Source organism: Acinetobacter chengduensis (assembly GCF_003664645.1).
GTDB lineage: Bacteria > Pseudomonadota > Gammaproteobacteria > Pseudomonadales > Moraxellaceae > Acinetobacter > Acinetobacter chengduensis.
Genome location: NZ_RCHC01000013.1, coordinates 1 through 57,671 on the forward strand (window position 1 = coordinate 1; position 57,671 = coordinate 57,671).

A 57,671-nucleotide genomic window follows, 5' to 3' on the forward strand; every position below is an offset into this window, starting at 1 on the left:
GGGTGACTGTACAACAGTGCCGTACAAACAAATCATCATTGCCACAGGTGAAGGCGCGAAAGCATCACTTTCTGCTTTTGATTACATCATCCGCTCTGGGCAGTAATAAAAGAAAAGGTCAGTGTGTTCCCCATACACACTGACCGATTTTCTAAGTGTTATTTTGAATATTGTTGTTATCAATATTCTCGTTTTATAGGAACTTTGGATGCTAACACCGGAGTTCCTTTTTTTATCTGCAAGATCAGAATCAAAATGTCCCCACGCATTTTGATCCTATTCTTTGCCCATAATTTTTCTTGTTTTACAACCTTATTATTATACTTTCCCCAAGGTTGTTCTTTTCAATTGCTAAGCTTATAAGCAATAAGTATTCCAAAGTGGTAATTCATATTAAGAATTGAATAAATTCAATTCTTTAAATTTTCTCATTAACTGCTCTTGTGTTTCCACATGCTCAGGATGGGGCACTATGCACTCAATTGGACAGACATCGACACAGGTCTGAGTTTCATAAAAACCTACACATTCTGTGCAGCGGTCTGTATCAATTTCATAGACCTTCGTACCTTCATAAATCGCTTCATTCGGGCATTCAGGCAAACACATATCGCAGTTAATGCATTTGTCGGTAATGAGTAATGCCATATAAAACTCGACTAAGCCTGATAAGCCAAAGACGATGCAGAAATATCTGCCGTCGAATTTGGTAAGTTACGAATCAATAGGGCATAGCTCATATCGACATCGGCAGGTACAGGAATATCAACGATATGACCTGAACCTTTGGCATCTTCAATTGAATTGCCTTTTTTGTCTTTAATTTCAGTCAAGGTAAAGGTGATATTGCCTTTGGTGGTCATTAGTTCTAATGAATCACCCACGACAAAACGGTTTTTCACATCAATTTTGATATAGTCACTATGACGTTCTAACACTTCACCGCAGAAAATTTGATGATCAAAACTTGATGAACCATTTTCATAGTTTTGATATTCACTATGTACATGACGACGTAAAAAACCTTCGGTATAACCACGGTTTGCCAAACCTTCAAGTTGCGTCATGAGAGATGGATCAAAGTCTTTACCTTGTAGCGCATCATCAATGGCTTTACGATAAATTTGCGCAGTACGGGCACAGTAAAAGTAAGACTTGGTACGGCCTTCAATTTTGAGTGAGTGAATGCCCATTTTAGTTAAACGGTCTACATGCTGAACCGCACGTAAATCTTTAGAATTCATAAAATAAGTGCCGTGCTCATCTTCTTCAGCAGCAAAGGCTTCTTCGTCATTACGTTGTAATAACACAGGATCGGACACTTGATGTTGTGATTGCATGTGTAACTCATCTGCATCTTTTGAGCAACAACTTTGTTTTTGCGCATCACCAATGTTTTGTACAGGAATCACATCGCCATTGGCATCTTCCTGAGTTTCAGAAACTGTGTATTCCCAACGACAAGCATTGGTACATGCGCCTTGGTTGGCATCACGTTTATTCATGTAGCCTGACAGCATGCAACGACCAGAGTAGGCCATACATAGTGCACCATGCACAAAGACTTCAATTTCCATGCCCGGAACTTGGGTTTTAATTTCTTCAATTTCTTCAATCGACAGTTCACGTGACAAAATCACACGGGTTAATCCCATTTTTTGCCAGAATTTCACCGTTGCCCAGTTCACGGCATTGGCTTGAACCGATAGGTGAATGTCAATTTCAGGGAAGTTTTCACGCACCATCATAATCAGACCTGGATCTGACATGATCAATGCATCAGGCTTCATTTCGATAATAGGTTCGAGATCACGGATAAAGTTTTTTAATTTTGAGTTATGAGGCTGAATATTCACCACCACATAAAACTTTTTACCCAAAGTATGCGCTTCGTTAATGCCAATGTTCAGATTGTCATGATCAAACTCATTGTTACGCACACGCAAGCTATAGCGTGGCTGACCTGCATACACGGCGTCTGCACCGTATGCAAAGGCATAGCGCATGTTTTTCAGTGAGCCAGCAGGTGAAAGAAGTTCGGTAACAGTCGTGATACTCATGACAAAAATTAAGGCATATAAAAATTATGGCTTTATTGTATGAATCTAAAAAAATGATTCAACCTAGTAAAAAACTCGGAATTAAGCTTAAAAAGCGCTATTTTTTTATCTGAATCAAGACTAATATATATGCATATTCGAATATACAGATATACTATGGATCAACTCACTTTTTTTAAATCTTTATCGGATCAAACCCGTATAGATATTTTAACTTTTCTGTTGTTACGTGGTGAAAGTTGCGTCTGCGATTTAATGAGTGCTTTAGATTTAAATCAGCCGAAAATATCGCGTCATTTGGCTTTATTGCGTAGCGCAAAAATTTTGCAAGATCGTCGCCAAGGGCAATGGGTTTATTACCAAATTCATCCTGAATTAGAACCGTGGTGTGTAGAGATGTTGAACATATTGCTACAACAAAATCCACGTGCAGAAAGTTTTAAAATTTCTGAAAATACTTCTATTTGTTGTGATTAAGTGTATGAATTTTCTATTTTTATGTACGGGTAATAGTTGTCGGAGTATTTTGTCTGAAGCCTTGTTTAATGCACGTGCGCCAGAAGGTTTTAGTGCCTGTAGTGCCGGCAGTCAACCTTCAGGGAAGGTACATCCTTTGTCATTAAGAACCTTGCAAAGTTTAAATATTTCCACAGATAATTTGTGGAGTAAAAACATGCAAGATTGTGAAAAATTTAAGCCGCAAATTGTCGTTACAGTCTGTAGCTCAGCGGCAGTAGAACCATGTCCGCTCTATTTGGGTAATGCGATTAAAGTACATTGGGGCTTAGAAGATCCATCGCATTTGGAATGTGCAGATGAAGAGAAAATCCAGGCATTTAAGCAGACAGTTGAACATATTCAACGCCGTTTTGACGCCTTTTTTGCTTTAGCTTTAGACCATTTAAGCCAAGAAGAACTGATTTCTGAGTTACATAAAATTGGTCAGATTGATTAATTAAAAAGCATAACTGCAAAAATAAAAGCATATTTTTGGGAGATATCTTTTTATTTTTGCACTATATCCATCTAAGTTGAATATATGCAAACTGCAAAACTATCATTTTTAGACCGTAATCTTACGCTGTGGATTTTTATTGCCATGGCATTTGGGATTTCAGTCGGTTATTTTTCTCCGCAAACAGCCATTATCTTAGACAGAATGAGCGTGGGTACGGTAAATGTACCAATCGCGATTGGCTTAATCTTGATGATGTATCCGCCTTTGGCAAAGGTGGACTATGCCAATTTGCCACAAGTGTTTCAGGATAAGCGAACGCTACTGCTGTCACTGGTACAGAATTGGCTGATCGCGCCATGTTTGATGTTTGCTTTGGCAATTATTTTTTTACAGACTTACCCCGAATATATGACGGGACTAATTTTAATTGGTCTAGCACGTTGTATTGCGATGGTTTTGGTTTGGAATAATCTCGCATGTGGTGATAACCAATATGCGGCCGCCTTGGTGGCATTTAATAGCATTTTCCAAATTCTGTTTTTTAGTAGCTATGCATGGCTATTTCTGAGTGTCTTGCCTCCTTATTTTGGAGTAGCAGGGCAAGTCATTGATGTTGGCTTTGGCGTCATTACTCAAGCGGTGCTCATTTATTTGGGTATTCCATTTTTGTTGGGTTATTTCAGTCGCATGATTTTGGTTAAATACAAAGGTTTGGATTGGTACTCGAATCAGTTTCTGCCAAAAATTAGTCCGCTCAGTCTATTGGCCTTGTTATTGACCATTGTGGCAATGTTTAGCTTAAAAGGGGGCGAAGTTTTAAGCCTACCTCTGGATGTACTACGTATTGCCATTCCACTGACCATTTATTTTGTAGTGATGTTCTTTGTAAGCTTCTTTATGAGTAAATGGATGGGAAATGACTATGCAAAAACCACAGCCATTTCATTTACTGCTGCGGGTAATAATTTTGAATTAGCCCTTGCAGTTGCTATTGCTACCTTTGGATTGGCTTCACCTGTTGCATTTACCACGATTATTGGGCCATTAGTCGAAGTTCCTGTGCTGATTGCTTTGGTTAGCGTGTCTTTATGGCTACGTAAAAAATATTTCTCTCATGCAGAGGAAAATACTTAATGAGTACTAATTTATGAAAGCTTGATCTGCCGAATATCGAGCTGGATTAACTTGTGTAGACTCAATTTCGAAAGTGTTTTTGGCGTTTGAAGAAGATGGTCGGATGAAACCATCATGCCTATATGATCGAATAGTTGAGGTGATGGACGAACTTGATAAATTTACCTTGTTGACCTGAGCTCAGTCGGCATATTTGACCAATCGATATGCTGAACCTAAGGAGTTGGTGACTGAGCTGTCAAAACGGGTAAATCAGAATTCTGTATAAAAAAGCGTGAAATAGAATTTATTGAGCTTCAAGCTGTTTTAATATTTGACATTGATCGACTGTATTTTGTGTGTTGCAAGATTGGCGGAGCTGTTGCAATTCCTGCTGGAATTTATGCAGTTCAGCCAATTTTTTTTCGACTTGAGCTAAATGTAAGTCAATAATTTCATTCACAGCATGACAATTTTGCTGGGGTTGTTGCTCTAAGCGAATTAAAGTTTCAATTTCTTTTAAAGACAAATCTAAAGCACGACAACGCTGAATAAACATTAAACGTTTTAAAGCATCTTCAGAATAATAACGATAATTATTGTCCGCCCGAAACGAAGGCTGAATGAGTTGTTTTGTTTCATAAAAACGAATGCTGTCTGTACTGAAACCAGTCTTTTTACTCAGCTCACCAATTTTATAATTTGCCATGCTTGACCTTGGAGTTACTCTAGGGTTTCTAATGACTATATCTTGTTAAAGGTTGTATTGCATAGGAGATTTGTATGGCGTGTACTTGTAGCCATGAGCCTGCACCACCAAAAGAAAATAGTAAATTTCGCACAGCATTATGGATTGCATTATTTATTAATGCTGCCATGTTTTTGGTTGAGCTGATTGGTGGTGCTTATGCACATTCATCTTCACTCTGGGCAGATTCATTAGATTTCTTTGGGGATGCAGTGAACTATGCAGTGTCACTGGCAGTCTTAGGTGCAAGTTTATATTGGCGCGCTACTGTTGCACTGTTAAAAGGCATGACCATGGCATTATTTGGTTTTGTGGTCATTGGAAAGGTCGTTTATTCTTATATTCAGGGTATACCACCTGAAGCAATCACCATGGGGGCTATTGGGGTTTTAGCCTTAATTGCTAACGTTATTTCTGCAGTTATTTTATATGCCTTCCGAGATGGTGATTCCAATATGAAGTCTGTTTGGTTGTGTAGCCGCAATGATGCCATTGGCAATGTAGCCGTAATTTTGGCTGCGATTGGGGTATTTGGTACGGGTAGTTTGTGGCCTGATATTATTGTGGCTGCAATTATGGCGATACTGGGTTTAACGGGTGGTTATCAAGTGATTAAACAAGCTTTGAAAGAACGTAAAGACAGTAAAATTGAAACGAGTTGCTCAGTTTAATCAATAAAAAAACCGAAGCATAAGCTTCGGTTTTTTGCATTAGATTGAAAAATCTAAATCTTATTTTTCAACGAATGCACGTTCAATCACGTAATCGCCAAGAACGCCCATTTTAGGAGATTCTTTAAGACCGTGTTGATCAAGAAGCGCCGCAACATCGTCTAGGAATGCAGGTGAACCGCAAAGCATTGCACGGTCTGTTTCAGGGTTGAAACGTGGAAGACCGATTTTTTCAAATAATTGACCAGATTCGATGGCGGTCGTTACACGGCCTTGAGTATGGAATTCTTCACGCGTTACAGTTGGGTAGTAAACCAATTTTTCTTTCGCGCCTAATTCACCAAAGAATTCGTGGTTTGGAATTTCATTTTCAATTAAGTCTTGGTAAGCCAATTCTGAAATGAAGCGTGTACCATGAACGACAATAATTTTTTCAAAGCGTTCGTAAGTTTCTGGGTCACGAATTACAGAAAGGAAAGGTGCAAGACCAGTACCTGAAGAAAGTAGGTATAAGTTCTTACCTGGATTTAAGTCATCCAATACTAAAGTACCTGTAGGTTTCTTAGAAACTAAAAGTTCGTCGCCTACTTTCACTTTTTGCAAAATAGATGTTAAAGGGCCATCTGGCACTTTAATAGAGAAAAATTCTAGCTCTTCTTCATAGTTTGCGCTAGCAATAGAATAAGCACGCATTAAAGGCTTACCATTTACTTCAAGGCCGATCATCACAAATTGACCGTTTTTAAAACGTAATGCAGTGTCACGAGTCGTTTTAAAAGAGAATAGAGTGTCATTCCAATGGTGGACGTGAGTAATCTTTTCGACGTTAAAAGCAGCCATTAAAGGTCTCAATAAAATTATCAAATTAGAACAGCTTACTATTCTAATCTAAAATCATTCTCGATAAACTGAATATATTTAATTGAACTTATCAGAAAAAGTGATTATGTCGACTTTGAATTTGCCAATAATTGGTTATATGCATTCTCCCTATCAAGAAAAGTTTGGTATTCCTCGTCAGCCGAACCTAGTGCAAGTTGAGTCTTATATTGAAATGACGGGTGAGTACAACACGCTATTGGCTTTTGAAGGTATTGAAGCATTTAGTCATTTATGGTTAGTTTGGCAGTTTCACGACAATAAAAATCAAGACATTCAAAAGTTCCGTCCACAAGTACGCCCGCCACGCCTTGGGGGAAATGCAAAAATAGGTGTTTTTGCTACGCGGAGTATGTATCGACCTGCGCCGATTGGTTTATCTGTGGTACAGCTGAAGAAAGTAGAAAAAGTTGGACAATCTGTGCGAGTTTATGTGCAGGGCAGTGATTTACTCAACGGCACACCCATTGTAGATATTAAACCCTATATTCAATATTCGGATGCTGTGGTCGATGCACAAAGTGGCTATGCGCAAGACGAGCCTAGCCGTAAAGTGGTGTTATGGCTACAAGTCGCAGAGCAGCAAAAAATCCACTTATTGCAGACCAAAAAAATTGATGTACAGCAATTGCAAGAGCTTGAACAAGTATTGGCACTTGATCCGCGACCTGCCTATCAGGAAGATGCAATGCGTGTTTATAAAATGCGCTTTGCCAGTATGGACGTCGCATTTACTGTGAAGGCCGAAGCCGTACACATTTGTGAGCTTAATACAGTAACTGAATAGCGTTGTTCCTTATAGGCAATACAGTAGCGTGATGAGCACAGCAATATGCAAAATTTGAATTGGTGCAAAATAGGCAAAATAGCTATAACCGCCAGTGATAAATGCATTGATGGATTTAGCAATTGCATGTGCGATCATCCCAAGAACAAATGCATAAAATATGGTGCTATTGTCGGGCGTACCTTGTATCACAACGGTTGCCATAGCAGCATGAATTTCAAATAAAGATGCTAGTAAGGTTCCAAGAATTAAACCTGCATCGCCCAAACTTAAATTAAGTGCGTAAACACCTGCCTGAATCAGCGTTAAGGTTAAGGCGATAATTGTGGCCTCTTTTAAGCTAAACATGCGACTGTCTAAATCTTGATTGGACGTTGTCAGGGGAGCATCTTTTAATAAGAGCCATGCACAGGCTGCCAAAATGACTGTGGCGATGAGAGTAGCAATGACAATGCTTTTTAGCCACAGCATGCTCAGACCAGCCACAATAATCAGTAATTGCAATAGTGTAGCGACACAAGACATGAGTGCAGCACCCGCATTGTGTTTTGCATTGGCACGTCCAGCGCGAACTTCCATGCCTAAGCTTGCAACCGTGGCAGTGCTGGACACAAAACCGGAGGCAATAGCAGACAGCATCATAGCATTTTTAGAAGACAATAACCGTTTTGCAATATGTGCTAAGGATTGCACGACCAAGATCAGTGTAAGAAGTTTTAAAATAATATAAGGATTAAGTACGTCGCCCCAAAGAGGGGTATTGGGAGTAAGGGGAAGTGCGATTAGGATTAATGCCAATAAACACAGACCATCTCTAAATTCGGCTTCAGTAATCCATTTTCCTGCAAAGCTGTGCATGGAATGTTTGGCCCTTAAAATAATGGTTAACACCACAGATAAACCTGCAGCCAAAGGCATATTCCATAAACATAGTGCCCCAATAAAATAGGTCATTATAAAAGCCAGTTCTGTGGTAATGCCTGGGTCATCCGTTTGGTTTTTAATAGAAAGCACCACCATTGCGCCCACAATTGCGGCGCCCATTAACCCAATATGCTGACCAAATAAAAAACAGAGTGCACCAAGCAAGGCACAAATGGCAAAGGAGCGAAGTCCTGCAAAGCTGTGCTGATTTTCACGTTGTTTACTACGTTCACGTTCTAAACCAATGAGTAAGCCACAACCTAGTGCAGATGCCAATATAGAAAGCAATGTAGCAAATGAGCTTGGAAATTGTGTGGCAAATGAATAATCCAAAAGGTCACCAATACTGTCGTTATTGTCTAGATGTGCTTGAAATATAGGCGAAGTTTTGAATATCTTTCAAGCGTTGTATTGCTCAAAATAGGAAATATCCTTATTTATTTTAAGGTTTTGGTTTAGGCAGATTAATAATGCAGGTCTATCGAATACTTTTAGGTGTTAATTGATGGTTTATTGATATAAAAAGCAAGGTGAAACTTGGTATAGTAAAAGTCTGTTTGGGGACTGAAAATAATGATACATAACTTTGAAATTGACACGGTTTGGTGTCTAGAGCAATTAGAAAAAGATGGCCGAATTACAGAGCGCGATCGACTCTTAATTCAAACGACACATCGTCAACGTGAACAGCTGAAATGGCATCCATTACAGTGGATTTCAAATTTTAACTTGCCAGATCAAAGTCATCCCCAGTCAGTTTTAACGCTCAATCGTTTATGTCAGTGGTTAGCTGAAAAAAGCCAATTACCTTTTTATATTATTGACCCATTAAAAGCCGATGTGGCCGCATTAACCAGTGTAATGTCGCAAGAGTTCGCCTTCCGAAACCGTATATTGGCTGTTGAACTTCAAAATGATGTGGTGCTGATTGCAACGGATCAGCCTTATAAAATGGAATGGATGTCCAATCTAGAGCGGACGGTACTACCGCGTAAAATTCAACGCGTACTGTTAAATCCAGAGCAATTACAGCGTTATTTGGTGGAATATTATCAGGTCAGCCGTGCGGTGAATAATTCACAAAAAAGCTCGGCTTATGATCGTGACAATAAAGGCGTGGAAGCCTTGCTACAATTGGGCGATACGCAAAACCCAGATGCCAATGATCAACATATTGTGAAGCTGGTTGATTGGGTATTACAGTTTGCTTTTGAACAAGGGGCCAGTGATATTCATCTTGAGCCACGTAAAGAGGCAGGCAAAGTACGCTTTCGTATAGATGGCGTATTACACACTATTTATAACATGCCAGCGAATACCCTGACGGCGGTCATTTCGCGAATTAAAATTTTAGGGCGAATGAACGTTGCAGAAAAGCGTAAACCACAAGATGGACGTTTAAAAACGCGGACGCCAAAAGGCCAAGAAACTGAATTACGACTCTCTACTTTACCTACAGCATTTGGTGAAAAGTTGGTGATGCGTATTTTTGATCCTGAAGTGTTGGTACGCAGTTTTCAACAACTGGGTTTTGAGGGACGTTTGCAAAGCGCATGGAATGAACTGACTAGCCATAGTCATGGCATTATTTTAGTCACAGGGCCTACGGGTTCGGGTAAAACCACCACCTTATATTCCTCGCTTAAACAGTTGGCGACAGATGAGGTGAACGTTTGTACCATTGAAGACCCGATTGAAATGTTAGAGCCTAGTTTTAACCAAATGCAGGTGAATACTGGAATTGACTTGGGTTTTGCCGACGGTGTACGTGCGCTAATGCGTCAAGACCCTGACATTATTATGGTGGGTGAGATTCGTGATCATGATACTGCCAATATGGCGATACAAGCTGCATTAACAGGTCACTTGGTATTATCTACCTTGCATACCAATGATGCGCCATCAAGCTTAACGCGTTTACATGATTTGGGTGTACAACCCTTTTTGACAGCCGCAACTATTTTAGGGGTTTTAGCACAGCGTTTAGTACGGAAATTATGCCCGCATTGTAAGCAAGAAACCTTTATTGATCATCAAGAGTGGAAACATCTGACTTTTGATTACAATGTAGATATGCCAGATTTTGTGTTTAAGGCTGTTGGTTGTGATGAATGTCGTAATACCGGTTATAAAGGGCGAGTAGGTATTTATGAGTTTATGCCACTGAGCTTGGAAACCAAACAGCTCATTGGTGCCAATGCAGATCTGACTAAACTACGTTATCAAGCCCGTAAAGAAGGGATTGAACCTTTACGAATTGCAGGAGCACGTAAAGTCATGGCTGGTGTAACGACTTTAGAGGAAGTCCTACGAGTTGTGCCTTTGAACTAAAGGAATAATTCAACTTATGTGAGAGGCATATCATCATCTGATGCATTAAGTGATGTATGTAATTTCATATTATGCGCAAAATGAGGTGTTCCTCAGATTCACCTCATATTTCTTTGTTTAAATGCAGATATCCAATTAAGCATTGAACATTTAAACAGAGGAATGAATATGAACACATTAACTAAATCACTGATTGCAACGGTTGTAGCGGGTGTTGCTGTATACGCTGTTGCAAATCCAACCACATCACAAACAACTGTGAACGCAGGAGCAGTGAACCAAAAAGCAATTGCTGCACCTGTATTGGTGAGCGTAAAGCAAGCGTTAACTTTAAAAGATGATACCGAAGTTCAGTTAAAGGGCTACATTGTGAAAGCGCTTGGCGATGAAAAATACCAATTCAGCGATACCACTGGAAGCATTACGGTCGATATCGATGATGACTTATGGCAGGGTAAAGCCATTTCTGCTAAAACACCTGTGATCATTATGGGTGAAGTAGATGTTGATCTATTGCCAACCAAGCATGTAGAAATTGATGTGGATCAAGTGAAATTTTAATCACAGTAGATGACTCTACAGAAAACCGTATGCTTGCATGCGGTTTTTTTATTATGCTGGCAGAATCAAGTACAAATAGATTTTGATCGTTCACTCCCAATGTAAGGAATATCGGCATGCGTATATTACTGGCTGAAGATGATACCTCCCAAGCGGATAGCATTAAAGCATGGTTAGAAATGGATGGTTATAGCTTAGATTGGGTAGCACGTGGGGATCATGCAATTTTGGCTTTACAACAGCATCAATATGATTGTGTGTTGTTAGATCGTGGCTTACCTGAAGCAACTGGTGATGATGTCATTGTCGCATTACGTAAAACGCAGCCCCAAACGCCAGTCATATTTATTACTGCAAAAGACAGCATACAAGACCGCGTGCTTGGACTCGATTTAGGTGCAAATGATTATTTGGTTAAGCCATTTAGTTTAGATGAGCTTTCTGCACGTATTCGTGCTCAATTACGTTTAAAGCAGGCCGAGCAAAGCCAAGTAAATATAATTAGCTTTGATTGCTTAAAGTTGGATATACAGGCTAAGACCTTGCACAAAGCCACAGAGCGTATTGATTTAACCGCCAAAGAATTTCAAATTTTATATAAATTGATGCAACGACCTGAGCATACAGTCAGTCGAGAGATGTTAGAAGAATCTTTATATGCATGGGGCGATGAAGTCGAAAGTAATGCGATTGAAGTGTATATCTATCAATTAAGAAAAAAACTTGGCAGTCAATATATTAAGACGATTCGTGGTTTAGGTTATCGCATGAATAGGGCGTCATCATGAATCAATCGGTGATTTCCCTTCAGCAAAAATTGCTTAAAACGTCGTTATGGAGTTCTGTCCTCGCAGGGGCAATTGCATTGTGTTTACTTTTTGCATTGTCAGCTTATCAAACGATGGATACGCAAGATGCCATTATGGATGAAATAGCTGATTTGCTGATGGCTCAACAGCAACCGAGCCAATCGAGTCAAACCATTGCGGAGTTAAGCAAAGAGTTTGATATTTCTTATGTCGTGCAACATAAGCATCGTATTTTGGCGAGATCTGAACTTGAGGATCAGCATGACCAGACAAGCTTCGACTCAAATCGAATGGCTAAGGGATATGGGTTTTATTGGCAAGATATGCAACTGTGGCGAAGCTATAAACAGACTGAATCAGATTCACAGCGTGAAGTACTTATGTTGCAACCCATGCAAGAACGAGTTGAATTATTATTACAAAGTGTATTGGGATATGCTGCTGTTTTACTTTTGTTATGGGGGTTGCAGTGGGTATTATTAAAAGTGCTGATGAAGCGGGATTTTGCCGTTATCCATCAGTTTTCTGAGCAAATTTCATTCAAAAACTCGAAAGAGTTGAGTCCAATTGATGCAAGCCAGCCTGCAATTATGGAATTAGAGCCTATACGTTTGCAGTTAAATTCCTTAATGCAACGTTTAGAGCGCGCCTTAGAAGCAGAGCACCGCTTTACCGCAGATGCCTCACATGAGCTACGTTCGCCTTTATCGGCCATACAAATGCGCTTGCAAGTGTTAGGTCGTAAATATCAAGATCATCCACAATTGGCAAAAGAAATGCTCGCAATACAGCAAGATGTCAGCCGTGGTACACAGGTACTCGAAAATTTATTATTGTTGGCGCGCTTAGATCCTTCGAACGTGGAAGATTTGCCCAAAACAAAAGTGGATGTACAGGCATTAACTGAACGAGTATTGATGGATTATCAAGAATCATTGAAACAACGTCAGTTAATGCTTGAGACTAAATTAGAGCCCGTGGTGATAGAGGCGAATGAAGAATTATTGCAAATCTGCTTACGCAACTTAATCGACAATGCGGTGAAGTACACTCCAGTTTTAGGTGCAATTCATATTCAACTCAGCCAACAGAGAGCACATTTCTATTGGCAAATTGATAACTCTAGTGAAGGTATAGATGAAAAAGTGATACAACACTTTGGCGAGCGTTTTTATCGGGTATTGGGAAGTCAAGTACAAGGAAATGGTTTAGGTCTTTCTATCTGTAAAAAAATTGTTGAATTACATCAAGGCCAGATTAAATTTTCAGTTTCTGATTTAGGCGGTTTAAAAGTTCTGATTGAGTTTTGATGTGAGTACCACACGAAACTTAATATATTTACAGTATAGCGACTTATGCAAATTCTGGGTTTACATAATTGCAGGATTAAATTGGGATTAAAAAAGCAGTATGCGCTGATTCATACTGCTTGTTCCCACGTTTATTATTATTTGAAACGGAAAATTATTTAGTTAGAATTAGACGGTTATTACGCGTTAAGCGCAAACGGTATTCTTCACCTGCATGCATAATGCGAATTTCACGGCCCAATGCAAATAAGTTATTAGAATGCAGCATTGGTAGTGCATGATGAGTTTCGTTAGAACGAGTAAACAAGCTAAAAGGTGCGTTCATTATTATGTGCTCCGTGGTGGGTAGTGAACGAATTAAATGATAATCATTATCGAATAGCCCTGTCAACGGTAAATGATAATAATTTAAAAAAATTATAAAGCTGTTTACACTTAAGCATATTTGTCAGATTTTGAGATGTTGCTTTATGGCTAAACCCAATTTGCATATAGCGATTGCTATTTTATTGCATCAAGACCAAGTGCTGGTTGGCTGGCGAGATGCACAGCAACATCAGGGCAATAAAAATGAATTCCCAGGTGGTAAGGTGGAAGAGGGTGAAAGCCCCGTAGATGCGTGCAGACGTGAGGTGCTTGAAGAAGTTGGGATTGATTTGAATGAATGGCACCATTTTGATTTTATACGCCATGAATACGATGATGTGATTGTGAATTTACATATATTTCATAGTGCAGTCCCGAGCAATATGCTGGAGTCGATTCGTGAACCATGGCAGTGGTATCGCCGTGATGAACTGCTTAGCCTCAACTTTCCAAAAGCTAACAAGGCCATGTTAAAGCGTTTGTATTGGCAAAAGATGATCAAAATTTCAAATCAACTGAGCCACTTGGCAGAGTTGGATGAGTCTAAGCTAATGTATTGGCGTGTAGATGCTACACGTGAACAGCAAATAGAACTGGCTGAAATTAAATTAGATGATTTGTCTAAATTGATTGTAAATGTCGAGCTTTGGAAACAGCTAAATAGTGTGCAGCAAAAAACGATTGGCGCCGTACATTTAAAGCAACAACAATGCTTACAACTCAATAAGGGCGATTTACAGCAAGGTATACGTTATATTGCAGCCTGTCATGATTTAGCCTCAGTGCTTCATGCAAGCCGTATAGGATGTGATGCTGTATTGCTAAGTCCAGTTAAACAAACAGCCACACACAGCGAATCTCAGCCACTCGGATGGCAGACCTTTTCAGATATCGCACAGCAGGTGGACATTCCAGTATTTGCTTTAGGTGGAATGCAAGCAACAGATCTGCAAGAGGCCAAGCAACATTATGCTTATGGTATTGCTGGAATACGCTTTGTTTAACTCGGTGTCGTTATGCTTAGCTAAAAATTATTAAAAACCGTTCGAAAAAAAGGGCTAGCTTATAGCCCTTTAAGTGCTTGCAGTGCCTTATTGGCCGTGGCTGTATTATTTTGCTTTTGACCCGATTTCAAAATCACTTGCCACAACTGTTTTTTCATTGCATTGGTCTGAGCATAACTTAAACCACGCTGTGCCAAAGCTTGTGCATTGGCAAATTGGTTTTTACGGTTTGCAATAAGTGCTAAATACAAAAAACTTTCGGCAGATTGCGGGGCTAAGCGTTGTGCTTGATTTGCCAAGCTTTCAGCTTGATTCAGTTCACCTTTGGCATAAGCCGTTTGGGTTTGTTGCATCAGTTTTTGAAAAGCAGGTAGATTTCGACCATCATCAAATTTTTGGCTAGGTGCTTTCTGTTCGGGAATGATAATCGACTGACGTTTGATCTCAGGTACATCATAAGGATGGATCACAACGCCATCGGCAGCCTGAATGGGTTTATTGGTAGCTGCTTTAGTTGTTGTTTGCTTTTGTTCAGGTGCGGGTAGACTTTGACAGCCTACCAATACCACTAGACAGATCGCTACACTGAGTTTGCTTACATCACGATGTAATTGCAATTTATTCAATATGACACACCTTAATTTGCAAAGTTACCACTTGAAATCACTCGTGGTTGATTGGATGAATCAGCATCTGTATCCGATTCGCTTTCACGGATATAACCGCCATCTGAATAATTATCATCTTGTGGGACTGAAGGCTGTGTAGAATCGATATTAATTGTGTTTTGTTCTGATTCATATTGTGAAGCAGCGCATGCTGAAGCACGAGTCGGAATTGAATTACGATTTATGGGTACATAAATCGCATTGCTACAACCCGAAGCAGATAAGTCACCTGAACTACTATCAATCCATTGCCATGTCACACTATCGGGTTGGCGTAAGTTCACAGGTTTTTGGCGCAATTGCTTCATCACATTAGTCCAAACAGGAAGTGCACCAGAAGAACCTGTAAGACCTGTAGCTTTGTTATTATCTAAACCTAGCCATACCACAGTTGCATAATTGCCAGAGTAACCTGCAAACCATGAGTCGCGCGTATCGTTGGTGGTACCTGATTTACCTGCTAAGCCTAAAGATGATGGTAATGTTGCATAAGCAGAGCGCCCTGTACCTGCGCGCATGACTTGCTGTAAACCATAGTTAAGAATGTATGCATTCGATGGGTCAATGGTTGGTTGTACAGATAAACTATAGCGATCAAGCAAATGACCATTTGGGTCCACCACCGAGCGAATGGCTTTGACTGGATATTTAAAACCACCCGTTGCGAAGTTGCCATAAATACTCATCACTTCGAGTGGTGACATATCCACAGCGCCTAAATAAATCGATGGATAGTTTGGAATATTTGAAGTTACGCCAAATTTTTTCAAGTGATTGATAAAGGTCGACATGCCAAATTCTTGGCCTAAACGCACCGCAGATAGGTTGTATGAATTAGCAAGTGCCGTCATCATTGGCACAACACCATGTTCGCCACCACTGTAGTTTTTAGGTGTCCAAGTTTTTCCTTCGCTTTGAATACTAATTTGCGAGTCTTCAATTGGGCTGGCCCAGTTATAACGATTAGATTCAATTGCACTGAGATAAATGACAGGCTTAAGTAAAGAACCAACCTGACGTTTAGCATCCAGTGCACGGTTAAAGCCTGTAAATTCTTGTGTTGAGCCTACTGCGGCAACTAATTCACCATTTTCTGGGTGAGTCACCAATACTGCACCTTGTAAGTCTTTAAGGCGTGCTGGATTGGCCTTGGTTAAGTTGGCCACTGAGTTTTTAAAGCTATCTTGAATTCGGGTTTGAGCAATTGGATCTAAGGTTGTAAAAATGCGCAAACCTTGGTTGGTTAAGTCACTCTCTTGATACTCCGTACGTAATTGACGACGCACAATATCTAAGAAATCAGGGAAGCGGGCAGGGCCTAAAGTTGGTTTTGCCAATACATTTAATGGACGTGCGATTTCAGTTTCATATTGTTCTTGGCTCAGTGTACCCATCACCAACATATTGTTTAATACAATATCACGACGTTTTTTAGCACCCTCAGGATTACGCCATGGGTTAAACAAAGTTGGGCCTTGTACTAAGCCGACCAAATAGGCCTGTTGTGCAATATTGAGTTCACGTAAAGGTAAACCAAAATAGAACTGTGATGCCAAGCCATAACCATTGATGGAGTAATTACCATTTTGGCCTAAGTTCACTTCATTTAAATACGCTTCTAAAATTTCATTTTTGTCATAATGTAATTCAATCAATAAGGCCATAAGGGCTTCATTAACTTTACGTTTTAAGGTTTTTTCTGGGCTTAAATAGAAATTTTTAACCAGTTGTTGCGTGAGGGTCGAGCCGCCTTGACGCTTACCACCAGTTAAGTTACTTACCAAGGCACGTGCCGTACCACGCACAGAGATCCCATGGTGCTTATAGAAATTACGATCTTCTGTAGCAATCAGGGCATTAATTAAAGGCTGCGGTACATTTTTTAATTTAATCAGTACACGGTCTTCATTATGCTGTGGGTAAATACCACCAATCAGCATTGGCTCTAAGCGAGCAATACCCGTTGAGGATGGTTTAGTTGCGCTTACATCGGCAATGGCATTCTCATTAAAGGCAATTTTAAGTACTTGCTCGGGTTCAACACTATCACCAAAGTCAAAACCACGCGTGTGTACATACATTTCATTGCCAGAAACAACGTAACTCCCAGTTTTAGCATAACTTTCCGTGTTTTTATAGCCCAGCATTTTAAGTTCTTGGCTTAAATCTTGCTGATTGATAGGCGCATTAGTATAGATTTCTAAAGGGCGAGCAAATACTTTCGCAGGAATATCCCAGCGTTGGCCTTCAAATTTTGTACGTACAATGTTATCAATACGAATAAGATAGACGCTCATCGCGACAAACATACCAATGATAAGTACACAAAAAATGAAAGCAATTATGCCTATGCCACGTTCAGACTTCATAAACTATGATAAGACCCTGATAAATTGTGCTAATCATGCGAAGCTTTTTGTTAATTTGCAATATTTAAACTGTATAAGAATGCAAAATATACGGTGAAATCCGTTGTAATGAATGGCTTTAAAGTTTTTTTTAAAACAAATGCGTTAATGCTATGATATGCATGAAGCGTAGTGGAGCAAAGGCGCAGGTGCAAATTTCACACAAATCATTTAGAAATATTGGACTAATAGGACGTCCAGATAAAGTTTCTGTAGTAGATACTTTATGTCTCATTCATGACCATCTTTTAAGTCTAGGTCTGCATCCTGTATTTGACAATGCGACTGCTGCCTTGGTGCCTTATACCAATACTCAAACAGTAAGTAAGGCATTGTTGGGTGAAGTTGTTGATCTGGTGATTGTGGTCGGTGGTGATGGTTCATTGCTACATGCTGCTCGTTCATTGGTCAAATACAATACCCCTGTAATTGGTGTAAACCGTGGTCGTTTGGGTTTCTTAACCGACATTAAACCGACTGAAGTATTGTTTAAGCTTGATCAGGTATTAAAGGGTGAGTTTCAGATGGATCGCCGTTTCTTATTAGAAATGGAAATTCGCTCAAAAGGTGAGTCTATCTACGATGCCATTGCGCTCAATGATGTGGTGTTGCATTCAGGCCGTTCTGTACACATGATTGACTTCGAACTCAATATTGATGGGCAATATGTGTACCGCCAGCACAGTGATGGCTTAATCGTTTCTACACCTACAGGTTCCACTGCTTATGCATTGTCTGGCGGTGGCCCAATTGTACACCCAAGTATGGATGCAATTGCCTTAGTCCCAATGCATCCACATACCTTATCTTCACGCCCAATTGTGGTGGGTGGGCACAGTGAAATTAAAATTTTGATTCGTGAAAATCGTGTATTGCCCATGGTGAGTGCAGATGGTCAAAATAGTGTTTCATTAAATGTAGGAGATAGTTTACATATCCGTAAACATCCATTTAAACTTAATCTACTCCATCCACCGGGCTATGATTTTTACATGGCATGCCGGACTAAACTTGGCTGGAACCAAGATTTTGACTCATTGAAGCAGGATTAGATTATGAATATTGAACAAATGCTGGCCGTACTCGATCCTGAAATTGTTAGTCGTTTAAAAACGGCAATTGAAATTGGTAAATGGCCTAACGGCGTGGTACTCACCAAAGAACAACGTCAAACCTGTATGCAAGCGGTCTATGCGTGGGAAGCAAAAAACTTACCTGAAGATGAGCGTAGTGGTTATATTGACCGTGGCACTAAAGAAGAAGACGAGCATTGTGATTCTCATGTTCATGTTGAAGAAGAATTTAAGCCAATTAAATTTATTTAATGCATTAAATATTTTCTCGATCAATAAAAAAGGATGCTGAGCATCCTTTTTTATTGTCTTATCAACCATACTGCTTAACGTGATTGCCAAAGTTCACGGGCATGTTGCATAGCTTGTTCATAGCTTGCACAAGCACCCATGGTATATAAGGCAATGCCCATGGTTTCAATCACTGCTATTTCGCCATATTCATGTGCGCGTTGGCCTTCCCAAACGGCTTTGAATACGGCAAGGTCGAGTTCTTCTTCTACAGGACTACGGTTGTCAGTCAGTTTTGCTAATTCATGCTCATACAGTTTGCCATTTTGAATGCCACAAATTAATGTTTTCGCATCTGGATTACGTTCAAACTCACCACCTTCACCTTTAATGACCGCGCTGTTCTGATAGCCTAAGCGATAGGCTGACTGTTGGTGCGAGCTACGATAGGCAGGATGGAAGATCGCTTGCAAAGTGGCCTTGGCATTAAATGGATTAATTAAGCGTGCGAGCGTGTGAATCGGTGAACGTAAACCCATCACATTCCGCAGTGCAATTAAGTCACTTAAAATGGGTGAAATAGCATGCAGAGGCAAATAGGCAAAATTATTCTGCTTAAGTGCAGTTTCAACTTCAATATCTGTTTGGCAAATTGGGTAGCCTAAATATTCAAGAACTTGCTCTGTATAAACACGGTTAAGCGTGTGGCCTGAAGCACCATGCATGACAATTTTGTAGCCATTTTTAGCTAAAGTAAGCGCTGCCAATAAAAACCAAGGATAGTGTTTACGTTTTCCTGCATAAGAGGACCAATCTAAATCAACCTCAAGAGCTTTAAACTTCAGTTGATCACGTGTTGCTTGTACAAAGCCAGCTAATTCGTCTACAGACTCTTCTTTGACACGTAACAACATGAGAAATGCACCCAGTTGTACGTCCAAAACTTCATCTTTTAAAATCATGCTAAAAGCTTGATAGGCTTCGTCATAGCTTAATGAGCGTGCGCCATTTTTACCCTTACCAATAATACGTACAAACTGTGCAAAGGGATGTTCAAAATCTTGATAAATATTTCGTTTGGTATTCATAAATGTATTTTTAGGCTATGCATGACATTTGAGCCTAGTTTACGTGTATGTATGAGAGATTTCAGCTTGATTTTGGCGCTAAAACTCGCACTTATGAGACTATGGTCTAAGAGGTTGTGTTTATTATTCAACCTAAATTAACAATTGTGGGAAAACAAAAAACTAAAAAACAGGTAAAATTTAAACCAATTCGAGTGTATTACTCATCTCCTGATCCAATCTGATTTTTATCAGGTCCTGAAGTAGTTATTAAAATTACGTATACACATTTTTCTGTATTTAGCACGCTAAATACACAGGTATTCTTTTGTGTGCACAAAAGGGTTTTAACTGTTTATTTGTGTTAAATAAACAAAAACTGAATATTTCTTATCATGAGAAATATGTAGTGAAGTATTATTATGACCAAGAAACCACTTTATAAATCACTTTATTTTCAAGTGATTGTTGCTATTATTTTAGGTGTTTTGGTGGGGCATTTCTCACCAAGTTCAACTGAAATTGTAAATGGTATTAAGCAAAGCGTACCTGGTTTGGGTGAGCAATTAAAACCATTGGGTGATGCTTTCATTAAGCTCATTAAAATGATTATTGCGCCAGTTATTTTCTGTACCGTTGTGAGTGGTATCGCGGGTATGGAAAGCATGAAATCTGTGGGTAAAACAGGTGGTATTGCGCTACTCTATTTTGAAATTGTTTCTACGTTTGCGTTAATCATTGGTTTAATTGTAATTAATATCGCTAAGCCTGGTGAAGGCATGAATATCGATCCAGCAACTTTAGATACTTCAGGTATTTCAAAGTATGTTGAATCTGGTGCTTCGCAGTCTACCGTTGATTTCTTAATGCATATTATTCCAAACACAGTCGTTGGAGCATTTGCAGAAGGGGAAATTCTACAAGTCTTACTCTTTGCTTTACTCTTTGGTTTTGCACTGCATAAACTTGGCGATGCAGGTAAACCTGTATTGAAGTTTATCGATCAAATCTCGCATGTTTTCTTTAATATTGTAAATATGGTGATGAAGCTTGCACCGATTGGTGCATTTGGTGCAATGGCATTTACGATTGGTAAATATGGTATTGGTTCATTGGCGCAATTGGCTCAATTGATCATTTGTTTCTACGTGACCTGCTTATTATTTATTTGTATTGTACTGGGCACAATCGCACGTTTCTGTGGTTTCAATATTTTTAAAATGATTCGTATGATTCGAGAGGAATTACTCATTGTGTTGGGTACGTCTTCTTCAGAATCTGTACTCCCACGTATGCTGAAAAAGCTCGAAATTGCAGGTTGTGAAAAGTCTGTTGTCGGTCTAGTAATTCCAACTGGTTATTCATTTAACTTAGATGGTACGTCTATTTATTTAACCATGGCAGCAATCTTTATTGCCCAAGCAACCAATACTCAGTTGGACTTGGCACATGAAATTACTTTACTTGCAGTGTTGTTGATTTCATCTAAGGGTGCGGCAGGTGTTACTGGTTCAGGCTTTATTGTCATGGCTGCAACATTGTCGGCTGTTGGTCATATTCCTGTAGCTGGACTGGCATTGATTTTAGGTATTGACCGTTTCATGTCTGAAGCACGCGCATTAACTAACTTGGTTGGTAACTCATTGGCAACAATTGTTGTTGCAAAATGGGTAGGTCAATTGGATGTTGAACGTCTAAATTATCATTTAGATAATCCGCAAGAATTAGACCGCAAAATGCTTGAAGAACAAGACAAAGGGCATGCTTAATTCGGCAGAAGTTTGAAGTAAAGTCTAAAAAAGGAAGCTTTGGCTTCCTTTTTTATTGCTTTGTTAGAAGATGAAGATATAGCACTGCTTACAAAGAATGATGATTTAGTGGAACTCAGTCGCGTAATTTTTGCTGAGTTAAGCTGTGGGTCGTTTTAAAAATATACAATTTGAACGCAAAAGTTCTCCTTCATGACGTACTCCTAAAACTGCTCTAGGATGAGAGCATTCAAAAACAACAATCTAAAAGGGACTGTTCAATGCTCGCTTATGATGCAGATTTAGAATTATTTAGAGATAACTTCCGCCGTTTTATGCAAGAGCACATTGCACCACACTATGAGCAGTGGGAGCGAGAAGGAATTATGCCACGCGCTGTATGGAATGCATTGGGCGATAATGGTTTCCTATGTGTAGATGTACCTGAAGAATACGGCGGTTATGGTGTTCCAACACATTATTCATTAATGTTGGTGGAAGAGTCTGCCCGTGCAGGTTTTAGCGCATTATCGACAGGAATTTCGTGCCATTCAGAAATTGCGGCGCCGTATATTTTACATATCGGTTCAGAAGAACAAAAACAATACTGGTTACCCAAAATGGTGACAGGTGAAGTGGTCGGTGCAATTGGTATGACTGAACCAGGCGCAGGTTCAGATTTGCAATCGATGCGCAGTAGTGCAATTTTACAAGGCGATCATTATCTATTAAACGGCTCAAAAACTTTTATCTCAAATGGTCAGCATGCGGATTTAGTGGTATTAGCAGCTAAAACTGATCCGCAAGCGCGTGCAAAAGGTGTGTCTTTGTTGTTAGTGGATACACACTTGGACGGTTTTAAGAAAGGTACGAACCTTGATAAAATTGGTTTGCACTCGCAAGATACGTCAGAGCTGTTTTATGACAATGTAAAAGTGCCAAAAGAACAATTGTTGGGTCAAGCTGGTCAAGGTTTTGCTTATCTTATGCAAGAGCTTCCACGTGAACGTACTGCAATTGCTGCCACAGCTGTAGGTGCAATCCGTGGTTCGATTGAAGTCACGGTGAAATACGTACAAGAACGTCAAGCTTTTGGTCAGGCTGTAGGACAGTTCCAAAATACGCGCTTTGTATTGGCACAAGCAAAAATTGATGAATTGGCAACCATTGCATTTTATGAGCGTAATGTAGAACTCTATATGGAAAATAAGCTTGATGTAGAAACTGCAGCCGCCTTAAAGAGCTTTTCAACCGATACGCAGATGAAAATCGCGGACAATTTATTACAATTGTTTGGTGGCTATGGCTATATGACCGAATATCCAATTTCACGTTTCTTCGTTGATGCGCGCATTCAGCGCATTTATGGCGGAACCAACGAAATCATGAAAGAAATTGTAGTTCGTAGCATGTTGGGGCGTTAAGTTTAGATGTCTACATATTGAGTTTAAGTCATGAAAAAAGAACCTTCGGGTTCTTTTTTTATTGGCTCAAGGCAATCAAACTTTCACGGATAAAATAGGGTAAATCGGTAGACGATGGTGACGAAATATAGAGGTTATTATCATTCACTACACTTACATCGTAATAGACAGCACCTGCATTAATTAAAGACTCTACATTAGGTTTGTTAATTGTCATTAAGCGACCTGCCACAACTTGTGCTTGAATTAACAGCTGTGGACCATTTGAAATACTCATAATTAATTTATTCGACTGAGCAAAATATTGAATAAATTCGAGATAACGCTGATCTTGGGATAGGGGATCATGTGAATGGCCACCAGGAATTAATAATGCATCAAAATTGTGTAAGTCAACTTCTGCAATGCTTTGATCAATTGTAACGGCGGTGGTGTAGTGCTGGCCATGAATTATTTTACCCGCCTGTGCTTCAATATTTAGTATTGAATGTCGAGCGGCACGAAAGGCTTCTACAGTTTTGTCGTAATGAATGTCTTCAAAATGATGGGTCACCAGTACAGCAATATTTTTTGGCATGGTCGGAGACTCAAGAAATCTTTTAAAAATGCTACACCGCGCGTGCATTTATTAAGTGCGATATTTGTCACAATACAGTATGGAAAGGTAACCAAGCCATGGTGCTGTAATCATATTGTTTTTAAGGCGCAATACTCGGTTATTCTCTTGTGTGAACGGTATTTCTTTTATGAATTTTTCATTTGAATGAGTTAACTATTTTTTATGAATCTGTTGGATTTCTTAGCATGACTTGAGGGGTCACGTAGTAATGAAAATTTCTGTATTTATCATCACTTATCAAAAGTATTGTTTATTTAAAAAACAATATTGATTTAGCTAGTAAGAATCTATTTTGAGTAAATACGAATGGGTCAAATCTTGCAGATAGTTTAAACAACTGTCTGTTTTTAAGGCTGAATCAATGAAAGTCGTATTGCGCAACATTTGAAAGCTAACTATTGTTATACTTGTTTGCAAACCATGTTTTTGAAGGGCAACATAACAATGATCAACGACGATCAAAACACTAAGGCTTCTCTCGACTTAGCTCAAATACGCGAAAATATTGATTCGGTGGATATGCAAATCCAGCAATTGATTAACCGTCGTGCAACATTGGCGGAGGCAGTTGCCAAAGCAAAATTTGCTTCAGAAGAAGATCCGTTGTTTTACCGTCCTGAGCGTGAAGCGCAAGTTTTGCGTAAAGTTATGGAACGTAATGAAGGTCCGTTGTCTGATGTGACGATGGCGCGTTTATTCCGTGAAATCATGTCGGCATGCTTGGCTTTAGAAGCACCACAAAGCATTGCTTTTTTAGGCCCTGTGGGTACATATACTCATTCGGCAGTTTTAAAGCATTTTGGTCAGGATGCTGTCATTCGCCCTTTACCGACCATTGATGAAGTATTCCGTGAAGTTGAAGCAGGTAGCGCACATTATGGTTTAGTGCCTGTTGAAAATTCATCTGAAGGCGTGGTCAATCACACACTAGATTGTTTCAAAACCTCTCATCTGAATGTGATTGGTGAGGTTGAATTACCAATTCATCACCAGTTCTTAATTTCTGAAAATACACGTAAAGATAGCATCAAACAAATTTATGCTCATCAGCAAACTTTGGCACAGTGCCGTGGTTGGTTAGATGCGCACTATCCTGGTGTTGAACGTGTTGCATTAAGTTCGAATGCAGAAGCTGCACGCCGTATTCGTAATGAATGGCATTCGGCGGCCATTGCATCTGAAGTTGCATCAAGTATTTATGGTTTAGAAATCTTACACAGTAATATTGAAGACAACCCAGAAAATACAACACGTTTCTTGGTGATTGGTCGCGAGAAAGTGCCACAGTCAGGCAATGATAAAACCTCATTATTGGTCTCTGCACATGACCGAGCTGGGGCATTGTTAGAAATTTTGGCACCGTTTGCTAAACATAATATTAGTCTGACAAGCATTGAAACACGTCCAGCATTGCCAGAAAAATGGGCATACGTGTTCTTTATTGACCTTGAAGGACATGTTGAGCAAGACAATGTAAAAGCGGCCATTGAAGAAATTCGACCTTTAGTTAAAGAAGTACGTGTTTTGGGTTCATACCCAATTGCGGTGCTCTAAGTTCACAACTGTGATGTGTGTGTTTGCATGCACATCACCTTTATTACTTGAAATAATCGGAAGTGTAAAATGACGTTTGTCCCAGCCAATGAAGGCATTGCAAAATTAAAGCCTTATCAACCTGGTAAACCAATCAGTGAGCTTGAGCGTGAGTTAGGGATTACTGATATTGTAAAATTGGCCTCAAATGAGAACCCATTGGGTTGCTCAGCAAAAGTAAAAGAAGCGGTGGCTGCTGAATTGGCTGAAATTGGCCGTTATCCTGACGGTGGTGGTTTTATTTTAAAAGACCAAATTCAGGCACAATTTGGTGTAGCACATGACCGTATTACGCTAGGCAATGGTTCAAACGATCTACTCGAGATTTTTGCGCGTACTTTTGTGTCGGAACAAGATTCAGTTGTATACAGTCAGCATGCATTTGCTGTCTATGGTTTGGTTACTCAAGCGATTAATGCACAAGCCATTGAAGTGCCTGCAAAAGGTTTTTCACATGATTTAGATGCAATGGCTTCTGCTGTTCAAGCTAATACCAAATTAATTTTTATTGCGAACCCAAACAACCCAACAGGGACTTGGTTTGAAGAAGCAGAATTTGATGCATTTATGCAAAAAATTCCAAGCAATGTCATTGTGGTATTAGATGAAGCTTACGTTGAATATTTCCCAGAAAATTTTAATAGCTTGAAGTTCTTAGACCAATATTCAAACCTAATTGTTAGCCGCACTATGTCAAAGTGCTATGGCTTAGCTGCACTTCGTGTTGGTTTTGCTTTGGCGTCTGCTGAAGTGACAGACTACCTTAACCGTATTCGTCAGCCGTTCAACGTGAACCACCTTGCAATGGTGGCTGCAGTTGCTGCATTAAAAGATGAAGCTTTTATTGAACAATCACGTGTAGTGAACAAAGCAGGTATGGCTCAGTTAGAAGCTGGGGTGACTGCTTTAGGTTTAAGTTATGAACCTTCACGTGCAAACTTCTTATTAATTAATGTGAATGCAGATCCTGCACAAACATTTGCAGCTTTACTTAAAGAAGGTGTGATTGTTCGTCATGTAGGTATTGCAAATCATCTTCGTGTATCAATTGGTACTGAAGTAGAAAATGAAAAATTCTTAGCGGCTTTGGCTAAGGTGTTGGGTTTAGAGGCAAAAGCGTAAATTATGGCAACGCCACTGTTTGAAAAAGTTGCATTTATTGGGCTTGGGCTGATTGGCTCAAGTCTTGCTCGAGTGATGATTGCTGAACATTTAGCAACACAAATTGTCGCTTCGACACGATCGCAAAAAACTTTAGATGATGCGAAAGCACTGGGTCTGATTCAGGCGGGTTATACCAATCCGATTGATGCTGTAAAAGGTGCAGACTTAGTGGTCTTGGCATTACCTGTGCGCGCGACACAAAAAGTACTAGAAACTATTCAACCGTATTTGACTGAAAATGTCATTATTACGGATGTAGGCAGTACCAAGGGCAATGTGGTGGAAGCGGCTAAGGCTGTGTATGGTGAGGAATTACCCGCTGGTTTTGTGCCGGGGCATCCGATTGCTGGAGCGGAACATACAGGGGTACATGCAGGTAAAGTAGATTTATTTGCTAACCATAAAGTGATTTTGACACCACTGCCAAGTAGTGAAGATTGGGCGGTCGAAAAACTGATTCAACTGTGGCAAGCCGCTAAAGCTGAGGTCATTTGCATGGATGTGGACAAGCATGATGAAGTGCTTGCTCACACCAGCCATTTGCCACATCTGATGGCATTTAATTTGGTTGAGCAACTGGCCAATCGCGAAGACAATTTAGATATTTTTCGTTATGCCGCAGGTGGCTTTCGTGATTTCTCACGCATTGCTGCCAGCGATCCACAAATGTGGCATGACATCTTTTTTGCCAATAAAAAGGCAATTTTAAATGCAGTCGATGGCTTTGAAAAACAGCTTACGACGTTGCGCAAGTTGATTGAAGATGAAAACTCGCAAGCATTGATGGGATTGCTCGGACATGCGCAAGCAGCACGACAGCATTTTAATCACATGCTGGCTAAAAAACCTTTGATGGAGAAAAACAAAGTGACGACACAGCAATTTACAATTTTACCAGGCCAAAAGAATTTCCAAGGTAAATTTACAGTGCCAGGGGATAAATCTGTGTCACACCGTTCAATCATGTTTGGTGCGATTGCCGAAGGCACCACACATGTGACAGGTTTTCTCGAAGGTGAAGATGCACTCGCAACTTTACAAGCTTTCCGTGACATGGGGGTGAGTATTGAAGGCCCAAAAAATGGTGAAGTAACTATTCATGGTGTGGGCATTCATGGTTTAAAAGCGCCTGCAAGTGCGTTGTATATGGGTAACTCTGGTACATCGATGCGTTTGCTATCAGGTATGTTATCTGCGCAAGCATTTGACTCAGTTATGACAGGTGATGCGTCATTGTCTAAACGACCAATGGAACGTATTGCGAAGCCTTTGCGTGCTATGGGCGCACACATTCAAACAACGGGTGAGCGTGGTACACCGCCAGTATCTATTTCGGGTAGCCAAGCTTTAAAAGGCATCCAATACGATTTACCTATGGCATCAGCGCAAGTGAAATCAGGTATTTTACTTGCGGGTCTTTGGGCTGAAGGCGAAACTTCAGTGACTGAGCCAGAACCAACACGTGATCATACAGAGCGTATGCTTCGTGCATTTGGTTATGAGGTAAAAACTGAAGGCAACCGTATTTCATTACAAGGTGGCGGTAAGCTGGTAGGTACAAATATTCAAGTTCCTTCAGATATTTCTTCAGCGGCTTTCTTTATGGTGGGTGCTGCTATTACTGAAGGTTCGGATGTAACGCTTGAAGCCGTTGGGATTAACCCAACACGTACGGGTGTCATTGAAATATTAAAGCAAATGGGTGCAGATATTTCAGTGGAAAACGAACGCATTGCAGGCGGTGAGCCAATTGCAGATATTCGTATTCAAGGTACACGGACGCTTAAAGGCATTCACATGCCAGAAGATCAAGTTCCACTTGCGATTGATGAATTCCCAGCATTATTTATTGCAGCAGCATGTGCAGAAGGTCAAACCGTTTTAACTGGCGCTGCTGAGCTTCGTGTAAAAGAATCTGATCGTATTCAAGTCATGGCTGATGGCTTGAAAATTATGGGCATTGATTGCACACCAACTGATGATGGCATCATTATTGAAGGTAAAGGCAAAGCTGGCGAATGGGGTGCAATTTTCACAGGTGGTGAAATTGAATCGCATCATGATCACCGTATTGCGATGAGTTTCTCAATTGCGGGTCTGCGAAATTCAGGCACCATTAAAATTGTAGGGACTGAAACCGTTGCAACAAGTTTCCCTACATTTACTCAATTAACAACACAAGCAGGCTTGGCAATTGAAGTAACTGAATAAAATTGTTAAAACTGATGATTTGTTAGACAACAGCCAAGCAAAAGCTTGGCTGTTTTGCATTTATTGCTTATTCTAAAACCATACAACAAAAATGCCTTTAGGGTTTAATCATGAAAAAATTACAATTTGCAGCCAACTGTGAACATCATCAGGCGAGTCAAGAGGATTCAGCTGTAGCGCAAAAGCAGGTCGCAGATTTATTGGCAAGCAAACTCGGTCAATATGGCTTTGAAGTATTGCCTCAGGGAGATGATCGTGTTGCTGTAAGTGTAGATAACCATCAACTTCCCCTTTCTGTAACATGCCAAGGGCATAATGCTGAAGGTCATTTGGTTTGTGAAATCACTTCTTATCCAGATGAAGAGCAAGATTGGTTAGAGCGTATTACAGAACAAAGTTTGCTAAATCAATTGGCACAAGCTGTTGAAAATTCACTTAAAGAAGATGATGCATTCAGTCAATTTAGCTGGAAAGGTTGAAATTCAGATTTCAGAAACACCCACGTCAGTATATGTCGCCTTAGACTATACTGACCTGAGTCTAGGTTATATGATGAAGCTACAAGAGAAAATAAATTAAGAAAAATGAACGCGATTGAGTTCAGGAGCAGAATGCTCTAGTGCAATTCAAAAGATGTGCAATTCCGTCCCATTGATGTATGGAGGAAGTCGATGTTTGATCTAAAACGTATAAATGCGCAATTTGAATGGAATTCAGGTTCTGTTTATGGTCGTTGGAGTAGAGCTATAAAAGAAAATGACCGTCCTTATATTTGGCTCAGCTGTCTTAGAAGTAGTGAGGGGCGTGAGCTTTACTGCATTAATCAAACGGGTTCGTCTATTGAACGACTCGATGTAATTCATAATACACATGCACTGGTGGATGGAGAGTATTTTAATAAGGCGAATGCTACGTTGGGCTATACCGAAATTCAACATGATGAAGCCGTAAAAATTGCACATTATGATGAATACTATGATTTAGATTTACTGCTTGGAGTGACTATCGCAGTGAGTAGTAATGAGCTTGGTAGTATGGTATTAAAATCGAAAGAAATTTTAGGTGGTCCTAAGCTCGATGATGTCTTGCTTTGGAAAAATCAGTGTAGTTCATTACAGATCAGATGAAAAAAGCCAGTTCGAGACTGGCTTTTTATTTTTTTAATGACTTATTCATTTTAGTGGGTCAGGAAGCGCGTCATCGCAATACGCAATTGCTTTAAATAACCTGTGAAGAAATGGTTTGCACCAGGCAACACCGTAATTAAATGACGTTGTGGTTTCGCCCATTGAATCATATCTGAAAGTAAAGTCACATCATCTGCTTCACCATGGATGAAGAGAATGTCCCCTTTAATATGAGGGGTCACGTATGGACGTACACCCGCAACAGTTGCTGTAGGTAAACCACATAAGATGGTTTGTACAGGCTGTAATTCAGTCGCAAGCATAGAATAACTTTTTGCCATAACGTGTGCGCCAAAGCTAAAACCACCTGCAAAGAAAGGTAGGTTGGCATGTTGGCTACGTGCATAGGCAATCACTTGTAAGTTATCAGTGGTTTCGCCGTTACCTTCATCATGTACACCAGCACTTTGGCCAGAACCACGGAAACTAGGACGATACACAACACAACCACGCTCTAAATACATTTGAGCCAATAAAGTGGGGACTTTATGTTGTGGTGTTCCACCTTGTAGGGGATGGGGGTGATTAACAACCGCGAATCCTTTCACTTCACCCTGTGGATAATCTACAAAAACTTCAATTTGGCCAGCTTGGCCTTGAAGGAAAATTTGTTCAGACATAACAAATAGATTAAATAGCAGGAGAACGCAGTATTCTACCGATAATGCTCAGTAAAAACACAGATTGGAAATAAAATAAGTCTACTGTTATAGTTTGTTTACTTAAATTTTAATCAAGTTATATATGCTCGCTCTAATTTCCCCAGCTAAAACTTTAGATTACGAAACTGCATTACCTACAGATATATACACATTACCAAGGCTACTAGAGCATTCACAAGCGCTTATCGACGTAAGTCGTAAGTTATCTGCTTCTGAAATCGCCAGCCTAATGAGTGTGAGTGAAAAAATTGCAAATTTAAATGTGGAACGCTTTAGAGATTGGCAGTCAGACTTTAATTTTTCTAATGCCCGTCAGGCGATATTCGCATTTAAAGGTGATGTATATACAGGATTAGACGCATATCATTTAGATGATGTGCAAATTGACTATGCACAACAGCATTTACGTATGCTGTCGGGCTTGTATGGCTTATTGCGCCCCTTGGATTTAATGATGCCATATCGTTTGGAAATGGGAACTAAATTACAAAATTCACGTGGCCATAACTTATATGAATTTTGGGGAGACACAATTACCCAGCTGATTAACCAAGACTTATCAGAGGCTGGAAGTGAATTACTGGTGAATCTAGCATCAGATGAATACTACAAGTCTGTTAAAGAAAGTAAAATTCAAGCGCAAATTGTACGTCCAGTATTTTTGGATCAAAAAAATGGTAAATATAAAATTATTAGCTTTTATGCCAAAAAAGCACGCGGTTTAATGGCGCGTTACTTAATTGAAAATAAAATTGAGCAGATCGATGATATTCGTTCATTTAATATCGATGGCTATTATTTTGATGCAAGTAACTCAAATTCGAGTGAATTGGTATTTAAGCGAGATGAGCAAGTCGCTTAATTGGCTTTAAATACCAAATAAAAGAAGCAGATCAAGCCAATGGTTTGCTTTTTTTATGATTTAGATTTCTCATTGACCGCAAATATTGGGTTTAGAGTCACAGAATTTATGTGTTAAAAACTTGAAAAATAAACATTTTACTGGAAACCAATGTTACCTAATATTACAAAACGAATGTATATTAATTCAAAATAATAAAAGAAATGTGTATTGAGTCACGTTTTGTATGGCATTTTGTTATTATTAGCAAAAGTTAGCAAAACAATAATTTTTAGTTATGAAGACACTTATTATCTTAATCTTCTTAAGCTTTGTGGGTGGACTGGGTATGCTGGTCTATAACGATGCAGAAGCTAAACGCCAGCAAAATGTGGATCAATTGGTTGGGGAAGAGCACCTCCAAAATTCGGAAAAGATCTCATTAAAGGTTAAATAAGAATTAAAATGGTGCTTTGACTAAAGCGTTCAAATTTTTTTATATAAATTTTTTCTTAATTTTTGATAAGAATTCAATAAAAACAATATTTTAAATATATTAAAAAACGATTAAACTTAAAATTTAGAAACATTAAAAAATCCCTGTGTTATAATTCTGTGCGCGTTAGATTAAATCATTTTTATAGCTAAATAAGCCTATGATTTAATTCAATTAAATAGAGCTGCATAACTATTATGCAGCTTTTTTGTTTACGATTAATAATTGCCAAGCTTGTTAAACTTATCTTATTGATTGTTTTTGAATATTTCGTTCTTAATGAACGGCACTGGTATTGTAATGCCTCGACATCCACAAATTTAAGCTAAGCATAGTTGCTGTGTTTAACTTTGTGGAATGCTAAGGCATAAAGTTTACTTAATAGGGGCTAGGTCATGACGACTCCTAATCCGTCTTCCGAAAGTGTGCTAGAACGTATGTTCAAGCTGAGTGAAAATAAAACCAGCTTTCGTACTGAAGTGCTGGCAGGTATAACAACGTTTTTAACGATGTGCTATATCATTATTGTCAACCCAATGATTTTGTCTGAAACAGGCATGGATCACGGGGCTGTCTTCGTTGCAACGTGTTTAGCTGCAGCAATTGGTTGTTTGGTGATGGGGATTATTGCAAATTATCCTATTGCTCTCGCACCAGGTATGGGCTTAAACGCTTTCTTTACCTACTCTGTATGTTTAGGTATGGGCGTGCCGTGGCAAACGGCTTTGGGTGCAGTATTTATTTCAGGCTTTGTCTTTATTGCAATTAGCTTGTTTAAAATTCGTGAAGCAATTGTGAATGCTATTCCAATGTCACTTAAGTTGGCAATTGGTGGTGGTATTGGCTTGTTCTTAGCACTTGTTGCACTAAAAAATGCAGGGATTATTGTTGATAATCAAGCTACTTTAGTCGGATTGGGGGATCTTAAGCAACCTTCTGTATTACTTGCTTTGCTTGGCTTTTTCATGGTGGTTGTTTTACATCATTTTAAAGTTCGTGGTGCAATTATTATTAGTATTCTTGCTATTACTGCTATAGCAACGGTGTTGGGCTACAATGAGTTCCAAGGTGTTGTGGGGGCTATTCCATCGATTGCGCCAACATTTATGCAAATGAGCTTTGAAGGGCTATTCTCTGCAAGCTTAATTGGTGTAATTTTCGTATTCTTCTTGGTGGATTTATTCGACTCTACAGGCACACTTGTTGGTGTTTCACACCGCGCGGGTCTACTGAAAGATGGTAAATTACCTCGTTTGAAAAAAGCACTCTTTGCTGACTCATCTGCTATTGTGGCGGGTGCTGCTCTGGGCACATCTTCAACTACGCCTTATATTGAATCATCTGCAGGTGTTGCTGCGGGTGGTCGTACAGGTTTAACTGCTGTTGTGGTTGGTCTGTTGTTTATTGCGTGTTTATTCCTTGCACCACTTGCACAGTCAGTGCCTGGTTTCGCAACTGCGCCAGCATTGTTGTTTGTTGGTGTATTGATGATTCAAGGCATCACGCATATTGATTGGGAAGACATTACAGAGGCCGTACCAGCATTCTTGACCATTGTATTTATGCCATTTACGTATTCAATCGCAGATGGTATTGCAATGGGCTTTATTAGCTATGCATTAATCAAATTATGCACAGGTAAGGCATCGACTGTACCGTATATGGTGTGGATTATTGCTGCGCTTTGGGTATTAAAATTTGCGCTGTTTGGCGGTTAATTCTCCAAACACAAATAAGGGTGTAAACTCAGTTTGCACCCTTTTTTATTTTTAAAGAGGAATAAAGTATGAATCGACTCGAGCTCATCCGTGCTTTACCAAAAGCTGAATTGCACGTTCATATTGAAGGCACATTTGAGCCTGAACTGATGTTTTCGATTGCTCAGCGCAATCAGATTGAGATTTCCTACAAATCTGTAGAAGAAGTTAAACAGGCTTATAATTTTCATAATTTACAGTCTTTTTTAGATATTTATTATGCTGGTGCAAATGTACTTGTACATGAGCAAGATTTTTATGACTTGGCTTGGGCATACTTTGAAAAATGTGCTGAAGACAATGTTGTACATACCGAAATGTTTTTCGATCCGCAGACACATACAGATCGTGGCGTTGAATTTAAAACCGTGATTGATGGTTTGCAACGTGCTTGTGATGATGCCAAAACAAAGCTTGGTATTACTTCACACCTAATCATGTGTTTCTTGCGTCATTTGAGCGAAGAAGCAGCATTTATAACGCTTGAGCAAGCTTTACCTTATAAAGACCAAATTATTGGTGTGGGTTTGGACTCAAGTGAAGTGGGGCATCCACCAGCTAAATTTGAGCGTGTCTTTGCAAAAGCGCGTGAAAATGGCTTCTTAATCGTGGCACATGCTGGTGAAGAAGGCCCACCAGAGTACGTTTGGGAAGCTTTAGATTTGCTTAAAGTGAATCGAATTGACCACGGTGTACGCTCTGAAGAAGATAAAGCATTGATGCAACGTTTAATTGCAGAAAAAATGCCATTAACTGTGTGCCCATTGTCAAATCTAAAACTTTGCGTTGTAGATGATATGGCAGATCATAATATTCGTCGTTTGTTGCAACAAGGCGTGCATGTTACGGTCAATTCAGATGATCCATCATATTTTGGTGGGTATATGAATGATAACTTTATTGCCATTGCAGAAGCATTAGACTTAAGCAATGACGAGTTGAAGCAATTGGCTGCAAATTCATTTGAGGCGTCATTTATTGATGATGAAGATAAAGCGCAGTGGATTGCTAAAATTAAGTCTTTGGCTTAATTTCAGGTCATTTAAAAAGGCAGCTTGGGCTGCCTTTTTATGCTTTGGCGCAATTGTTTTTCTCCATTTATAGTTTGAAATAGGTACGAAGTGAAAACTAAATTTAAGTCGATGATGCTTTTGATGAGCCTGCTTTTAAGTGCGACATCTGTACAAGCGGTATCGCAAAGTGTGGCAGTTAAAATGCTCAAGCCAGTGATTGAGCATCAATGTTTAACAGAATTAAAGGACTCTAATGTTTGGAAAGCCTCAACATTTTTAATGACTGATCACAATAAAAAGCAATTTGAAGTAGAAGTGTGTCAATGTGTCGGCGAAAATGCGTTGAATGATGTTACTGTCGGTGAAATGACGCAGGCTCTCGTGAATGAAAATGCAAAAAATCAGTTAATTCGTAAGGCGACAGTAAACAGCATTAAAAGTTGTGTGATTAAAACCAAAAGATAACAGCACTAGGCTTGTTATCTTTTAGCTATGAATAATGAAGTGGTTTGAGTAGCTATTTAACGCTTATTTAGCTTGACGTGTCATGCTCTTTAATACGTTGTCTTTATCAATAAAATGATGTTTGAGTGCTGCTAAAATATGACCTGCCAACAACAAACCTGCTGCCCATGAAATATAAATATGTAAAGGTTTTACCACGGCTAAAAGTGCTGGATTATCTTGAACGAGGCGAGGGATTTCAAATAAATACAAGACTGGTGCGGGATGGCCTGCGCTCCAACTAAATAGGCAACCCGTAATTGGCAATGCGAGTAAAACAAAATACAAAGCTAAATGCCCGAAGTGAGCGAGTTTTTTCATACTCTTTGACATGCTATCTGGTAGTGCTGGTGCTGGATGGGTATAACGCCAAAATATACGCACAACCACTAAAAAGATTAATGTAGTCGCGATGTTTTTATGTAAGGTAATCACTTGGCCTTTAAAACTTCCGTCATTGTCGTAGCTTAAAAAGTTACCACTATAGAAACCAATGATCCAAGCGACAATAAAAATAATGGCCATGAGCCAATGTAGGACTTGAGCTGTTCGCGTGTAATATTCTATGTTTTTATTCATATTGATTTGCTGGGCGGTTGGCTAATTGAGCAAAAAATACTAATAGAATTTGATGTTGAGCACTATACCTTGGATAGAATTCAGCGTTGATATATTGCAACGCTGAAAGAGAAGACATAAATTGTTCATCTGTTTTGAATTTGCGAATTAGCGGTTTATTCGGCATGAAAATTTGGGCAAAATAACGCATCTTCACACCGAAACAAAGGAACAATCGTGAAAAAATTACTTGCTGTATTTGCACCAATGGCTTTAGCGTTAACTGCATGTGCGACTGTAGATGGTACGACTAGCACAGGTTCAACTGCAGCAAATACAGGTAACAGCTTGGCAATGATGGCTGTGAAAGTAGGCGTGGAAGCGAAATGTGTGAATGAAATTAACAATAACACCTATTGGAAAACAGGCTCTAAACTATTAACTGAAAGCCAAAAGCAAGAATTACAAACTGAAGTATGTTCTTGTGTAGGTGAAAAAGCGACTACTAGCGTAACAGCAACGGATCTTGTTGTTGCAGCAATGGATAAAACATCTCAAGCGACGCTGGTAAATAAATTAGTGACAACAACATTAAATGCATGTGTTGTTGATGTATTGAAAAAATAATCATAGCAAATTTGTTTAAAAAAGCGGTCGAATTCGACCGCTTTTTATATTTGAGGACATAAAGATGCGTATTGCAGGTGCAGATGAAGCGGGTCGTGGGCCACTGGTGGGCTCAGTTGTAGCAGCGGCAGTTATTCTTGACCCGAATAATCCAATTGAAGGCTTAAATGACTCTAAAAAGCTGACGGAAAAAAAACGTGAAAAGCTTTTTATTGAGATTAAAGAAAAAGCTTTGGCATGGGCTATTGCTGAAGCCTCGGCAGCTGAAATTGATGAAATCAATATTTTACAGGCATCATTGCTTGCGATGCGACGCGCTGTAGAACAATTAAAAATTCAGCCTGATCATTTACTGGTAGATGGAAATAAAGTGCCACAGGGCTTAACCATGAGCTGTGATGCGATTGTTGGTGGTGATGCACTACATGCTGAAATATCAGCGGCGAGTATTTTGGCAAAAGTGACACGTGATCATGATATGGTGGCTTTAGATGCTAAATACCCTCAGTATGGTTTTGCCAAACATAAGGGTTATCCAACTAAGGCTCATTTTGAGGCGATTGCATTACATGGTGTGATTGATGAGCATCGTCGTAGTTTTGGGCCTGTGCGTAAAGTGATTGAGCAAATGTAAAGGCAGTAAGCATTTGCAGGTGTTCGAATACATACATCAGATAAATTTAAAGCGGCTCAAGAGCCGCTTTATATTCAAACCAGTTTTAATCTTAGCGATTAAAATTGTTCTGTGAAAAATTATCATCCTCAAAAGAAGGCTGATAATCTTGATCGAGATGCTGTAGGTGTTCGTGCATAGCGCGTTCATGTTGAATTCGTTGGTAAATTTCTTCACGATGAACAGAAACTTCTTTTGGAGCATTTACGCCAATGCGCACCTGATTGCCTTTAACGCCAAGTACAGTCACGCTGACTTGGTCCCCAATCATCAATGTTTCTCCGACACGTCGAGTCAGAATCAGCATGTTTATCTCCTTGCAAAACGCTAAACCTGCAATTGATCTAGAATGTAAAAACACAACCTGAAAAAGCAAAGAAAATATATCAGAAGTTGTAACCATCATTGTTACGAATTTTTTCTGATTCTTTTCTCAATAACCTCAGAGTTAATATAACAGAGCCACTATAAAAAAAACTATAGTGGCTCTGACTTTTTGTAATGTTTTTCAAATACTGTCTAACAATGACAATTTTTGACACATTAATTACGCACGAACGCTTGATTCACCATGTTCACGGTCTAGACCGAAAGCAGTATGAAGAGAGCGTACCGCTAGCTCTAAATAATTTTCTTCGATGATCACAGAAATTTTGATTTCTGAAGTTGAGATCATCAAAATATTGATTGCTTCGTCAGCAAGAGCTGTAAACATTTTGCTTGCTACGCCAGCATGTGAACGCATGCCTACACCAACAATTGATACTTTTACGATGTCATCACGTGTTGCAACTTCACGAGCGCCAATTGCTTGAGCTGTTTCTTCAAGAATTTTTTTCGCTTTCGCAAGTTCGCCACGGTTAACTGTAAATGTGAAATCAGTTGTACCATCTTCTTCAACATTTTGGATAATCATATCCACTTCAATGTTTGCATCGCCAATTGGCTTTAAGATTTTAGACGCAATACCTGGTTCATCAGGAACACCTAAAATCGTTAATTTAGCTTCGTCACGGTTAAATGCGATACCAGAGATAATTGGTTGTTCCATGTTGTCTTCCAATTCAGTCGTAATAAGTGTACCAACGTTCTTTTTGAACTCTTCATCAAATGCGCCGTCATCGTCATTATCAAAGCTTGATAATACGCGTAGTGGCACTTGATATTTGCCTGCAAATTCTACAGAGCGAATTTGTAGAACTTTAGAACCAAGAGATGCCATTTCTAGCATTTCTTCAAATGAAATGCGGTCAACTTTTTTCGCTTTTGGTGCAACGCGAGGGTCAGTTGTGTATACGCCATCTACGTCTGTGTAGATTTGGCATTCATCTGCTTTCAGTGCTGCTGCAATTGCTACACCTGAAGTATCTGAACCACCACGGCCAAGTGTTGTGGTATTACCATTTGCATCAAAGCCTTGGAAGCCCGCAACTACAATTACACGACCAGCATCTAAATTTGAAGTTAACACATCAGTGTCAATCGATTCGATACGTGCCTTGGTAAAAGCGCTGTCAGTCTTAATGCCGACTTGACGGCCCGTTAGTGATGTTGCAGCAACGCCAATAGAATTGAGCGCCATTGCTAACATAGAAATCGTTACCTGTTCACCTGTAGACACCATTTGGTCTAGCTCACGTGGATCAGGGGTTTCGGTAATGGCTTTCGCTAAAGCAAGTAGGCGATTTGTTTCGCCACTCATTGCAGAAACAACCACCACTACTTGGTGACCGTGATCATGCCAGCGCTTTACACGACGAGCAACATTTAAAATGCGCTCAGGAGTACCCATTGAGGTACCACCATATTTTTGAACGATTAATGCCATAACTATCCTTACCAAGTATATAAGCCACAAGACTTAAAGCACTTTTACATATTTAAAGCCGTCCTTTCGGGGCGGCTTTAATATACCACGCATGTTTAAATAACTGTTTTCACGGTTATTTAAGTGAATGCATTTTTGTCCGCAAGTGGGCAGAGTGCTTTCTCGTGGACTTCATCATTTTTATCACGTTAGCAATTGTGGATCATTAAAAAATCAACATCAGACTGACGTTTGTTTGGTTTTTATACAAAAGCTGATCAAGTATACTTGATCAGCTATAGGTATTTGACCTTATTTTGCAGCTAACCATGCCACAAGGTCATTCATTACAGCTTCAAGTTTGTCGCTGTAAGGTGCACCACCTTGTGCCATATCTGGTTTACCGCCACCTTTACCGCCAAGTTCTTGGCCAAGGTGTTTAATAATGTCACCTGCTTTAACCGTTGCTGTAAATTCTTTAGCAACAGATGCGATCAAGCTAACTTTATCTGCATCAACAGCAGCGATAACAATTACAGCGTTGTCTAACTTAGATTTCACGCCATCATGTAAGTTACGAAGTGATTTCGCATCTACGTTTTGAACAGTGGTAATTAAAGTTTGACGACCAGCGATATCTTGAACTTGACTCAAAAGCTCAGCAGCTTGGAAGCTTGCCAATTTTTGGTTCAATTGTTCAATTTGCTTTTGTAGGCTAGATGCAGTGCTAGATAAAGCTTCCACTTTCTCTAGAGTTTGATCTTTTTGTGCTTTGAGCAAATCGTTAATTGCATGAATGTCACGTTCTGCTTTTTGAGCAACTTGAATTGCTTTTGTGCCAGTCACTGCTTCAATACGACGTACACCCGCTGCTACACCGCCTTCAGAAGTGATTTTGAATAGCCCGATGTCACCTGTGCGCTTAACGTGAATACCACCACACAATTCGATTGAGAAGTTTTTATCTTCAATGATTGAACCCATTGAAAGTACACGAACTTCATCACCATATTTTTCACCAAACAACATCATCGCGCCTTTTGCTTTCGCAGATTCGATGTCTAGAAGTTCAGTAGAAACTGCAGTGTTGGCAATCACTTCTGCATTTACTAAGCGTTCAATTTCTTGAAGCTGTTCAAATGTTACAGGTTGGTCGTTGGCAAAGTCGAAACGTAAAACGTCAGATGCAACCAATGAACCTTTTTGCTGTACGTGTGTACCCAAAATTTGGCGTAATGCAGCATGTAGAAGGTGAGTTGCAGAGTGGTTGCGTGCAGTTGCTGCACGAATATCTGCTTTTACAGTTGCTTCTACGTTTTGAGTAACTTTTAAGTTACCCATCGTCACGATACCTTGGTGTACGAACGCACCACCAGATTTTTTGGTGTCTTGAACTTCGAAAATACCTGTATCGTTTTTGAAGATACCTGTATCACCGATTTGACCGCCACTTTCTGCATAGAACGGTGTTTGGTTCAGAACGATTAAAGCTTCATCACCTTCAACGACTTCATCAACTTGCTCGCCATCTTTATAGATTGCGATGATTTGACCAGAACCTGCAGTTGCATCGTAACCGTCAAATTGAGTTTCACCTTCAACTTTAACAACAGAGTTGTAGTCGATTGCAAATTTGCCAGCGTCGCGTGCACGTTGGCGCTGTGCAGCCATTTCAACTTCAAAGCCAGCTTCATCAATGGTCAATTCACGTTCACGTGCGATGTCAGCTGTTAAGTCAGTTGGGAAGCCATAAGTGTCGTAAAGTTTAAATACCACTTCACCAGGAATGATCGAACCCTTCAGTTGAGCCAATTCGCCTTCAAGCAATTTCAAACCTTGCTCTAAAGTTTTTGCAAATTGTTCTTCTTCTTTTAACAATTGTGCTTCGATACGCGCTTGGTTTTCTGCAAGTTCAGGATATGCAGCACCCATCACGTCGATTAAAGGCTTCAACATTTTGTGGAAGAAAGAGCCCGTTGCGCCCAGTTTGTTACCATGACGTACTGCACGACGGATAATACGACGTAATACATAGCCACGACCTTCATTCGATGGATTTACGCCATCAGCAATAAGGAATGAACATGAACGCGCATGGTCAGCAACCACTTTAAGTGAAGCTGGATATTCAACTGGTTTGCCTTCAGCTTGTGCTTTTGCTTCAAGTTCAGTGGTGTCTAAACCAATAATTTCAGCAGCTGCTTTAAGTAAGTTTTGGAATAGGTCGATTTCGTAGTTTGAGTTTACATGTTGTAAAACTGCAGAAATACGCTCTAAGCCCATACCTGTATCTACAGAAGGTGCTGGAAGAGGGTGGAGCACGCCATCAGCAGTACGGTTAAACTGCATGAATACGTTGTTCCAAATTTCAATGAAACGGTCGCCATCTTCTTCAGGTGTGCCTGGTAAGCCACCCCAAATATGGTCGCCGTGGTCAAAGAAGATTTCAGAACAAGGACCACATGGACCTGTATCACCCATTGCCCAGAAGTTATCTGAAGCGTATTGACCGCCTTTGTTATCACCAATACGGATAATACGTGAAGCATCTAGCCCAATTTCTTTGTTCCAGATATCAAAAGCTTCGTCATCTGTATGGTAAACAGTGGCATAGAGCTTGTCTTTTGGAAGTGCTAACCATTGTTCGCCAGTTAAAAAGTCCCATGCGAATTTGATTGCATCACGTTTGAAGTAATCACCAAATGAGAAGTTACCCAACATTTCAAAGAATGTGTGGTGACGCGCTGTATAACCAACGTTGTCTAAGTCGTTGTGTTTACCACCAGCACGTACGCATTTTTGTGAAGAAGTTGCACGAACGTAGTCACGTTTTTCAAGACCTAAGAAGCAGTCTTTAAACTGGTTCATACCCGCGTTTGTGAACAATAATGTTGGGTCGTTGGCAGGTACCAGAGAACTCGACGCGACACGTGTATGCCCTTGCGATTCAAAATAGCTTAAAAAAGCTTCGCGAATTTCAGCTGATGTCATAAAACGAGTACTCACAACCAAGTCTCTCCTAATTTCGATTTGGTAATAGCACATCAAGCAAGTCTTACAAAAATTAAAGCTGGCTTGAGGTGCTGACATAAAATTTAAAAACGCTAAATTATAACGGAAAAAGGTGTAGCGACCAACGATTTTCGGCTAACTCTATGACTTTTTATACAATTCAATAAAATTCGTGCATTTCTCTGAAAATTGTCGAATTTTTGCTTCGTTTTTATTTTGGATTGTTTTGTGTTTTTTTTGAATTTGATCTCATTAATTCATGATTTTTAGATGTTCAGTTGATACATATTTTTTAGACTAAAATGGTCATAAATTCTAAATGTTCTAAGCTATTTTAAGCTCTGGAAGATTGCTTTATATGTGGCAATATTACATGAAAGATACCCAGTGATGTCGATGAATTTTAAAGTGTTCTGATATTAAATAACTTGGCTATTTCTATAGATTTAATTTGGAAATAAAGTCTATTTTTTATTATTGATAGGTTTGATGTGAACATAAAAAAACGACCAATAATCAATAAAAGAATTAATGATAACTATTGTTACCCGAAATCCATTAATATAGAAGCGCTTTAAGCTAACAGTTTCATATTACAAGGTTTGAGTCATGCAACGAGTGGCAATTAATGGATTTGGTCGAATTGGGCGTAATGTGTTACGTGCTTGGTTTGAGAATCCAAAGCACTTTAATTTTGAAGTGGTGGCCATCAATGATGTTGCAGACATTGAAACCTTGGTACATTTATTTAAATATGATACGACACACGGTCGTTTTCAGGGTCAAGTGAGTGTTGAACAACACGAATATCACCATTATTTAAATATTCAGTCTGCGACGCAAAGTTTGTGTGTAGAGGTGCTCAATCAAGCACATCCTTATGATTTGCCATGGCAAAATTTGGATGTTGATGTGGTGCTTGAATGCACAGGTCTGTTCCGTTCACGTGAAGCTGCCACACAGCATATTACCGCAGGGGCGAAGCGAGTCATTATTGGTGCGGCACCGTTTGATACGGTAGATGCTGCGATTGTATATGGTGTGAACCATCAAGATGTAAAAGATACAGATCAGATTATTTCGAGTGTGTCTTGTACAACACAAGCATTGGTGCCCTTGGTCAAAATTATTGATGATGCCTTTGGTATCGATACTGCCATGATGACTGAAATTCACGCAGTGACAGCGGATCAATCGGTTTTGGATCATGCACACCGCGATTTACGTCGTGCTCGTGCTTCAGGTCAAAATATTATTCCTACCACATCATCGGCTTTAGGCGCTTTAAAGCAGGTTTTGCCTAAAATGGCTGATCGAATTAATGGCTATTCAATTCGTGTACCGACGATTAATGTGGCGACTATAGACCTTACTTTTATTTCGCAAACTGAAATTAATGTGGCACAGGTGAATCAGCTGTTAACAGAGGCAGCGCACAGTCGCTATGCTGAAATTATGCAAGTTACAGATGAACCACTGGTCTCAAGTGATTTTAATCATTCACCATATTCTTTAATTGTAGATTTAACCCAAACTATGGTCGTGGGTAAGCAAGCGAAGGTTTTTGCGTGGTATGACAATGAATGGGGTTATGCAAATCGTTTATTGGATTTATGTGAGTCTTTTACAGCCTAGATCAATAAAGTAAGTAGCTACAATTCCAAACCTATCATCATGGGTACTTGCTCATGTCTTTACACTGGCATTTACGTATAGATCTTTTTCTTTGCTTATGTACACGCTGATTTTTAATTTCTGGTTGTTCTGACTGTTTTGCCTAATTTTATGTTGTGGATTGTAGCGTATCTATAAAAGGCATTTGACTCATTTAAAAGATGAAATGAGCTTAAAAGTAGATGTATTTTATAGAATTAAGCATTCATTTCTCTGGAATTTAGTTAAGATAGGATGAAATCAAATCTATAAGTAGAGTTTGCACATGATTATTTTGTGGGGATTTATTTTTTTATTGTCTTTGGCCGTTATTTTCTTAACTTGGATGCAATTCAAAAACCAAGGCGATGAGATGTTTAAGCAATCTGAACAGGTGCAATTGGATCAAAAAGTTGTAAATCTTGAGCAAAATCTGAAAAAAACCTTAGAGATTATGCAAGATTTAGCAAAAAAGATGCACACTCAGCAAGAAGTTTTGGATCAAACCACGCATAAATTACAGCAGGTTGAATTGCAAAATGCTGAGTTGGTGACCTTGTTAGCCAAAGTGGTAATGCCAAAAGAATAATGCCGAATAATAAATAATATTAGGTGTTAAGCCCAGATTGTTAGCAAGATTAAAAGCCCTGAGCAGATCAAATGTATGCGCGGGGCTTTTTTTATGCAAAATCAAGCTTCAAGATGCGCAGTAGAAATAGTGTTTAACTGAATGTCATACGTAAAATAGCAGCCGTGCTCATGCTGATGATGACAGTCGGTAAGAGTGACAAGCGAGAAGCCGCAATTAATGTCACTACAATTGCAATCATATCCGCAGGATTATCACGCACAAAATAAGGTGCGATCACAGAAATGAGCACACAGCCAGGTACGACTTCTAAAATTTGACGTTGCTTTGCGCTCAGCGTTTTATTTTTTAATAAGACATAGCCCAAAATACGCGTTAAATAGGTAGTAATCGCGACAAAAAGAATGGCGATCAACGTGGCAGTATGAATCATGCATCATCTCCAACAAAGTAAAATGCTGAAGCAATGCCACAAATTGCACCGACAGGTACATACCAACCTGTTGGTAGATATAAATAAGCTAAAGCAGCAGTAATTAAACTGACTAGCCATGGTCGTGCAGCTGACATGCCTTTCCACATGCTACGAAGCAAGACTAAAAATACAGCCGGAAATGCCATGTCGAAACCTAAACGGCTAATGTCGCCTAAGATGGGGCCGATCATGGCCCCCAGCGTGGTGAAAACTACCCACATCAGGTACAGCGCAGTACAAATACCCGCATAAAACATCATGCTAAATGCACGTGAGGGGGATAAAAGCCCTTGTTTCTTTTGTGCGTCTGCAAGTCCAATAGCCCAGCTTTCATCGCACATAAAAAATAATGCGCTAAATACTGTTTTATTAGGCAAGTGGCGTAAATAGGGGACTAAGCTTGCACCCATGAGTAAGTGGCGACTATTCACTAAGAAGGTAATAAAAATTAACATCAAAATATTGGGCGGATTGGTCCAAACTTCTAAAATGGCAAACTCTGAACCACCTGCAAAATTAAGACCCGTTAATAAAGGCACTTCTATAATAGAAAAACCTTTTTGTGTCGCTTGAGCACCTAAAACTAATGCAAACGGAATAATACCCAGCAGTAAAGGCAGAGAAACTTTGAGGCCACGTTTAAACTCTGTGGCTTGAAGTTGCGTGCTGGGTGTTTCTGTTGTGGTGCGACGAAGGCTGTACATGTTGAGCATTGAACTGCGAATAGAAAATCTATTTTATTCTGTACAAGTTGAAATTTGTGATTGTAATGGAGGATATATTTTGCCTTAACGCAATTTTATTGCTAATTTAATTATAAATGAAATATTAAATGCTTTAATTATGGATCAATTAGATAAGCGTATTCTGCAAGTATTGCAACATCAAGGGAAACTACAAAATAATGAACTGGCCCAACAGGTAGGATTGTCCGCATCGCCGTGTTTACGTCGGGTGAAACAATTAGAAGATGATGGCTATATTGAAAAATATGTTGCCTTGTTAAATCCACAAAAATTAAATTTAGGGTTAACGGTCTTTGCGCGGATTTGGCTAAAAGGACAAGATGCCAATACTGTAAATAGTTTTGTAGACGCGATACAAGATTTGCCTGAGGTGGTTGAATGCCAATTAATGGCAGGTGATTGCGACTTCTTTTTAAGAATAGTTGTGGCCGATTTAGACGCGTATCGTCGTTTTCAGGTTGAGCATTTAAACAAAATTATTAGCATACAAAGTGTGAAAACAGAAATACCGTTACAACGAATTAAGCAGACCACAGCATTACCACTCTAGTATTTAGCTGGGAGTGCATTGTTCTTCGGTATTTATGTGGCCTTGGTGTGTAAATTATGTGCAGGTGATTTGCTTTTTACCTGATAAAAACACTTTATATAATCAATTCTTAAGGAAATTTAACCATAGATTTTACGCAAGGCTGTTTATTTGCGCAGCATTTATGAAAAAGTCGTGTGCACAAGCCAAGTGATCGTGCTAGACTAGGAGAAATCGGGTGTGCTCCCGATTTTTTTATGCGGATTTGTTCCGCGCTGACAAGAATTTAGGTTTACAACATGCCCATTTCAGAGACATGGTTATTACCTGATGGTGTAGCTGATGTACTGCCAGAACAGGCGCAAGTGATTGAATCTTTGCGTCGTGAAGCATTAGATTTCCTCGCATCTCGAGGTTATCAGTTGGTGTACACGCCATTCATTGAATACATCGAATCTCTATCTTCTCTTTCAGAATCGAATCAAGATTTAGACTTAGCCACTTTTAAAGTGATCGACCAACTTTCAGGTCGTTTGCTTGGTGTGCGTGCCGATATGACACCACAAGTGGCTCGTATTGATGCGCATGTACATCCTGTCGAAGGTGTAGCTCGTTATTGCTACGCTGGTACAGTGTTACATACTAAGCCACAGGGTTTTAATACCACGCGTGCACCTTTACAGTTAGGTGCAGAATTATTTGGTTCAGACAGCATTGATGCTGACGTTGAACTGATTGATGTCATGATCAACTTGCTTGAAAAAGCGGGTCATGCAGACGGTATTCATCTTGATTTAGGGCATGTCGGTTTATTCCGTAGCATGGTAAAACAAGCTGGTTTGAGCAAAGTGCTTGAACGTCAATTGTCTGACTTATATCAACGTAAAGCATTGCCTGAACTTGCTGAGTTTACTCAAACTATTCCGTTTGGTGAAGATTTCTATACCTTAGGTCGTTTTGCGAGTGACTTAGATGCTTTAGAAGCTAATTTGTCTGCTGAAGTCTTGGCGAACGAAGCTTTCAAACTTGCTTTTGATGCTGTGAAATCGACTCAAGACGCAATTCAAGCACGTTGGCCGGACCTGCACATTGGTATTGATGTGGTAGAACTTCGTTCATATCACTATCACACAGGTTTAATGTATGCCGTATATGCACCAAACCGTGCAGCACCATTGGCTCAAGGTGGTCGCTATGACGGTATTGGTGAGCATTTTGGTCGTGCACGTCCAGCAACAGGTTTTTCTTGTGACTTATATGCATTAACTGCAGGTCAAGTTCAGAAAACTCAAGTTTTGGTTGCACCCAAAGGCATTGACACAGATTTATTAAAGGCAATTGAATCAGCACGTATCGAAGGATTCAGTGTGGTTCAGTTGCTTGGTAATGATGATTTAAATTCAGTTTCATCTGCGACACACCAGTTGGTGAATGCAAATGGTGAATGGACAATCAAACAAATTTAACTGCGGAAGTGCCTATGGGCACACGCTTTTTTCCAATTTTAACAGCATGATGCAATGAGGCTATTATGGGCAAGAATGTTGTGGTACTGGGTACCCAATGGGGCGACGAAGGTAAGGGTAAAATCGTCGACCTGCTCACAGATCAAGCGGCTGCGGTAGTCCGTTATCAAGGCGGACACAACGCAGGTCATACACTTGTAGTTGGTGGTAAGAAAACTGTATTACACCTCATTCCATCTGGTATTTTACGTGAAAACGTATTGTGCTTAATTGGTAATGGTGTAGTTCTTTCACCTGAAGCTTTAATCAAAGAGATGGACATTCTTGAGAAAGAAGGCGTGCCTGTACGTGAACGCCTACGTATTTCTCCAAACTGTCCGTTGATTCTTCCACATCACATTGCTCTTGACCAAGCACGTGAAATTAAACGTGGTAATGCGAAAATTGGTACTACAGGTCGTGGTATCGGTCCAGCATACGAAGATAAAGTTGCTCGTCGTGCAATTCGTGTTGCTGACTTGGTTCGTGGTGGTGAACATCTTAAAGCTCAATTAGAAGAGCTTCTTGAATACCACAACTTCCAATTGACTCAATTCTTCGGTGTTGAAGCAGTTAAAGTTGAAGATGTAATTGCACTATGCGACGAATGGCGCAAAGTGATCGAGCCTATGGTAATGGACGTGACTGGTGAACTTCACGCATACCGTAAAGCTGGTAAAAAAATCATGTTTGAAGGTGCGCAAGGTTCACTTCTTGACGTTGACCATGGTACATATCCGTATGTTACTTCTTCAAACACAACTGCTGGTGGCGTAAGCTCAGGTTCAGGTCTTGGTCCATTGCACCTTGACTATGTATTGGGTATTACTAAAGCGTACACAACTCGTGTAGGTGCAGGTCCGTTCCCAACTGAGTTGGTATATGACGCAGCGAACGATGTAGGTGATGCTATTGGTAAACACTTAGGTACTGTCGGTTCTGAGTTTGGTGCTTCTACTGGCCGTCAACGTCGTTGTGGTTGGTTCGATGCAGAAATTCTACGTCGTTCTGTAGAAGTAAACTCACTTTCAGGTATTTGCTTAACTAAACTTGACGTTTTAGATGGTTTAGAAGAAGTAAAAATCTGTGTAGGTTATGAAGCTGCAGATTCTGGTTGTGTAGGTTCTTCTGATGCGCTTGCATTTGAAACTTTGAAACCAATTTATGAAACTATGCCAGGTTGGTCTGAGTCTACTTTCGGCGCGAAATCATTAGATCAATTGCCAGAAGCGGCAATCAACTATGTGAAACGTCTTGAACAATTGATCGAATGTCCAATCGACATCATTTCAACTGGTCCAGACCGTGAAGAAACAATCGTTCTTCGTCATCCATTTGATGCTTAATTTGCATTTTAAAATGGAATAAAAGAAGCCCTGCAATAGCAGGGCTTCTTTTTGTGTAGATATTTAGTGAGTAAAAGCTTATTTTTAAAAGTCAATTTTAGCTTTAATTTTAAGTGGGAAATGTAAATTCACGCTTTTGCCGACTAAAGTTGACTATGTTGTAGCGCAAATACACGTTAAAAAATATCTCAAAGTAAAATGAATAAAGATGCTATGACCTTACAACCGAATATTGCCAAAACGATTCTATATTCTTTATTGTTCGCAATGGGTGGTGCACCTACTATTGCTATGTTGATTATTCAGGGGCAAAGTTATCATCCAGATATCTTTTACCAAGCTTTTGTGGGTTTGTCAGTCATGATTGCCTGTGTTTTAGCACCTGCAATGCTCATTCAAAATGCATATTTATTGTTTAAGCGTAATGATGCGGTATTGGATCTTAAAATTCAGCCATTGATGAAAGCTTACTTTGTTTTGAATATTGCTTGTTTGCTATATTGGTTATATATGCAGTTTATTGGCTAAAGCCGTTACATAAATTAAATGAATTTGTATCGAATATTTATTTAAGCTCCTAAATTTAAAGAATATAATGTGGCATGTTTTTGCAAAATGCTGATGTTTTTGGAGTTTAAATACAATGAATAAAAATATATTGATGAGTTTATGTGTTGCAGGCACGCTTACACTTTCTGGTTGTACCACTATTGCTGATATGGCAGGTGCAGATACTGCAACATTAAATGCAGCAGCAAGCCAAGGTTTTAATAAAACAGTTCAAGAAGCCAATAGCAATAAAACGTTGGATACAAGTTCTGCTACTTATAAACGTATCTATGCAGTGTTTAATCGTCTTAAGCCTGTAGCAGACCAATATAATCAGACTGGGACACGTTTTGACTGGCAATTGGCTGTATTAAAGTCAGACCAAGTGAACGCTTATGTAGCACCAGGTGGTAAGGTTGTGTTCTATACAGGTATTGTGAATAAACTGAATTTAACCGATGCTGAAATTGCGGCCATTATGGGACATGAAATGACACATGCTTTAGAAGAGCATTCTAAGCAAAAAATTGGTGCACAAGCCTTAACGGATCTTGCACTAGGGATTGGTTTAAGTGCGGCAGGTGTGGGCCAAACAGGTACAGCGGCGGCACAATTGGGGAGTCAAATTGGTGTAGGTTTACCATACTCACGTAGTTTAGAAAGCCAAGCTGACCAAGGTGGTTTAATGCTAATGGCACGTGCTGGTTATAATCCACAGGCAGCTATCACGCTTTGGGAAAAAATGAATAAGCTTGATGGAGCGGGGGGGGCAACATTCTTATCGACTCACCCATCAAATGTACAACGTATTGATGCAATGCGTAAAAACTTACCCGCTGCACAAGCACTGTATAATCAGCGTAAATAAACAGTTGTGGCTTATGCAGAAAGCAGGGTTTAGCCCCTGCTTTTTTATGCCTTAAAAACTAGCTGAAGAGCAGAGTTAAGTCGGCTATTTTGTAGTTTAATTTGAAGCCTATGAAAGGATGTCTATTTTGCTTGATGTGATTGCTATCGAATAGATTTCTTATGGTGAAGTATTTGTTTGATGACGCGATAGGGCGCAGTATTCAAAAATATCAACAACTGCATTATGTGAAGATTGTATAAGCGATTATTTTGATTAAACACAAGCAATAAAAAAGGCAAAGTAAAACTTTGCCTTTTCACACTTTAGATCAATAGATCTTAGTGGTGATGACCGCCTGCACCGTGAACGTGACCATGGTCAAGTTCTTCTTGAGAAGCTTCACGGATTTCAACGATTTCAACTTCAAAAGTTAAATCTTGACCAGCAAGTGGGAAGTTAGCATCAACGATTACGTTGTCGCCTTCAACAGATTTAACAGTAACGATTTGAACGCCGTCATCAGTTTGTGCTTGGAATTGCATACCAGCTTGGATGTTATCTACACCTTGGAACATTTGTGCAGGAACTTCTTGAACTAGTTCTGGGTTGTATTCGCCATAACCTTCAGCAGCAGGAACTGTAACAGTGAATTTTTCACCAACAGTTTTGCCTAAAAGTGCATTTTCAAGACCAGGAATGATGTTGCCTGCGCCGTGCAAATATGCAAGTGGTTCACCTTGAGATTTATCAAGAGTTTCACCTTCTGCATTAGTCAATGTGTAGTGGAAAGAAACCACGAGGTTATTTGCAATAGCAGTCATGTTATTGATCCGTTCAATTTTTTAAGGGTTACATCATAAAGTGAATTTGCACTTTTGTAGACTGAATTTGCGAAAAAAATGCAAAATTTCAGTTCTTCTGATGCTTTTTTCATTAATTGGGATGAATGTGAATTTTTCAATGCAATTTTATTTTTGGTGTGATTTTTCGTGTAACAAAATCTTTAGCTGTGAGTAGCCCAGCTTGAGTGTAGCCATAAATGGTGGCTTGATGTAAGCGATACAGCGAAACATACATCGATTTAGCCACAAAGCCTTGTACATTGACTTGGCCAAGTAACTCTCCAACTGCTTTATGCTTACTCAAAGACACCAGCGAGCCTTTATCAGAGAATACAAACATTGGTAGGGATTGACCCTTGATGCGGGCTTTCATGGCTTCAGCGAGAAAAGAGGCCTGTTGGCTGGCCACTTGAGCACGAGGGCCAAGTACAGGTTCATCAGCACGTGGCTGGCAATGCGCACAATCACCTAGGGCAAAGATATTTGGGTCAGACTTGGTTTGCAGTGTAGCGAATACGTCTAAACGGCCCATTCTATCTTTGGTAAAACCTTCTAATTGCTGAATAACGTCTGGCGCTTTAATCCCTGCAGCCCAAACTTTGAGTTCGGCTTGAATGCTGGTGCCATCATTAAAGTAAATATGAGTAGCATCGACTTTTTCTACACGCTTGCCACTGAGTACATCAATTTTCATACGTGTGAGTTGTTGTTGTGCATGCTCGGCCATTTGTGGCGGAAGCGCGGGTAAAATACGCTCCGCACCTTCAATTAAAGTAATTTTGACGTTATTTGGGTGAATTTTATTTAAACCATATTTATAAAAATTTTCTTTGGCTTGAATTAATTCTGCTGAAAGTTCGACCCCAGTCGCACCTGCGCCAATCACGCCTATGGTAAGTGTGCGGTCTGCATTTTTATTTTGTGCATCGAGGTAAAGGTGTAAAAGATCTTGTTGGAACACTTCAGCCTGTTGCAGACTATCTAAATAATGGCAGTATTCTTGAACACCTGGCGTACCAAAGTCATTGGAGACTGAACCTACGGCTAAAATGAGGGTGTCATAACTCAGGCGCGTTTCCTCGTTTGTAGAAGCATATTTACCATTAATGATTGGGCTCAAGCCAATTTGTTGCTCTTTAGAGTAGACTTGTTCTAGTTTTGCGAGTACAAACTCATAATGATTTTTACTGGCATGGGCATAATAGTTGGTTGCTTCATCATTAATATTCATAGTGCCTGCTGCAATTTCATGCAGTAGGGGTTTCCACACGTGATTGAGCTTTAAATCAACCAAAGTAATATGAGCTTTTTGCGATTTGCCTAAACTGCCTCCTAATAATGTTGCGAGCTCTAAACCACCAGCACCGCCACCAACAATCACGATTCGATGTAAAGCTGTCATCTCTGAAGTGGAATTTTTATCATTTGGCATACACTTACCTATTTTATTATTGTAAAAAAAAGATGGCCTTAGTATGCCATCTTCTTATTTTGCTTGATAAACCTTTGTCTGACATGTTACAGAAACACATCATTGCAAAAAATTATTTGCCGATAGGATAGGTTTTAATTTCGCTATTTACACTGCCACCAAACAAACTGCTTAACCAGTGAAAAAAGCGCTGGAAAATGCTGGCTTCTTCAATTTGAACATCATCTTCGACTTCAAAGCTATTGATGAGTTGATTATTTTGATATACCTCAATCGTTGCAAGCTTCATCACTTGAGAAAGTGGTGCAGTCAGCAACTTCTCATTCATTTTTACTTCTAAGTTGGTATTGGTTTGTTGTAGTGGTTCTAAAACTTGAATTTGACCATTGCCTAGGTCTTGTGCAATGCGTTGGCGTAGTGGATCAAAATTGGCTAAATCGAGCTGAACTGCTGGATCAACAAGCGCTGTACTAATAATTTGTGGCGCTTTAGTTTCTACCTTAAACATTTTTAAAGTAGATTTAATGACAGGGACTTCAGCCAAAAGTGTTTTGTCTTTTACCGCAACTTCATTACGTGTGTAGACATAGGCGAGGTTCATCAGTTTGTGTGCGACTTCTGCACGTTTTAAACCGCTCTTCGTGCCTAAAACCACAACGATTAAGCGACGATCAGGATCATTATAACGTCCTGTGGGTCGGCTTGCTGTGAGGGCTAAGTTGTAGCCTGCGGCGCGGGTAAAGCCAGTTTTTAAGCCATCAACACTTGGGTCTTGTTTTAATAATATGTTGGTTGCACGGTGGAAACGACCATTATAAGAAAAGCTTTGCTGTTTTGAGTAGTTTAAGTAATCCGGAAATTCTTTCACTATCGCAGCACCTAAACGTGCTAAATCCGCAGCTGATGAATAATGCTCAGGCATGGTTACACCCGGTGGATTTTCAAAGTGTGAGTCATTCATGCCTAATGCTTTGGCTTCTTTATTCATGCGTTCCACAAACTTTGGCACACTGCCTGAAATGCGTTCTGCAAGTGAAACCGCTGCATCATTGGCAGACATCACCACTAAACCAGAAAGGAGCTGATCAATGGTGATCTGTTCACCTTCTTTGAGGTACATTTGAGATTCATCCCATTGTACGAGCTTCACCACAGAAGTTGCGGTGAGCACTTCATTTTTGCGTAAGTGTCCAGCCTGAATTTCTTTGAGCGTAATATAAGCCACCATCATTTTGGTTAATGATGCGGGTGCGCGTTGAACATGACTATTGTGCTCAGCAATGACCTGTCCAGACTGAGGGTCTACAATGCTCCAAGCTTCAGCTTCTACAGATTCAGGCTTGATATTGAGTAAAGCTGCATGGGTGATCGTGGAGCATAATGTAACCAGCGCCAAGATGAAGTAAATTACGCGTTTCAATGGGTTTCCTTACAGCCTATCCTTAGGCCGAAAATGCAAAAAATTTTAGGAATGCTATGCCTTTTTTTTATCGGTGACTAGTCTTAATTGTAGACAATTACGACAGTTCAGCGCTGTAGCGATAAAAAAATGTTAAGCTAGTTCCTAAGTTATCTATTTTTATTTTATATTGCCCATTATGTTGCATTATCAAATCGAATTTGACGATTATCGTCAGCACTTGGTTCATGTCACTGCACGTTTTCTTGCAGATCCAACGCAAATCCTGTCTCTCCCAACATGGATTCCGGGTAGCTATTTAATCCGCGAATTTTCTAAGCATATTGAATCTGTACGTGCTTATGATGAAGATGGTCGTATTTTAAAAATTCAAAAATTTGAAAAAAATAAATGGCGCTTATTTAACACCGATCATGAGCTGATTACGGTTGAATATGATGTTTATGCTTATGACCTGTCTGTACGTGGTGCGTATGTGGATGAAAAGCGTCTATATGTAAATCCTGCATGTGTATGTTTGGCTTTGGAAGGTCAAGAGCATAAAGCGATTGAAGTTGAATTATTTTTACCGCAAGAGTTAAAACACTTTCAATTGGCCACAGGTCTTAAGTCACGTACTTTAGTGAAAGGTCGTTTCACTTTGGAAGCGGATAATTATGCGCAACTCATTGATGCGCCTTTTGAGCTTGCAGAGCAAACGCGTTTTAGCTTTGAGGCCGAAGGCATTCCACATGAGTTTGTAGTGTCTGGCAAACATGCTATGAATGCTACTCGTATGCAGCAAGATATTGAAAAAATCTGCGCGACTGAAATTCAGATGTTTGGTTCTGCACCGTTTAAAGACTATACCTTTATGACCATGGCGACAGGGAATAGTTATGGCGGTTTAGAACATCCGAACAGCACTAGCTTAATTAGCCCACGTGATGACTTACCAAAATCCAATGAACCTGTAGAGCCTTCAGCGGATTATCAGCGTTTCTTAGGTTTATGTAGCCATGAATATTTCCACTCTTGGCTGGTTAAATTTATTCGTCCTGAAAGCTTTGTAAATTATGATTTAAATAAAGAAGGCTATACCTCGTTACTGTGGATTTTTGAAGGCTTTACTTCGTATTACGATGATTTAATTTTGCTTCGTAGTGGTGTGATTTCTCAAGATTCCTACATTAAATTATTGAAGGCTCAAATTGATCGCTATTTGCAAAACCCAGGTCGCGCGATCCAATCTGTATCTGAATCAAGTTTTGATGCGTGGGTGAAGTTTTATCGTCAGGATGAAAACTCAAATAACGCAGGTACTAGCTACTACAATAAAGGTTGCTTGGTGGCTTTATGTTTGGATTTGGGTTTACGTTTGCGTGGTTCTAGCCTTGATGCCTTAATGCGTAAGTTGTATGAAAATGCGCAAAATGGTGTACAAGTTAATGAACGCACGATTGTAGAGTTATGCAATGAACTCACAGGTGATAATTGGATTGAACAAATCAATCATTTAATTAATACCACTGATGAATTGCCACTGGATCAATTATTCCCTGAGTTTGGTTTAAGTTATGTTTTAAATAACGACAAGGCTTTGCCATTTGGTTTGAAACTTACAGATAAACCCGAAGGTGTAGTGATTAATTCTGCACGCCGTGATGGTATTGCAGCTCAAGCAGGTCTTTCTGCAAATGATGTAATTGTGGCGATTGATGGTATTAAGGCAACAGTCAAACTTGCTGAAAAATATGCTAAGCAAGAAGGCGTGTTTACTGTACATGCGTTCCGTCGTGATGAATTAATGACATTTGAAGTGAATGCTGGTGGTTCAGTTTTAACTGAAGTTGAGTTAAAAGTTGAAGATCAGGCTAAAGCGAAAAAATGGCTTAATGTTTAATTTATATACGCCATATAAATAAAAAAGGATGCTTAAGCATCCTTTTTTATACAACTGAGTTTTTATCGGCCATTACGTCCGCGACCGCGAGGTGCTTTCGTATTAGGACGCGTAGTACCATTGGTTTTACGTTTAGGACGTTCAGATTCATCCATTTGCCAAATACGCTTGGTCCCAGATTTTTTCACAGAACCATCTTTGTTTTTGCGTACCATTGGCTTACCACCCGTACCACCTGGTTTTTTCACGTATGAACGTGAGCGGTATGGTTCTTCCTTCGGAACATTTTGGAAGTCTTTATACAATAAAGGTTCGATGTCTTTAGTTTCACCAGGTTGTAAAGCCATTTGAACTAAGTCAATAGAACCAATTTTGGTACGAATTAAACGTAAAGTTGGAAAACCAACAGCGGCAGTCATACGACGTACTTGACGGTTGCGACCTTCACAAATTGAAATTTCAACCCAAGAGGTTGGTACATTTGCGCGGTAACGTACTGGAGGATCACGATCCCATAACCATTTTGGCTGTTCAGCTTTTTCTGCTTTGGCAGGTAAAGTCATACCATCTTTTAATTCAACACCTTGGCGAAGTTTTTCTAAAGCTTCTTCAGTGACATCACCATCGACTTGTACCAAATAAGTTTTAAACTTTTTATTGGCAGGATTGGTGATGTATTGGTTTAGGCCACCGTGGTCTGTTAAAAATACTAAGCCTTCAGAGTCCATATCCAAACGACCAGCCAAACGCAATGTTGGGTCGTCTACGAAGTCAGACACAGTCATGTGGGCTTCGTCTTTACGGAATTGGGAGAGCACGTCATAAGGCTTGTTTAAAATGACGATTTTCATAAAAAATAACTTCTGTAATTACATGAATTAGAAATTTGTGAGGATTTATTAAAAAAGAAACGCAGATGTTTCTGGTATAAATCTCAAATAAAGTGAATTTGCATGTGAGTATTATGCGTGAAGACGGGTTAAAAGTAATGTATAACCGCAAATATTTTTTAAAAACACTCAGTAGACTGTCTGTGATTGAGTGTTGATGCAAAAAAAAACCGCATAGCATGCGGTTTTTTTAGAAAAATTGAATTAGCGCATTTTTGCTAAGAAACGACCTAAGCGAGTTAATGCTTCACGAAGTTCATTTTCAGCAGGGAGGAACACTACACGGAAATGATCAGGGGTCGGCCAGTTAAAACCAGTACCTTGTACAAGCAAAACTTTCTCTGCTTTTAAGAAGTCCAACATAAACTTCTCATCGTCCTGAATTGGATAAATTTCTGGATCAAGTTTAGGGAAGCAGTACATCGCACCTTCAGGTTTAACACATGATACACCTGGAATGTTGTTGAGCATTTCCCAAGCAATGTTACGTTGCTCGTATAAACGACCACCTGGACGGATCAAGTCATTAATTGATTGATAGCCACCTAAAGCGGTTTGAATTGCATATTGCGCTTGATGGTTTGCACAGAGGCGCATAGATGCGAGCATGTCTAAGCCTTCAATGTAGTCCATCGCACGTGATTTATCACCTGTAATGGCCATCCAACCTGAGCGATAACCCGCAATACGGTATGCTTTAGACAAACCATTGAAAGATACACATAGATGGTCACCCGCCAGTGCTGCGACAGACACGTGTTCAATACCGTCATAGATGATTTTGTCGTAGATTTCATCTGCAAACAGAATCAAATCATATTTTTTCGCCAAAGTCACAATTTGTTCAAGCACATGACGCGGATATACAGAACCTGTCGGATTGTTAGGATTAATAATCACAATACCGCGAGTATTTGCTGTGATTTTGCTTTCCATATCTGCAATATCAGGATACCAGTGATTTTCTTCATCACATTTATAGTGAATTGCTGTGCCACCAGATAGATTAACTGCTGCTGTCCATAGCGGATAATCTGGCATTGGCACCAGCATTTCATCGCCATCATCGAGCAAGCCTTGCATGGCCATAACAATCAGT

57 protein-coding genes and 2 pseudogenes (1 of these 59 running past the window's edge) are annotated in these 57,671 nt (G+C 39.7%); 36 read left to right on the forward strand and 23 right to left on the reverse strand.

What is annotated here, in order from left to right; genetic code table 11:
- Positions 1-106, forward strand: a pseudogene (locus tag D9K81_RS11890) (FAD-dependent oxidoreductase); the annotation flags it as partial.
- 287 nt (positions 107-393) lie between these two features.
- Here the strand turns inward: D9K81_RS11890 and D9K81_RS11895 are convergent.
- Complete coding sequence (locus D9K81_RS11895) at positions 394-648, reverse strand: YfhL family 4Fe-4S dicluster ferredoxin (protein WP_120374963.1); 255 nt, start codon at positions 646-648, stop codon at positions 394-396.
- An 11-nt stretch (positions 649-659) separates the two neighbouring features.
- Positions 660-2,060 (reverse strand): prephenate-dependent tRNA uridine(34) hydroxylase TrhP, encoded by a 1,401-nt coding sequence (trhP, locus tag D9K81_RS11900; RefSeq protein WP_120374964.1) that lies wholly within the window; start codon positions 2,058-2,060, stop codon positions 660-662.
- 156 nt (positions 2,061-2,216) lie between these two features.
- On the opposite strand from trhP, the gene D9K81_RS11905 reads away from it, so the two are divergent.
- The 4 genes and pseudogenes from D9K81_RS11905 to D9K81_RS18675 all read left to right on the forward strand — a co-directional run.
- Positions 2,217-2,537, forward strand: a complete 321-nt coding sequence (locus D9K81_RS11905; protein WP_120374965.1) for an ArsR/SmtB family transcription factor — start codon at positions 2,217-2,219, stop codon at positions 2,535-2,537.
- Between the two features lie 4 nt (positions 2,538-2,541).
- A complete protein-coding gene (locus tag D9K81_RS11910; protein WP_120374966.1) occupies positions 2,542-3,015 on the forward strand; it encodes an arsenate reductase ArsC in 474 nt (157 codons plus the stop codon).
- An 84-nt stretch (positions 3,016-3,099) separates the two neighbouring features.
- On the forward strand, positions 3,100-4,152 hold the full coding sequence (gene arsB, locus D9K81_RS11915; RefSeq protein ID WP_120374967.1) for an ACR3 family arsenite efflux transporter: 1,053 nt from the start codon (positions 3,100-3,102) through the stop codon (positions 4,150-4,152).
- Positions 4,153-4,213: 61 nt separating this feature from the next.
- Positions 4,214-4,420, forward strand: a pseudogene (locus tag D9K81_RS18675) (arsenical resistance protein ArsH); the annotation flags it as partial.
- An 18-nt stretch (positions 4,421-4,438) separates the two neighbouring features.
- On the opposite strand, the gene cadR reads toward D9K81_RS18675, so the two are convergent.
- The gene (gene cadR / locus D9K81_RS11920) at positions 4,439-4,840 is read right to left on the reverse strand and encodes a Cd(II)/Pb(II)-responsive transcriptional regulator (protein ID WP_120374968.1); all 402 of its coding nucleotides are present in this window, start codon (positions 4,838-4,840) and stop codon (positions 4,439-4,441) included.
- Positions 4,841-4,914: 74 nt separating this feature from the next.
- On the opposite strand from cadR, the gene D9K81_RS11925 reads away from it, so the two are divergent.
- Entirely contained in the window at positions 4,915-5,550 is a 636-nt protein-coding gene (locus tag D9K81_RS11925; protein WP_120374969.1) for a cation transporter, read from the forward strand.
- A gap of 60 nt (positions 5,551-5,610) precedes the next feature.
- Here D9K81_RS11925 and D9K81_RS11930 read toward each other — a convergent pair whose 3' ends face one another.
- Positions 5,611-6,390 (reverse strand): ferredoxin--NADP reductase, encoded by a 780-nt coding sequence (locus tag D9K81_RS11930; RefSeq protein ID WP_120374970.1) that lies wholly within the window; start codon positions 6,388-6,390, stop codon positions 5,611-5,613.
- A gap of 106 nt (positions 6,391-6,496) precedes the next feature.
- Between D9K81_RS11930 and tsaA the strand changes: the two genes are divergently transcribed.
- The gene (gene tsaA / locus D9K81_RS11935) at positions 6,497-7,216 is read left to right on the forward strand and encodes a tRNA (N6-threonylcarbamoyladenosine(37)-N6)-methyltransferase TrmO (RefSeq protein ID WP_120374971.1); all 720 of its coding nucleotides are present in this window, start codon (positions 6,497-6,499) and stop codon (positions 7,214-7,216) included.
- A 9-nt stretch (positions 7,217-7,225) separates the two neighbouring features.
- On the opposite strand, the gene D9K81_RS11940 is transcribed toward tsaA, so the two are convergent.
- A complete protein-coding gene (locus tag D9K81_RS11940) occupies positions 7,226-8,473 on the reverse strand; it encodes an MgtC/SapB family protein (RefSeq protein ID WP_198488542.1) in 1,248 nt (415 codons plus the stop codon).
- A 240-nt stretch (positions 8,474-8,713) separates the two neighbouring features.
- Between D9K81_RS11940 and D9K81_RS11945 the strand changes: the two genes are divergently transcribed.
- The 4 genes from D9K81_RS11945 to D9K81_RS11960 all read left to right on the forward strand — a co-directional run bounded on the left by D9K81_RS11945 (position 8,714) and on the right by D9K81_RS11960 (position 13,151).
- Complete coding sequence (locus D9K81_RS11945) at positions 8,714-10,471, forward strand: GspE/PulE family protein (RefSeq protein WP_120374973.1); 1,758 nt, start codon at positions 8,714-8,716, stop codon at positions 10,469-10,471.
- A gap of 168 nt (positions 10,472-10,639) precedes the next feature.
- Entirely contained in the window at positions 10,640-11,032 is a 393-nt protein-coding gene (locus D9K81_RS11950; RefSeq protein WP_120374974.1) for a NirD/YgiW/YdeI family stress tolerance protein, read from the forward strand.
- Between the two features lie 116 nt (positions 11,033-11,148).
- Positions 11,149-11,820, forward strand: a complete 672-nt coding sequence (locus D9K81_RS11955) for a response regulator transcription factor (RefSeq protein ID WP_120374975.1) — start codon at positions 11,149-11,151, stop codon at positions 11,818-11,820.
- Positions 11,817-13,151 carry a sensor histidine kinase gene (locus tag D9K81_RS11960; RefSeq protein ID WP_120374976.1) on the forward strand — a complete coding sequence of 445 codons (1,335 nt, stop codon included), beginning with the start codon at positions 11,817-11,819 and terminating at the stop codon, positions 13,149-13,151. The genes D9K81_RS11955 and D9K81_RS11960 overlap by 4 nt, the downstream gene beginning before the upstream one ends.
- A gap of 154 nt (positions 13,152-13,305) precedes the next feature.
- On the opposite strand, the gene hemP is transcribed toward D9K81_RS11960, so the two are convergent.
- A complete protein-coding gene (gene hemP, locus D9K81_RS11965; protein ID WP_117007763.1) occupies positions 13,306-13,476 on the reverse strand; it encodes a hemin uptake protein HemP in 171 nt (56 codons plus the stop codon).
- Between the two features lie 145 nt (positions 13,477-13,621).
- Between hemP and D9K81_RS11970 the strand changes: the two genes are divergently transcribed.
- Positions 13,622-14,521, forward strand: coding sequence for an NUDIX domain-containing protein (locus D9K81_RS11970; RefSeq protein WP_120374977.1), 900 nt, complete (start codon positions 13,622-13,624; stop codon positions 14,519-14,521).
- A 59-nt stretch (positions 14,522-14,580) separates the two neighbouring features.
- On the opposite strand, the gene D9K81_RS11975 is transcribed toward D9K81_RS11970, so the two are convergent.
- Both D9K81_RS11975 and mrcB read right to left on the reverse strand, forming a co-directional pair.
- Positions 14,581-15,147, reverse strand: coding sequence for a tetratricopeptide repeat protein (locus tag D9K81_RS11975; protein WP_227602087.1), 567 nt, complete (start codon positions 15,145-15,147; stop codon positions 14,581-14,583).
- An 11-nt stretch (positions 15,148-15,158) separates the two neighbouring features.
- Positions 15,159-17,558, reverse strand: a complete 2,400-nt coding sequence (gene mrcB / locus D9K81_RS11980; protein ID WP_120374978.1) for a penicillin-binding protein 1B — start codon at positions 17,556-17,558, stop codon at positions 15,159-15,161.
- Positions 17,559-17,710: 152 nt separating this feature from the next.
- Here mrcB and D9K81_RS11985 point away from each other — a divergent pair, with 152 nt between their 5' ends.
- On the forward strand, positions 17,711-18,649 hold the full coding sequence (locus D9K81_RS11985) for an NAD(+) kinase (protein WP_120374979.1): 939 nt from the start codon (positions 17,711-17,713) through the stop codon (positions 18,647-18,649).
- Positions 18,650-18,652: 3 nt separating this feature from the next.
- Positions 18,653-18,922, forward strand: a complete 270-nt coding sequence (locus D9K81_RS11990; protein ID WP_120374980.1) for a YeaC family protein — start codon at positions 18,653-18,655, stop codon at positions 18,920-18,922.
- 74 nt (positions 18,923-18,996) lie between these two features.
- Here the strand turns inward: D9K81_RS11990 and D9K81_RS11995 are convergent, their stop codons facing one another.
- Entirely contained in the window at positions 18,997-19,989 is a 993-nt protein-coding gene (locus D9K81_RS11995) for a glycosyl transferase family protein (RefSeq protein WP_120374981.1), read from the reverse strand.
- 401 nt (positions 19,990-20,390) lie between these two features.
- Here D9K81_RS11995 and D9K81_RS12000 point away from each other — a divergent pair, with 401 nt between their 5' ends.
- A complete protein-coding gene (locus D9K81_RS12000) occupies positions 20,391-21,737 on the forward strand; it encodes a dicarboxylate/amino acid:cation symporter (RefSeq protein WP_120374982.1) in 1,347 nt (448 codons plus the stop codon).
- A 260-nt stretch (positions 21,738-21,997) separates the two neighbouring features.
- Positions 21,998-23,140, forward strand: a complete 1,143-nt coding sequence (locus D9K81_RS12005) for an acyl-CoA dehydrogenase family protein (RefSeq protein ID WP_120374983.1) — start codon at positions 21,998-22,000, stop codon at positions 23,138-23,140.
- A gap of 58 nt (positions 23,141-23,198) precedes the next feature.
- Here D9K81_RS12005 and D9K81_RS12010 read toward each other — a convergent pair whose 3' ends face one another.
- Positions 23,199-23,717, reverse strand: a complete 519-nt coding sequence (locus D9K81_RS12010) for a DJ-1/PfpI family protein (RefSeq protein WP_120374984.1) — start codon at positions 23,715-23,717, stop codon at positions 23,199-23,201.
- Between the two features lie 486 nt (positions 23,718-24,203).
- On the opposite strand from D9K81_RS12010, the gene pheA reads away from it, so the two are divergent.
- From pheA to D9K81_RS12035, 5 genes are all read left to right on the forward strand, one after another.
- Positions 24,204-25,313, forward strand: coding sequence for a prephenate dehydratase (gene pheA, locus D9K81_RS12015; protein WP_120374985.1), 1,110 nt, complete (start codon positions 24,204-24,206; stop codon positions 25,311-25,313).
- 69 nt (positions 25,314-25,382) lie between these two features.
- The gene (gene hisC, locus D9K81_RS12020; protein WP_120374986.1) at positions 25,383-26,474 is read left to right on the forward strand and encodes a histidinol-phosphate transaminase; all 1,092 of its coding nucleotides are present in this window, start codon (positions 25,383-25,385) and stop codon (positions 26,472-26,474) included.
- Positions 26,475-26,477: 3 nt separating this feature from the next.
- A complete protein-coding gene (locus tag D9K81_RS12025) occupies positions 26,478-28,727 on the forward strand; it encodes a bifunctional prephenate dehydrogenase/3-phosphoshikimate 1-carboxyvinyltransferase (protein ID WP_120374987.1) in 2,250 nt (749 codons plus the stop codon).
- Between the two features lie 110 nt (positions 28,728-28,837).
- Entirely contained in the window at positions 28,838-29,206 is a 369-nt protein-coding gene (locus D9K81_RS12030) for a hypothetical protein (protein WP_120374988.1), read from the forward strand.
- A 156-nt stretch (positions 29,207-29,362) separates the two neighbouring features.
- On the forward strand, positions 29,363-29,854 hold the full coding sequence (locus D9K81_RS12035) for a hypothetical protein (protein ID WP_147395920.1): 492 nt from the start codon (positions 29,363-29,365) through the stop codon (positions 29,852-29,854).
- Between the two features lie 50 nt (positions 29,855-29,904).
- On the opposite strand, the gene D9K81_RS12040 is transcribed toward D9K81_RS12035, so the two are convergent.
- Complete coding sequence (locus D9K81_RS12040; protein WP_121523291.1) at positions 29,905-30,534, reverse strand: alpha/beta hydrolase; 630 nt, start codon at positions 30,532-30,534, stop codon at positions 29,905-29,907.
- A 124-nt stretch (positions 30,535-30,658) separates the two neighbouring features.
- Here D9K81_RS12040 and yaaA point away from each other — a divergent pair, with 124 nt between their 5' ends.
- The 5 genes from yaaA to D9K81_RS12060 all read left to right on the forward strand — a co-directional run bounded on the left by yaaA (position 30,659) and on the right by D9K81_RS12060 (position 35,148).
- Positions 30,659-31,438, forward strand: a complete 780-nt coding sequence (yaaA, locus tag D9K81_RS12045; protein WP_120374991.1) for a peroxide stress protein YaaA — start codon at positions 30,659-30,661, stop codon at positions 31,436-31,438.
- 277 nt (positions 31,439-31,715) lie between these two features.
- The gene (locus tag D9K81_RS18420) at positions 31,716-31,874 is read left to right on the forward strand and encodes a hypothetical protein (protein ID WP_171406922.1); all 159 of its coding nucleotides are present in this window, start codon (positions 31,716-31,718) and stop codon (positions 31,872-31,874) included.
- A gap of 434 nt (positions 31,875-32,308) precedes the next feature.
- On the forward strand, positions 32,309-33,631 hold the full coding sequence (locus D9K81_RS12050) for an NCS2 family permease (RefSeq protein ID WP_120374992.1): 1,323 nt from the start codon (positions 32,309-32,311) through the stop codon (positions 33,629-33,631).
- Positions 33,632-33,699: 68 nt separating this feature from the next.
- Complete coding sequence (locus tag D9K81_RS12055) at positions 33,700-34,701, forward strand: adenosine deaminase (protein WP_120374993.1); 1,002 nt, start codon at positions 33,700-33,702, stop codon at positions 34,699-34,701.
- A gap of 123 nt (positions 34,702-34,824) precedes the next feature.
- Positions 34,825-35,148 (forward strand): hypothetical protein, encoded by a 324-nt coding sequence (locus tag D9K81_RS12060; RefSeq protein WP_147395921.1) that lies wholly within the window; start codon positions 34,825-34,827, stop codon positions 35,146-35,148.
- 63 nt (positions 35,149-35,211) lie between these two features.
- Here D9K81_RS12060 and D9K81_RS12065 read toward each other — a convergent pair whose 3' ends face one another.
- Together D9K81_RS12065 and D9K81_RS12070 are read right to left on the reverse strand one after the other, a co-directional pair.
- Complete coding sequence (locus D9K81_RS12065) at positions 35,212-35,766, reverse strand: cytochrome b (RefSeq protein WP_120374995.1); 555 nt, start codon at positions 35,764-35,766, stop codon at positions 35,212-35,214.
- Complete coding sequence (locus D9K81_RS12070) at positions 35,759-35,956, reverse strand: hypothetical protein (protein ID WP_120374996.1); 198 nt, start codon at positions 35,954-35,956, stop codon at positions 35,759-35,761. The genes D9K81_RS12065 and D9K81_RS12070 overlap by 8 nt, the downstream gene beginning before the upstream one ends.
- A 26-nt stretch (positions 35,957-35,982) precedes the next feature.
- Here D9K81_RS12070 and D9K81_RS12075 point away from each other — a divergent pair, with 26 nt between their 5' ends.
- Together D9K81_RS12075 and rnhB are read left to right on the forward strand one after the other, a co-directional pair.
- Positions 35,983-36,372: a hypothetical protein gene (locus tag D9K81_RS12075; protein ID WP_120374997.1), complete on the forward strand. Its 390-nt coding sequence runs from the start codon at positions 35,983-35,985 to the stop codon at positions 36,370-36,372.
- 64 nt (positions 36,373-36,436) lie between these two features.
- Complete coding sequence (rnhB, locus tag D9K81_RS12080; RefSeq protein ID WP_120374998.1) at positions 36,437-37,006, forward strand: ribonuclease HII; 570 nt, start codon at positions 36,437-36,439, stop codon at positions 37,004-37,006.
- A gap of 91 nt (positions 37,007-37,097) precedes the next feature.
- Here rnhB and csrA read toward each other — a convergent pair whose 3' ends face one another.
- From csrA to alaS, 3 genes are all read right to left on the reverse strand, one after another.
- Positions 37,098-37,352, reverse strand: coding sequence for a carbon storage regulator CsrA (csrA, locus tag D9K81_RS12085; protein ID WP_004989721.1), 255 nt, complete (start codon positions 37,350-37,352; stop codon positions 37,098-37,100).
- Positions 37,353-37,592: 240 nt separating this feature from the next.
- On the reverse strand, positions 37,593-38,873 hold the full coding sequence (locus D9K81_RS12090; RefSeq protein ID WP_120374999.1) for an aspartate kinase: 1,281 nt from the start codon (positions 38,871-38,873) through the stop codon (positions 37,593-37,595).
- A 291-nt stretch (positions 38,874-39,164) separates the two neighbouring features.
- Positions 39,165-41,858, reverse strand: a complete 2,694-nt coding sequence (gene alaS, locus D9K81_RS12095) for an alanine--tRNA ligase (RefSeq protein ID WP_171406923.1) — start codon at positions 41,856-41,858, stop codon at positions 39,165-39,167.
- Positions 41,859-42,473: 615 nt separating this feature from the next.
- On the opposite strand from alaS, the gene gap reads away from it, so the two are divergent.
- Positions 42,474-43,499, forward strand: a complete 1,026-nt coding sequence (gene gap, locus D9K81_RS12100; RefSeq protein ID WP_120375001.1) for a type I glyceraldehyde-3-phosphate dehydrogenase — start codon at positions 42,474-42,476, stop codon at positions 43,497-43,499.
- Positions 43,500-43,803: 304 nt separating this feature from the next.
- Positions 43,804-44,106, forward strand: a complete 303-nt coding sequence (locus tag D9K81_RS12105) for a hypothetical protein (RefSeq protein ID WP_120375002.1) — start codon at positions 43,804-43,806, stop codon at positions 44,104-44,106.
- Between the two features lie 133 nt (positions 44,107-44,239).
- On the opposite strand, the gene D9K81_RS12110 is transcribed toward D9K81_RS12105, so the two are convergent.
- Positions 44,240-44,539, reverse strand: a complete 300-nt coding sequence (locus D9K81_RS12110; protein WP_120375003.1) for an AzlD family protein — start codon at positions 44,537-44,539, stop codon at positions 44,240-44,242.
- Complete coding sequence (locus D9K81_RS12115) at positions 44,536-45,285, reverse strand: AzlC family ABC transporter permease (protein WP_120375097.1); 750 nt, start codon at positions 45,283-45,285, stop codon at positions 44,536-44,538. The genes D9K81_RS12110 and D9K81_RS12115 overlap by 4 nt, the downstream gene beginning before the upstream one ends.
- A gap of 139 nt (positions 45,286-45,424) precedes the next feature.
- On the opposite strand from D9K81_RS12115, the gene D9K81_RS12120 reads away from it, so the two are divergent.
- The 5 genes from D9K81_RS12120 to D9K81_RS12140 all read left to right on the forward strand — a co-directional run bounded on the left by D9K81_RS12120 (position 45,425) and on the right by D9K81_RS12140 (position 50,124).
- A complete protein-coding gene (locus D9K81_RS12120) occupies positions 45,425-45,877 on the forward strand; it encodes an Lrp/AsnC family transcriptional regulator (protein WP_120375004.1) in 453 nt (150 codons plus the stop codon).
- A gap of 278 nt (positions 45,878-46,155) precedes the next feature.
- A complete protein-coding gene (locus tag D9K81_RS12125) occupies positions 46,156-47,322 on the forward strand; it encodes an ATP phosphoribosyltransferase regulatory subunit (protein ID WP_120375005.1) in 1,167 nt (388 codons plus the stop codon).
- Positions 47,323-47,387: 65 nt separating this feature from the next.
- Positions 47,388-48,707: an adenylosuccinate synthase gene (locus D9K81_RS12130; RefSeq protein WP_120375006.1), complete on the forward strand. Its 1,320-nt coding sequence runs from the start codon at positions 47,388-47,390 to the stop codon at positions 48,705-48,707.
- 213 nt (positions 48,708-48,920) lie between these two features.
- Complete coding sequence (locus tag D9K81_RS12135) at positions 48,921-49,235, forward strand: hypothetical protein (protein ID WP_120375098.1); 315 nt, start codon at positions 48,921-48,923, stop codon at positions 49,233-49,235.
- A gap of 115 nt (positions 49,236-49,350) precedes the next feature.
- Complete coding sequence (locus D9K81_RS12140) at positions 49,351-50,124, forward strand: M48 family metallopeptidase (protein WP_120375007.1); 774 nt, start codon at positions 49,351-49,353, stop codon at positions 50,122-50,124.
- A 320-nt stretch (positions 50,125-50,444) separates the two neighbouring features.
- Here D9K81_RS12140 and D9K81_RS12145 read toward each other — a convergent pair whose 3' ends face one another.
- The 3 genes from D9K81_RS12145 to D9K81_RS12155 all read right to left on the reverse strand — a co-directional run bounded on the left by D9K81_RS12145 (position 50,445) and on the right by D9K81_RS12155 (position 53,800).
- Positions 50,445-50,927, reverse strand: a complete 483-nt coding sequence (locus tag D9K81_RS12145; RefSeq protein ID WP_106986361.1) for an FKBP-type peptidyl-prolyl cis-trans isomerase — start codon at positions 50,925-50,927, stop codon at positions 50,445-50,447.
- A gap of 136 nt (positions 50,928-51,063) precedes the next feature.
- Entirely contained in the window at positions 51,064-52,350 is a 1,287-nt protein-coding gene (locus D9K81_RS12150) for an NAD(P)/FAD-dependent oxidoreductase (protein ID WP_120375099.1), read from the reverse strand.
- 142 nt (positions 52,351-52,492) lie between these two features.
- Positions 52,493-53,800: a D-alanyl-D-alanine carboxypeptidase family protein gene (locus D9K81_RS12155; protein ID WP_120375008.1), complete on the reverse strand. Its 1,308-nt coding sequence runs from the start codon at positions 53,798-53,800 to the stop codon at positions 52,493-52,495.
- A 178-nt stretch (positions 53,801-53,978) separates the two neighbouring features.
- Between D9K81_RS12155 and D9K81_RS12160 the strand changes: the two genes are divergently transcribed.
- Entirely contained in the window at positions 53,979-55,682 is a 1,704-nt protein-coding gene (locus D9K81_RS12160) for a M61 family metallopeptidase (protein ID WP_120375009.1), read from the forward strand.
- Between the two features lie 62 nt (positions 55,683-55,744).
- Here D9K81_RS12160 and D9K81_RS12165 read toward each other — a convergent pair whose 3' ends face one another.
- Both D9K81_RS12165 and D9K81_RS12170 read right to left on the reverse strand, forming a co-directional pair.
- Positions 55,745-56,533, reverse strand: a complete 789-nt coding sequence (locus tag D9K81_RS12165; RefSeq protein WP_120375010.1) for an rRNA large subunit pseudouridine synthase E — start codon at positions 56,531-56,533, stop codon at positions 55,745-55,747.
- 243 nt (positions 56,534-56,776) lie between these two features.
- Positions 56,777-57,671: the 3' portion of a pyridoxal phosphate-dependent aminotransferase gene (locus tag D9K81_RS12170; RefSeq protein WP_120375011.1), read on the reverse strand. It continues 536 nt past the right edge of the window; the window shows 895 of its 1,431 coding nt (coding positions 537-1,431); the start codon falls outside the window, past its right edge; its stop codon occupies positions 56,777-56,779.

Excerpts from the sequence above, each read along its gene's own strand:
- D9K81_RS11895 (WP_120374963.1), bottom strand. The coding sequence starts at position 648 with ATGGCATTACTCATTACCGACAAATGCATTAACTGCGATATGTGTTTG.
- trhP (WP_120374964.1), bottom strand. The coding sequence starts at position 2,060 with ATGAGTATCACGACTGTTACCGAACTTCTTTCACCTGCTGGCTCACTG.
- D9K81_RS11905 (WP_120374965.1), top strand. The coding sequence starts at position 2,217 with ATGGATCAACTCACTTTTTTTAAATCTTTATCGGATCAAACCCGTATA.
- D9K81_RS11910 (WP_120374966.1), top strand. The coding sequence starts at position 2,542 with ATGAATTTTCTATTTTTATGTACGGGTAATAGTTGTCGGAGTATTTTG.
- arsB (WP_120374967.1), top strand. The coding sequence starts at position 3,100 with ATGCAAACTGCAAAACTATCATTTTTAGACCGTAATCTTACGCTGTGG.
- cadR (WP_120374968.1), bottom strand. The coding sequence starts at position 4,840 with ATGGCAAATTATAAAATTGGTGAGCTGAGTAAAAAGACTGGTTTCAGT.
- D9K81_RS11925 (WP_120374969.1), top strand. The coding sequence starts at position 4,915 with ATGGCGTGTACTTGTAGCCATGAGCCTGCACCACCAAAAGAAAATAGT.
- D9K81_RS11930 (WP_120374970.1), bottom strand. The coding sequence starts at position 6,390 with ATGGCTGCTTTTAACGTCGAAAAGATTACTCACGTCCACCATTGGAAT.
- tsaA (WP_120374971.1), top strand. The coding sequence starts at position 6,497 with ATGTCGACTTTGAATTTGCCAATAATTGGTTATATGCATTCTCCCTAT.
- D9K81_RS11945 (WP_120374973.1), top strand. The coding sequence starts at position 8,714 with ATGATACATAACTTTGAAATTGACACGGTTTGGTGTCTAGAGCAATTA.
- D9K81_RS11950 (WP_120374974.1), top strand. The coding sequence starts at position 10,640 with ATGAACACATTAACTAAATCACTGATTGCAACGGTTGTAGCGGGTGTT.
- D9K81_RS11955 (WP_120374975.1), top strand. The coding sequence starts at position 11,149 with ATGCGTATATTACTGGCTGAAGATGATACCTCCCAAGCGGATAGCATT.
- D9K81_RS11960 (WP_120374976.1), top strand. The coding sequence starts at position 11,817 with ATGAATCAATCGGTGATTTCCCTTCAGCAAAAATTGCTTAAAACGTCG.
- hemP (WP_117007763.1), bottom strand. The coding sequence starts at position 13,476 with ATGAACGCACCTTTTAGCTTGTTTACTCGTTCTAACGAAACTCATCAT.
- D9K81_RS11970 (WP_120374977.1), top strand. The coding sequence starts at position 13,622 with ATGGCTAAACCCAATTTGCATATAGCGATTGCTATTTTATTGCATCAA.
- mrcB (WP_120374978.1), bottom strand. The coding sequence starts at position 17,558 with ATGAAGTCTGAACGTGGCATAGGCATAATTGCTTTCATTTTTTGTGTA.
- D9K81_RS11985 (WP_120374979.1), top strand. The coding sequence starts at position 17,711 with ATGATATGCATGAAGCGTAGTGGAGCAAAGGCGCAGGTGCAAATTTCA.
- D9K81_RS11990 (WP_120374980.1), top strand. The coding sequence starts at position 18,653 with ATGAATATTGAACAAATGCTGGCCGTACTCGATCCTGAAATTGTTAGT.
- D9K81_RS11995 (WP_120374981.1), bottom strand. The coding sequence starts at position 19,989 with ATGAATACCAAACGAAATATTTATCAAGATTTTGAACATCCCTTTGCA.
- D9K81_RS12000 (WP_120374982.1), top strand. The coding sequence starts at position 20,391 with ATGACCAAGAAACCACTTTATAAATCACTTTATTTTCAAGTGATTGTT.
- D9K81_RS12005 (WP_120374983.1), top strand. The coding sequence starts at position 21,998 with ATGCTCGCTTATGATGCAGATTTAGAATTATTTAGAGATAACTTCCGC.
- D9K81_RS12010 (WP_120374984.1), bottom strand. The coding sequence starts at position 23,717 with ATGCCAAAAAATATTGCTGTACTGGTGACCCATCATTTTGAAGACATT.
- pheA (WP_120374985.1), top strand. The coding sequence starts at position 24,204 with ATGATCAACGACGATCAAAACACTAAGGCTTCTCTCGACTTAGCTCAA.
- hisC (WP_120374986.1), top strand. The coding sequence starts at position 25,383 with ATGACGTTTGTCCCAGCCAATGAAGGCATTGCAAAATTAAAGCCTTAT.
- D9K81_RS12025 (WP_120374987.1), top strand. The coding sequence starts at position 26,478 with ATGGCAACGCCACTGTTTGAAAAAGTTGCATTTATTGGGCTTGGGCTG.
- D9K81_RS12030 (WP_120374988.1), top strand. The coding sequence starts at position 28,838 with ATGAAAAAATTACAATTTGCAGCCAACTGTGAACATCATCAGGCGAGT.
- D9K81_RS12040 (WP_121523291.1), bottom strand. The coding sequence starts at position 30,534 with ATGTCTGAACAAATTTTCCTTCAAGGCCAAGCTGGCCAAATTGAAGTT.
- yaaA (WP_120374991.1), top strand. The coding sequence starts at position 30,659 with ATGCTCGCTCTAATTTCCCCAGCTAAAACTTTAGATTACGAAACTGCA.
- D9K81_RS18420 (WP_171406922.1), top strand. The coding sequence starts at position 31,716 with ATGAAGACACTTATTATCTTAATCTTCTTAAGCTTTGTGGGTGGACTG.
- D9K81_RS12050 (WP_120374992.1), top strand. The coding sequence starts at position 32,309 with ATGACGACTCCTAATCCGTCTTCCGAAAGTGTGCTAGAACGTATGTTC.
- D9K81_RS12055 (WP_120374993.1), top strand. The coding sequence starts at position 33,700 with ATGAATCGACTCGAGCTCATCCGTGCTTTACCAAAAGCTGAATTGCAC.
- D9K81_RS12060 (WP_147395921.1), top strand. The coding sequence starts at position 34,825 with ATGAGCCTGCTTTTAAGTGCGACATCTGTACAAGCGGTATCGCAAAGT.
- D9K81_RS12065 (WP_120374995.1), bottom strand. The coding sequence starts at position 35,766 with ATGAATAAAAACATAGAATATTACACGCGAACAGCTCAAGTCCTACAT.
- D9K81_RS12070 (WP_120374996.1), bottom strand. The coding sequence starts at position 35,956 with ATGCGTTATTTTGCCCAAATTTTCATGCCGAATAAACCGCTAATTCGC.
- rnhB (WP_120374998.1), top strand. The coding sequence starts at position 36,437 with ATGCGTATTGCAGGTGCAGATGAAGCGGGTCGTGGGCCACTGGTGGGC.
- csrA (WP_004989721.1), bottom strand. The coding sequence starts at position 37,352 with ATGCTGATTCTGACTCGACGTGTCGGAGAAACATTGATGATTGGGGAC.
- D9K81_RS12090 (WP_120374999.1), bottom strand. The coding sequence starts at position 38,873 with ATGGCATTAATCGTTCAAAAATATGGTGGTACCTCAATGGGTACTCCT.
- gap (WP_120375001.1), top strand. The coding sequence starts at position 42,474 with ATGCAACGAGTGGCAATTAATGGATTTGGTCGAATTGGGCGTAATGTG.
- D9K81_RS12105 (WP_120375002.1), top strand. The coding sequence starts at position 43,804 with ATGATTATTTTGTGGGGATTTATTTTTTTATTGTCTTTGGCCGTTATT.
- D9K81_RS12110 (WP_120375003.1), bottom strand. The coding sequence starts at position 44,539 with ATGATTCATACTGCCACGTTGATCGCCATTCTTTTTGTCGCGATTACT.
- D9K81_RS12115 (WP_120375097.1), bottom strand. The coding sequence starts at position 45,285 with ATGTACAGCCTTCGTCGCACCACAACAGAAACACCCAGCACGCAACTT.
- D9K81_RS12120 (WP_120375004.1), top strand. The coding sequence starts at position 45,425 with ATGGATCAATTAGATAAGCGTATTCTGCAAGTATTGCAACATCAAGGG.
- D9K81_RS12125 (WP_120375005.1), top strand. The coding sequence starts at position 46,156 with ATGCCCATTTCAGAGACATGGTTATTACCTGATGGTGTAGCTGATGTA.
- D9K81_RS12130 (WP_120375006.1), top strand. The coding sequence starts at position 47,388 with ATGGGCAAGAATGTTGTGGTACTGGGTACCCAATGGGGCGACGAAGGT.
- D9K81_RS12135 (WP_120375098.1), top strand. The coding sequence starts at position 48,921 with ATGACCTTACAACCGAATATTGCCAAAACGATTCTATATTCTTTATTG.
- D9K81_RS12140 (WP_120375007.1), top strand. The coding sequence starts at position 49,351 with ATGAATAAAAATATATTGATGAGTTTATGTGTTGCAGGCACGCTTACA.
- D9K81_RS12145 (WP_106986361.1), bottom strand. The coding sequence starts at position 50,927 with ATGACTGCTATTGCAAATAACCTCGTGGTTTCTTTCCACTACACATTG.
- D9K81_RS12150 (WP_120375099.1), bottom strand. The coding sequence starts at position 52,350 with ATGACAGCTTTACATCGAATCGTGATTGTTGGTGGCGGTGCTGGTGGT.
- D9K81_RS12160 (WP_120375009.1), top strand. The coding sequence starts at position 53,979 with ATGTTGCATTATCAAATCGAATTTGACGATTATCGTCAGCACTTGGTT.
- D9K81_RS12165 (WP_120375010.1), bottom strand. The coding sequence starts at position 56,533 with ATGAAAATCGTCATTTTAAACAAGCCTTATGACGTGCTCTCCCAATTC.